The 57,671-nt window shown below is 47.7% G+C and carries 59 protein-coding genes and 2 pseudogenes (2 of these 61 only partly in view); 8 read left to right on the forward strand and 53 right to left on the reverse strand.

Going from position 1 to position 57,671, the window contains the following annotated elements; translation table 11 throughout:
• The 24 genes from HT574_RS07410 to prfA form a co-directional block, all read right to left on the reverse strand.
• On the reverse strand, positions 1-442 hold the beginning of the coding sequence (locus tag HT574_RS07410) for an NADH-quinone oxidoreductase subunit C (protein WP_175244080.1). The gene continues 1,007 nt to the left of window position 1, outside the view; only the first 442 of its 1,449 coding nucleotides appear in the window; its start codon is at positions 440-442; the stop codon falls past the left edge of the window.
• A 3-nt stretch (positions 443-445) separates the two neighbouring features.
• The gene (locus HT574_RS07415) at positions 446-958 is read right to left on the reverse strand and encodes a NuoB/complex I 20 kDa subunit family protein (RefSeq protein ID WP_017436864.1); all 513 of its coding nucleotides are present in this window, start codon (positions 956-958) and stop codon (positions 446-448) included.
• Entirely contained in the window at positions 949-1,317 is a 369-nt protein-coding gene (locus HT574_RS07420; protein ID WP_043906249.1) for an NADH-quinone oxidoreductase subunit A, read from the reverse strand. The genes HT574_RS07415 and HT574_RS07420 overlap by 10 nt, the downstream gene beginning before the upstream one ends.
• A gap of 181 nt (positions 1,318-1,498) precedes the next feature.
• On the reverse strand, positions 1,499-1,900 hold the full coding sequence (locus HT574_RS07425; protein ID WP_175244205.1) for a F0F1 ATP synthase subunit epsilon: 402 nt from the start codon (positions 1,898-1,900) through the stop codon (positions 1,499-1,501).
• 25 nt (positions 1,901-1,925) lie between these two features.
• Positions 1,926-3,347 carry a F0F1 ATP synthase subunit beta gene (atpD, locus tag HT574_RS07430; protein ID WP_175244081.1) on the reverse strand — a complete coding sequence of 474 codons (1,422 nt, stop codon included), beginning with the start codon at positions 3,345-3,347 and terminating at the stop codon, positions 1,926-1,928.
• Between the two features lie 61 nt (positions 3,348-3,408).
• A complete protein-coding gene (gene atpG / locus HT574_RS07435; protein WP_042406766.1) occupies positions 3,409-4,266 on the reverse strand; it encodes an ATP synthase F1 subunit gamma in 858 nt (285 codons plus the stop codon).
• 297 nt (positions 4,267-4,563) lie between these two features.
• Positions 4,564-6,072: a F0F1 ATP synthase subunit alpha gene (gene atpA, locus HT574_RS07440; RefSeq protein WP_017436869.1), complete on the reverse strand. Its 1,509-nt coding sequence runs from the start codon at positions 6,070-6,072 to the stop codon at positions 4,564-4,566.
• Positions 6,073-6,097: 25 nt separating this feature from the next.
• Entirely contained in the window at positions 6,098-6,634 is a 537-nt protein-coding gene (locus tag HT574_RS07445; RefSeq protein WP_175244082.1) for a F0F1 ATP synthase subunit delta, read from the reverse strand.
• Positions 6,631-7,164: a F0F1 ATP synthase subunit B gene (atpF, locus tag HT574_RS07450; protein WP_175244083.1), complete on the reverse strand. Its 534-nt coding sequence runs from the start codon at positions 7,162-7,164 to the stop codon at positions 6,631-6,633. Before atpF ends, HT574_RS07445 begins: the two co-directional genes overlap by 4 nt.
• A gap of 298 nt (positions 7,165-7,462) precedes the next feature.
• On the reverse strand, positions 7,463-7,675 hold the full coding sequence (atpE, locus tag HT574_RS07455; RefSeq protein ID WP_017436872.1) for a F0F1 ATP synthase subunit C: 213 nt from the start codon (positions 7,673-7,675) through the stop codon (positions 7,463-7,465).
• 52 nt (positions 7,676-7,727) lie between these two features.
• Positions 7,728-8,441: a F0F1 ATP synthase subunit A gene (gene atpB, locus HT574_RS07460; RefSeq protein WP_175244084.1), complete on the reverse strand. Its 714-nt coding sequence runs from the start codon at positions 8,439-8,441 to the stop codon at positions 7,728-7,730.
• A gap of 18 nt (positions 8,442-8,459) precedes the next feature.
• Positions 8,460-8,843, reverse strand: a complete 384-nt coding sequence (locus HT574_RS07465; RefSeq protein ID WP_175244085.1) for an ATP synthase subunit I — start codon at positions 8,841-8,843, stop codon at positions 8,460-8,462.
• Between the two features lie 4 nt (positions 8,844-8,847).
• Positions 8,848-9,069 carry an AtpZ/AtpI family protein gene (locus HT574_RS07470; RefSeq protein ID WP_017436875.1) on the reverse strand — a complete coding sequence of 74 codons (222 nt, stop codon included), beginning with the start codon at positions 9,067-9,069 and terminating at the stop codon, positions 8,848-8,850.
• A 285-nt stretch (positions 9,070-9,354) separates the two neighbouring features.
• Complete coding sequence (upp, locus tag HT574_RS07475; RefSeq protein ID WP_017436876.1) at positions 9,355-9,984, reverse strand: uracil phosphoribosyltransferase; 630 nt, start codon at positions 9,982-9,984, stop codon at positions 9,355-9,357.
• A 123-nt stretch (positions 9,985-10,107) separates the two neighbouring features.
• A complete protein-coding gene (gene glyA, locus HT574_RS07480; protein ID WP_017436877.1) occupies positions 10,108-11,346 on the reverse strand; it encodes a serine hydroxymethyltransferase in 1,239 nt (412 codons plus the stop codon).
• 93 nt (positions 11,347-11,439) lie between these two features.
• Positions 11,440-12,018, reverse strand: coding sequence for a TIGR01440 family protein (locus HT574_RS07485; RefSeq protein ID WP_017436878.1), 579 nt, complete (start codon positions 12,016-12,018; stop codon positions 11,440-11,442).
• A gap of 19 nt (positions 12,019-12,037) precedes the next feature.
• On the reverse strand, positions 12,038-12,484 hold the full coding sequence (gene rpiB, locus HT574_RS07490) for a ribose 5-phosphate isomerase B (protein WP_017436879.1): 447 nt from the start codon (positions 12,482-12,484) through the stop codon (positions 12,038-12,040).
• Positions 12,485-12,578: 94 nt separating this feature from the next.
• Positions 12,579-13,874, reverse strand: coding sequence for a methyl-accepting chemotaxis protein (locus HT574_RS07495; protein WP_175244086.1), 1,296 nt, complete (start codon positions 13,872-13,874; stop codon positions 12,579-12,581).
• A gap of 11 nt (positions 13,875-13,885) precedes the next feature.
• Positions 13,886-14,332: a low molecular weight protein arginine phosphatase gene (locus HT574_RS07500; RefSeq protein ID WP_175244087.1), complete on the reverse strand. Its 447-nt coding sequence runs from the start codon at positions 14,330-14,332 to the stop codon at positions 13,886-13,888.
• A gap of 158 nt (positions 14,333-14,490) precedes the next feature.
• A complete protein-coding gene (locus HT574_RS07505; protein ID WP_175244088.1) occupies positions 14,491-15,045 on the reverse strand; it encodes a manganese efflux pump MntP in 555 nt (184 codons plus the stop codon).
• Positions 15,046-15,099: 54 nt separating this feature from the next.
• Positions 15,100-16,176: an L-threonylcarbamoyladenylate synthase gene (locus tag HT574_RS07510; RefSeq protein WP_175244089.1), complete on the reverse strand. Its 1,077-nt coding sequence runs from the start codon at positions 16,174-16,176 to the stop codon at positions 15,100-15,102.
• Positions 16,177-16,336: 160 nt separating this feature from the next.
• Positions 16,337-17,110 carry a stage II sporulation protein R gene (gene spoIIR / locus HT574_RS07515; protein WP_175244090.1) on the reverse strand — a complete coding sequence of 258 codons (774 nt, stop codon included), beginning with the start codon at positions 17,108-17,110 and terminating at the stop codon, positions 16,337-16,339.
• 224 nt (positions 17,111-17,334) lie between these two features.
• On the reverse strand, positions 17,335-18,198 hold the full coding sequence (gene prmC, locus HT574_RS07520; protein ID WP_175244206.1) for a peptide chain release factor N(5)-glutamine methyltransferase: 864 nt from the start codon (positions 18,196-18,198) through the stop codon (positions 17,335-17,337).
• Complete coding sequence (gene prfA / locus HT574_RS07525) at positions 18,188-19,264, reverse strand: peptide chain release factor 1 (RefSeq protein WP_175244091.1); 1,077 nt, start codon at positions 19,262-19,264, stop codon at positions 18,188-18,190. Before prfA ends, prmC begins: the two co-directional genes overlap by 11 nt.
• 271 nt (positions 19,265-19,535) lie before the next feature.
• Here prfA and HT574_RS07530 point away from each other — a divergent pair.
• Both HT574_RS07530 and adh read left to right on the forward strand, forming a co-directional pair.
• Positions 19,536-20,060, forward strand: a pseudogene (locus tag HT574_RS07530) (alcohol dehydrogenase catalytic domain-containing protein); the annotation flags it as partial.
• A pseudogene (gene adh / locus HT574_RS07535) lies at positions 20,030-20,725 on the forward strand (aldehyde dehydrogenase); the annotation flags it as partial. The pseudogenes HT574_RS07530 and adh, both read left to right, overlap by 31 nt.
• Positions 20,726-20,763: 38 nt before the next feature.
• Here the strand turns inward: adh and HT574_RS07540 are convergent.
• The 9 genes from HT574_RS07540 to HT574_RS07580 all read right to left on the reverse strand — a co-directional run bounded on the left by HT574_RS07540 (position 20,764) and on the right by HT574_RS07580 (position 28,784).
• Positions 20,764-21,204 carry a hypothetical protein gene (locus HT574_RS07540; protein ID WP_017436892.1) on the reverse strand — a complete coding sequence of 147 codons (441 nt, stop codon included), beginning with the start codon at positions 21,202-21,204 and terminating at the stop codon, positions 20,764-20,766.
• A 68-nt stretch (positions 21,205-21,272) separates the two neighbouring features.
• Positions 21,273-21,890, reverse strand: a complete 618-nt coding sequence (locus HT574_RS07545; protein ID WP_017436893.1) for a thymidine kinase — start codon at positions 21,888-21,890, stop codon at positions 21,273-21,275.
• A 289-nt stretch (positions 21,891-22,179) separates the two neighbouring features.
• Positions 22,180-22,380, reverse strand: a complete 201-nt coding sequence (rpmE, locus tag HT574_RS07550; RefSeq protein ID WP_017436895.1) for a 50S ribosomal protein L31 — start codon at positions 22,378-22,380, stop codon at positions 22,180-22,182.
• Between the two features lie 181 nt (positions 22,381-22,561).
• Entirely contained in the window at positions 22,562-23,836 is a 1,275-nt protein-coding gene (gene rho / locus HT574_RS07555; protein WP_026078614.1) for a transcription termination factor Rho, read from the reverse strand.
• Positions 23,837-24,335: 499 nt separating this feature from the next.
• Entirely contained in the window at positions 24,336-25,298 is a 963-nt protein-coding gene (gene glpX, locus HT574_RS07560) for a class II fructose-bisphosphatase (protein ID WP_017436897.1), read from the reverse strand.
• A gap of 33 nt (positions 25,299-25,331) precedes the next feature.
• Positions 25,332-26,618, reverse strand: a complete 1,287-nt coding sequence (locus HT574_RS07565; protein ID WP_175244092.1) for a UDP-N-acetylglucosamine 1-carboxyvinyltransferase — start codon at positions 26,616-26,618, stop codon at positions 25,332-25,334.
• 52 nt (positions 26,619-26,670) lie between these two features.
• Positions 26,671-27,318: a fructose-6-phosphate aldolase gene (gene fsa, locus HT574_RS07570; protein WP_017436899.1), complete on the reverse strand. Its 648-nt coding sequence runs from the start codon at positions 27,316-27,318 to the stop codon at positions 26,671-26,673.
• Positions 27,319-27,403: 85 nt separating this feature from the next.
• Entirely contained in the window at positions 27,404-28,267 is an 864-nt protein-coding gene (locus tag HT574_RS07575; RefSeq protein ID WP_017436900.1) for a class II fructose-bisphosphate aldolase, read from the reverse strand.
• A gap of 154 nt (positions 28,268-28,421) precedes the next feature.
• Positions 28,422-28,784 (reverse strand): response regulator, encoded by a 363-nt coding sequence (locus HT574_RS07580; protein ID WP_017436901.1) that lies wholly within the window; start codon positions 28,782-28,784, stop codon positions 28,422-28,424.
• Between the two features lie 151 nt (positions 28,785-28,935).
• Here HT574_RS07580 and HT574_RS07585 point away from each other — a divergent pair, with 151 nt between their 5' ends.
• Positions 28,936-29,469, forward strand: coding sequence for a DUF2529 domain-containing protein (locus HT574_RS07585; protein ID WP_175244093.1), 534 nt, complete (start codon positions 28,936-28,938; stop codon positions 29,467-29,469).
• A gap of 53 nt (positions 29,470-29,522) precedes the next feature.
• Here HT574_RS07585 and HT574_RS07590 read toward each other — a convergent pair whose 3' ends face one another.
• The 9 genes from HT574_RS07590 to HT574_RS07630 all read right to left on the reverse strand — a co-directional run bounded on the left by HT574_RS07590 (position 29,523) and on the right by HT574_RS07630 (position 42,944).
• A complete protein-coding gene (locus HT574_RS07590; protein ID WP_017436903.1) occupies positions 29,523-31,118 on the reverse strand; it encodes a CTP synthase in 1,596 nt (531 codons plus the stop codon).
• Positions 31,119-31,283: 165 nt separating this feature from the next.
• On the reverse strand, positions 31,284-31,835 hold the full coding sequence (rpoE, locus tag HT574_RS07595) for a DNA-directed RNA polymerase subunit delta (protein WP_175244094.1): 552 nt from the start codon (positions 31,833-31,835) through the stop codon (positions 31,284-31,286).
• Between the two features lie 236 nt (positions 31,836-32,071).
• Positions 32,072-35,329, reverse strand: a complete 3,258-nt coding sequence (gene icmF, locus HT574_RS07600) for a fused isobutyryl-CoA mutase/GTPase IcmF (protein ID WP_175244095.1) — start codon at positions 35,327-35,329, stop codon at positions 32,072-32,074.
• An 18-nt stretch (positions 35,330-35,347) separates the two neighbouring features.
• Positions 35,348-35,980, reverse strand: coding sequence for a TetR/AcrR family transcriptional regulator (locus HT574_RS07605; RefSeq protein ID WP_042406819.1), 633 nt, complete (start codon positions 35,978-35,980; stop codon positions 35,348-35,350).
• Between the two features lie 27 nt (positions 35,981-36,007).
• Complete coding sequence (locus tag HT574_RS07610) at positions 36,008-37,147, reverse strand: acyl-CoA dehydrogenase (protein WP_175244096.1); 1,140 nt, start codon at positions 37,145-37,147, stop codon at positions 36,008-36,010.
• A gap of 42 nt (positions 37,148-37,189) precedes the next feature.
• Complete coding sequence (locus HT574_RS07615) at positions 37,190-38,332, reverse strand: acyl-CoA dehydrogenase (RefSeq protein ID WP_175244097.1); 1,143 nt, start codon at positions 38,330-38,332, stop codon at positions 37,190-37,192.
• Positions 38,333-38,353: 21 nt separating this feature from the next.
• Entirely contained in the window at positions 38,354-39,205 is an 852-nt protein-coding gene (locus tag HT574_RS07620; protein WP_175244207.1) for a 3-hydroxybutyryl-CoA dehydrogenase, read from the reverse strand.
• Positions 39,206-39,447: 242 nt separating this feature from the next.
• Positions 39,448-40,626, reverse strand: a complete 1,179-nt coding sequence (locus tag HT574_RS07625; RefSeq protein ID WP_175244098.1) for an acetyl-CoA C-acetyltransferase — start codon at positions 40,624-40,626, stop codon at positions 39,448-39,450.
• Positions 40,627-40,844: 218 nt separating this feature from the next.
• Positions 40,845-42,944, reverse strand: a complete 2,100-nt coding sequence (locus HT574_RS07630; protein WP_175244099.1) for a heterodisulfide reductase-related iron-sulfur binding cluster — start codon at positions 42,942-42,944, stop codon at positions 40,845-40,847.
• 201 nt (positions 42,945-43,145) lie between these two features.
• Here HT574_RS07630 and cls point away from each other — a divergent pair, with 201 nt between their 5' ends.
• Positions 43,146-44,333 carry a cardiolipin synthase gene (gene cls / locus HT574_RS07635; RefSeq protein ID WP_175244100.1) on the forward strand — a complete coding sequence of 396 codons (1,188 nt, stop codon included), beginning with the start codon at positions 43,146-43,148 and terminating at the stop codon, positions 44,331-44,333.
• A 33-nt stretch (positions 44,334-44,366) separates the two neighbouring features.
• Here the strand turns inward: cls and HT574_RS07640 are convergent, their stop codons facing one another.
• From HT574_RS07640 to speE, 5 genes are all read right to left on the reverse strand, one after another.
• Positions 44,367-44,534: a XapX domain-containing protein gene (locus tag HT574_RS07640; RefSeq protein WP_175244101.1), complete on the reverse strand. Its 168-nt coding sequence runs from the start codon at positions 44,532-44,534 to the stop codon at positions 44,367-44,369.
• A gap of 151 nt (positions 44,535-44,685) precedes the next feature.
• Positions 44,686-46,356 carry an arginine--tRNA ligase gene (argS, locus tag HT574_RS07645; protein ID WP_175244208.1) on the reverse strand — a complete coding sequence of 557 codons (1,671 nt, stop codon included), beginning with the start codon at positions 46,354-46,356 and terminating at the stop codon, positions 44,686-44,688.
• 3 nt (positions 46,357-46,359) lie between these two features.
• A complete protein-coding gene (locus HT574_RS07650) occupies positions 46,360-46,791 on the reverse strand; it encodes a YwiB family protein (RefSeq protein ID WP_175244102.1) in 432 nt (143 codons plus the stop codon).
• A gap of 220 nt (positions 46,792-47,011) precedes the next feature.
• Complete coding sequence (gene speB, locus HT574_RS07655) at positions 47,012-47,893, reverse strand: agmatinase (RefSeq protein ID WP_175244103.1); 882 nt, start codon at positions 47,891-47,893, stop codon at positions 47,012-47,014.
• 13 nt (positions 47,894-47,906) lie between these two features.
• Positions 47,907-48,734, reverse strand: coding sequence for a polyamine aminopropyltransferase (gene speE / locus HT574_RS07660; protein ID WP_017436917.1), 828 nt, complete (start codon positions 48,732-48,734; stop codon positions 47,907-47,909).
• Positions 48,735-48,936: 202 nt separating this feature from the next.
• On the opposite strand from speE, the gene HT574_RS07665 reads away from it, so the two are divergent.
• Positions 48,937-50,991, forward strand: coding sequence for a transglycosylase domain-containing protein (locus HT574_RS07665; protein WP_175244104.1), 2,055 nt, complete (start codon positions 48,937-48,939; stop codon positions 50,989-50,991).
• A gap of 175 nt (positions 50,992-51,166) precedes the next feature.
• On the opposite strand, the gene HT574_RS07670 is transcribed toward HT574_RS07665, so the two are convergent.
• Positions 51,167-51,679 (reverse strand): YwhD family protein, encoded by a 513-nt coding sequence (locus HT574_RS07670; RefSeq protein ID WP_175244105.1) that lies wholly within the window; start codon positions 51,677-51,679, stop codon positions 51,167-51,169.
• A gap of 19 nt (positions 51,680-51,698) precedes the next feature.
• Positions 51,699-52,367 carry a site-2 protease family protein gene (locus HT574_RS07675; protein WP_175244106.1) on the reverse strand — a complete coding sequence of 223 codons (669 nt, stop codon included), beginning with the start codon at positions 52,365-52,367 and terminating at the stop codon, positions 51,699-51,701.
• A gap of 130 nt (positions 52,368-52,497) precedes the next feature.
• Between HT574_RS07675 and HT574_RS07680 the strand changes: the two genes are divergently transcribed.
• Positions 52,498-52,686, forward strand: a complete 189-nt coding sequence (locus tag HT574_RS07680) for a 2-hydroxymuconate tautomerase (RefSeq protein WP_175244107.1) — start codon at positions 52,498-52,500, stop codon at positions 52,684-52,686.
• Positions 52,687-52,798: 112 nt separating this feature from the next.
• A complete protein-coding gene (locus HT574_RS07685) occupies positions 52,799-54,100 on the forward strand; it encodes an NCS2 family permease (RefSeq protein WP_175244108.1) in 1,302 nt (433 codons plus the stop codon).
• Between the two features lie 24 nt (positions 54,101-54,124).
• Here HT574_RS07685 and HT574_RS07690 read toward each other — a convergent pair whose 3' ends face one another.
• The 3 genes from HT574_RS07690 to HT574_RS07700 form a co-directional block, all read right to left on the reverse strand.
• A complete protein-coding gene (locus HT574_RS07690) occupies positions 54,125-54,643 on the reverse strand; it encodes a YwgA family protein (RefSeq protein WP_017436923.1) in 519 nt (172 codons plus the stop codon).
• A 13-nt stretch (positions 54,644-54,656) separates the two neighbouring features.
• The gene (locus tag HT574_RS07695; protein ID WP_017436924.1) at positions 54,657-55,958 is read right to left on the reverse strand and encodes an HD domain-containing protein; all 1,302 of its coding nucleotides are present in this window, start codon (positions 55,956-55,958) and stop codon (positions 54,657-54,659) included.
• A 148-nt stretch (positions 55,959-56,106) separates the two neighbouring features.
• Positions 56,107-56,334: a YuzB family protein gene (locus HT574_RS07700; RefSeq protein ID WP_017436925.1), complete on the reverse strand. Its 228-nt coding sequence runs from the start codon at positions 56,332-56,334 to the stop codon at positions 56,107-56,109.
• Positions 56,335-56,583: 249 nt separating this feature from the next.
• Here HT574_RS07700 and HT574_RS07705 point away from each other — a divergent pair, with 249 nt between their 5' ends.
• Positions 56,584-57,240, forward strand: coding sequence for an RsfA family transcriptional regulator (locus tag HT574_RS07705; protein ID WP_042406856.1), 657 nt, complete (start codon positions 56,584-56,586; stop codon positions 57,238-57,240).
• Positions 57,241-57,274: 34 nt separating this feature from the next.
• On the opposite strand, the gene lipL is transcribed toward HT574_RS07705, so the two are convergent.
• On the reverse strand, positions 57,275-57,671 hold the final stretch of the coding sequence (lipL, locus tag HT574_RS07710; RefSeq protein WP_175244109.1) for an octanoyl-[GcvH]:protein N-octanoyltransferase. It continues 437 nt past the right edge of the window; the window shows 397 of its 834 coding nt (coding positions 438-834); its start codon lies off the right edge, out of view; the stop codon is at positions 57,275-57,277.

Here is a 57,671-nt window from a genome sequence, read left to right on the forward strand (position 1 = left end):
TTGCCCGCGCTGCTTCCGCTGCCTTTTTCTTCGCCAGCGCGATGTCGTCTTCCGCCTCCGCGGCGTCTTTCTTGCCTGCTGCTGCTTCTTTTTGTTTCCGCAACTCCGCTGCTCTCGCCCGCGCCGCTTCCGCTGCCTTTTTCTTCGCCAGCGCGATGTCGTCTTCCGCCTCCGCGGCGTCTTTCTTGCCTGCTGCTGCTTCTTTTTGTTTCCGCAACTCTGCCGCTCTCGCCCGCGCTGCTTCCGCTGCCTTTTTCTTCGCCAGCGCGATGTCGTCCGCTGACGGCTCCGTTTTTTCTTCTGTTACGTCTTTCTTCGCATCGTCAGACCGCTGTTCCGCCTGTTCGGCGGCCTGCTTCGCTGCCAGCCGTTCTCTTGCCAGCTGTTTCGCACGCTCGGCCGCCTCTTTTTTCAGCTGCTGTAAATCTTTTTCCTCGCTCATCGATTACAGCACCTTCTTCCCTGTCTTCGCTTCATAACGAATCTTTTCTTTTAATTTATTAATTCCGTAAATCAACGCGGCGGGATTTGGCGGACAGCCAGGAATATAGACGTCGACCGGCACAATTTGATCTACCCCTTTGACGACGCTGTAGGATTTCACATACGGTCCGCCCGCCGTCGCACACGATCCCATGGCGATCACCCATTTTGGCTCCGGCATTTGGTCATATAAGCGGCGCAGAATCGGCGCCATCTTTTTCGTCACCGTTCCAGAGACGATCATGACGTCGGATTGCCGAGGGGAGGCGCGGAAAAACGAGCCGAATCGGTCTAAATCGTAATGGGCTCCGCCGACCGCCATCATTTCAATCGCACAACAGGCAAGACCGAACGTTAGCGGCCAGAGGGAATTGCTGCGGGCCCATGCCTTTAGCTGATCGAGCGTTGTCAAAAACACATTGCGCTTTACTTCTTCCATCTCCCCTTCAGGGACATCCAGCCATTTTACATCCATTGTAACACCTTCTTTTTCCAAGCATAGATGAGTCCTAAAACGAGCATGAGCACGAAAATAAACATTTCAATGAGAGCAAATAATCCCAATTTGTTATAGGCGACAGCCCATGGATATAAAAACACGGTCTCCACATCAAAAATGACAAACAATAGAGCGAACATGTAGTAGCGCACTTGAAACTGAACGCGCGAATCATGGAACGGATTGTTACCGCTTTCATAAGTGGTTTGCTTTGCTTCGCTCGGAACGTGTGGACGCAATAACTTTCCGAGCGTCAATGCCCCGACAGGAAGCAAAACGCCGATGCATAAAAACACAAACACAATCAAGTAGCTATTGGCGTATACGTTCCCCAACTGCGATACGCTCCCTTCGTTTATAGATATTTCACTTTTTAAAAATATTTCATAATTACAAATTATTTTCACTCCTCATTATAACATTTATATCCAGCAGTGTCGACAAAACCTGGAATTTTACTCATCCGCATAGTAACAATAAAAAAAAAGACGGGAGGAAATACATTTCCTCTCGTCTTTATTTCATTTGCGCTACGTTTAAACGGTTGAGGGCGCGTTTGAGCGCCAGTTCCGCCCGCTTAAAGTCGATATCATCCTGCTTGCTTTGCAGACGCCGTTCCGCGCGTTCTTTCGCCGCTTTTGCGCGGACGACATCGATATCTTCCGCTCTTTCCGCCGCTTGTGCCAAAATCGTTACTTTGTCAGGGCGGACTTCCAAAAATCCGCCACTGACCGCGATATATTGCGTTTTCCCCTCTCTTTTGAGACGAACAGCGCTGATCTCCAGCGGAGCGACAAGCGGAATATGCCCTGGTAAAATGCCAAGCTCTCCGCTTTTTGCTTTCGTGCTTACCATTTCTACGTCCGCTTCGTATACCGGGCCATCAGGAGTAACGACACTGACTTTGATCGTTTTCATCATGAAATCCTCCTATGTCCCTCAATTAAACTTCTACGCCCATTTGCTTCGCTTTTTCAACAACTTCTTCAATGCGCCCTACCAAGCGGAAAGCATCTTCAGGGATATGGTCATATTTTCCTTCCAAAATTTCTTTGAAGCCGCGTACCGTTTCTTTTACAGGCACATAGGAACCTGGCTGGCCGGTAAACTGTTCGGCAACGTGGAAGTTTTGCGATAAGAAGAATTGAATGCGGCGAGCGCGATGAACGACAAGTTTATCTTCATCGGACAGCTCATCCATACCGAGAATCGCGATAATATCTTGCAATTCTCTATAGCGTTGCAACGTTTGTTGTACTTTACGTGCCACTTGGTAATGTTCTTCGCCGACAATTTCAGGCGCAAGCGCGCGAGATGTGGACGCCAGTGGATCCACTGCTGGATAAATACCCATTTCCGCAAGTTTCCGTTCCAAGTTTGTCGTTGCGTCCAAGTGAGAGAACGTTGTTGCCGGCGCTGGGTCTGTATAGTCGTCCGCTGGTACGTAAATCGCTTGAATGGATGTGATAGAACCCGTGGCTGTAGAAGTAATCCGTTCTTGTAATTGACCCATTTCTGTCGCAAGCGTCGGTTGATAACCTACGGCAGAAGGCATGCGGCCTAATAGCGCCGAAACCTCAGAACCAGCCTGCGTGAAACGGAAAATGTTGTCGATAAAGAGCAACACGTCTTGTCCTTGCTCGTCGCGGAAGTATTCCGCCATCGTTAACCCTGTCAACGCTACGCGCATCCGTGCACCAGGCGGCTCGTTCATTTGTCCGAATACCATCGCCGTTTTGCTGATAACGCCAGAATCTTTCATTTCATGGTAAAGGTCGTTTCCTTCACGCGTACGTTCCCCTACGCCAGCGAATACAGAAATACCGCCGTGCTCTTGCGCAATGTTATGAATCAGTTCTTGGATTAAGACCGTTTTTCCTACACCGGCACCGCCGAATAGACCGATTTTTCCACCTTTAATGTATGGAGCGAGCAGGTCAACGACTTTAATGCCTGTTTCCAAAATTTCTACTTCTGTTGCAAGTTCTTCAAACTTTGGCGCCGGGCGATGGATTGGGTCACGACGCGCATCCGCTGGAACTTCCCCTTGCATGTCGATCGGTTCCCCTAATACGTTGAATACGCGGCCAAGGGTGACTTCTCCGACCGGAACCGAAATTGGCGCGCCTGTGTCAATGACTTCCATTCCACGAATCAATCCGTCTGTCGATGCCATCGCAATCGTACGGACCGTATCGTCGCCAAGGTGAAGTGCTACTTCCAATGTCAAGTCGATATCGACTTCGTTTTCGTTACGCGCTTTATGTTGGATTTTCAGAGCGTTGTAGATCGCAGGAAGATGCCCGTTTTCAAACTTTACGTCTACAACCGGACCCATAACTTGAATAACGCGTCCTTTTGTCATCGTTTTCCCTCCTAACTTGCTAGTTGAACATCAGTACCTAATTGCCGCTTCCGGTTCACCGTTATTGCAACGCGTTTGCTCCCGCCACAATTTCCGTGATCTCTTGAGTAATGGCTGCTTGACGAGCACGGTTGTAGGAAAGGGTAAGCGTACGAATAAGCTCGTGCGCATTGTCCGTCGCATTTTTCATCGCCGTCATCCGTGCTGCATGCTCGCTTGCTTTCGCATCTAACAGCGCACCGTAAATAAGGCTTTCCGCATATTGCGGCAAAAGCACATCTAAAATTTCTTCTTGAGAAGGCTCAAATTCATACGTTGTCCGTTGTTTGTTATCGACCAAATCCGTTAACGGCAACAGCTTTCTTTCCGTTACCTCTTGCTGAATGGCACTGACGTAGTGGTTGTAGTACATATACAACTCATCAAACGTACCATCTGCAAACAAGCCGACTGTCTTATTCGCAATTTCTTTAATATCCGCAAAAGAAGGTTGATCCGGCAACCCAGTAATATTTAAAACGACCGGGAAATTTCTCTTTTTGAAAAAGCTTAAACCGATACGTCCAATGACAATAACCGCATATTCCTCCGGCGATTGATGGCGCTGTTGAATCGTTTGGTACACGGTGCGAAGAACGTTGCTGTTATACGCTCCGGCCAAGCCGCGATCCGATGTGATCACCAAATAGCCTGTCTTTTTCACCGGGCGCGTCACTAGCATCGGATGAGTCGCATTTCCGGCACCAAGGGCGATGTTCGCAACGACTTCTTGCATTTTCTCCATATATGGGACAAACGATTTCGCGTTCATTTCCGCGCGGTTGAGCTTCGAAACGGAAACCATCTCCATCGCCTTTGTAATTTGGCTCGTTTTCTTCGTTGCGTTGATGCGCTTCTTAATATCGCGTAAGGATGCCAAAGGTTTCACCACCTTTTTTCTGCACGAAATCTAAGAATAGAGGGGGACAGAAGCCGTCAGTCTTCTGTTCCACCCTGGTTACTAAAATTTATAAAAATCGACTCATCGCGATGGAACCGGGAAACACCGCTTGCCGCTCGGGAAACACCTGAGTTCCATCAGGAAGGGAATTCCTCGTGTCTCACCTACTGTGAAAGACAACCCGTGGCTCGCCGTTAGCAACGGCGCCTGTCGTGCACCATTCCTTCCATCGGTCCGTACACGACAACGATTTTAGTAACCAAGTATACGCCACTTTTATTGGGAAACGACAAACGTTTTCTTGAACGCTTCGATCGCTTTGTTGAAATCTTCTTCGTTTGGAAGATCTTTTGTTGTACGAATATGTTCAAGCAAGTGCTGGCCGTTTTGGTCGAGCCATAAGAAGAATTCTTTTTCAAAGCGGCGAATATCTTCGACTGGAATGTCGTCTAAGAAACCGCGAGTAAGCGCGTAAATAATCGCTACTTGTTTTTCTACTGGAATCGGTGCATGCAAGTCTTGTTTTAACACTTCTACCGTACGAGCACCGCGCGCGAGCTTCGCTTGTGTCGCTTTATCAAGGTCTGAACCGAACTGTGCGAACGCTTCAAGCTCACGATACGCCGCTAAGTCCAAACGAAGTGTACCCGATACTTTTTTCATCGCTTTAATTTGTGCCGCACCACCGACGCGGGATACGGAAAGACCAGCGTTAATCGCCGGGCGAACGCCGGAGAAGAACAGGTCTGATTGCAAGAAGATTTGTCCGTCGGTAATGGAGATAACGTTCGTTGGAATGTAGGCGGAAATGTCGCCCGCTTGTGTTTCGACGAACGGAAGCGCTGTTAACGAACCGCCGCCTTTGGCATCGCTTAATTTTGCCGCACGCTCTAACAGACGGGAGTGCAAGTAGAAAATATCCCCTGGATATGCTTCACGGCCTGGCGGACGGCGAAGCAAGAGCGACAATTCACGATAAGCTGCCGCTTGTTTAGACAAGTCGTCGTAAACAACAAGCACGTGCTGGCCTTTATACATGAAATATTCGCCCATCGCTACACCCGCATATGGCGCAAGGAATAACAACGGAGCTGGTTGTGATGCAGATGCCGTTACAACGATCGTATAATCTAGCGCACCGTGTTTCCGCAACGTTTCAACAACCGTACGGACCGTTGATTCTTTTTGCCCGATTGCGACGTAAATACAAATCATATTTTGATCTTTTTGATTGATAATCGTGTCGATCGCAACCGATGTTTTCCCCGTTTGACGGTCTCCGATGATTAACTCACGTTGACCGCGGCCGATTGGCACCAATGCGTCAATCGCTTTAATCCCTGTTTGCAGCGGTTCATGAACCGATCTCCGGTCCATAACACCCGGTGCTGGGCTTTCGATCGGACGAGTTTCTGTCGTTTCGATTGGACCTAAACCGTCGACTGGTTGTCCTAGAGGGTTGACAACACGGCCGATTAACGCTTCCCCGACAGGCACTTCCATAATCCGGCCTGTACGGCGCACTTCATCGCCTTCTTTAATCCCTGTATACGGACCTAAAATAACGATACCGACGTTATTTTCCTCCAAGTTTAACGCCATTCCCATCACGCCGTTGGCAAACTCAACAAGCTCCCCGGCCATGACGTTGTCCAGTCCATGAGCGCGCGCAATTCCGTCACCAATTTGAATAACGGTGCCTACATCGCTTACTTGGATTTCAGACTGGTAGTTTTCAATTTGCTGCTTAATGAGCGCGCTGATTTCTTCCGCTCTGATGCTCATGCCTTTCACCCCTATCTTCAAATCTTTAGCCAATAAGCTGTCGTTGAATCCGTTCTAATTGTCCGCTGATGCTGCCATCGTAAATGCGGTTGCCGATGCGCAGCTTCACGCCGCCGATTAAGCTTGGATCGACAATATTTTCAATATGAAGCGTCGTTTTGCCGATTTTTTTCGCAAATACTTCGGAAAGCGCACGTTTTTCCTCTTCCGTTAACGGGCGCGCCGAATACGCAGTTGCTTCAGCAACGCCGCGGGCTTCATTCACTAGCTCAATAAACTGCTCCGCCAGCTCTGGAACGATGTCGATACGGTGGCGTTCCAAAAGCAGCAGCAATGTATTTCTTAACGGGATTGAAACCGCCGCAAATGTTTCTTGAAGAAGCGCCTTTTTCTTTTCCAAAGATAGCTTCGGATACGTCAATAACGAAAAAAATTGCTCATTTTCCGCCAACGCTTGGCGCACGGCGCGAATTTCCTCTTCTAACTGGTCCAAAAGCTGCTTTTCGAGCGCAATTTGAAAAAGAGCTAACGCATACCGCTTTGCTATAATTTCTTTGTTCATCGACCTTCTCCTACCTCTTGAATGTACTCGCTAATCAGCTTCGCTTGATCTTGTTCGGTTAACTCTTTTTCAATTACTTTGGAAGCAATTAATACAGATAGTGAAGCGACTTGCTCACGCAGCGCAGCCATTGCTTGCTCTTTTTCGCGTTCGATTTCTTTTTTCGCCGCTTCTTTTAACCGTTCTGCTTCCATACGGGCAGAAGCGATAATTTGCTCTTTTTGCTCTTCCGCCAGCTTGCGTGCATTTTCGATCAACTCTTGCGCTTCTTGGCGCGATTGTTTCATTAGCTCACGCTGCTCCTGAAGCAGTTTTTCCGCTTCTTGGCGATGCTTTTCCGCCTGGTCAATTTCATTGGCAATGTGCTCTTCACGCTGTTTCATAATATTCATTAACGGCTGCCAAGCGAATTTGCGCAGCAAAGCCAATAAAATAATAAACATGAGCAGCTGATAAATAATGTCGCCGCTGTTGATGCCTGTATGATGCGCGGCTTCGCCCAGCGCCAATAGTTTTGCATTGAATAACACCGCGTTTCACTCCTTTCGATAGCTATGCGCAACTACCCTCTAAAGCCGGGGGATTCTGACGCACGAAAGCGTTTTTTCTGCACCTATGTGCAGGCACTTACTCTTGTTCCGTTAAGTATCCTGGGTAAACACCTCACCGGTGTTTACGGTTCAAAGACGTTTCCTGCTTCACCCAATGACTGAAACCATCGTGGGTATATACTTTTCGACAAACGTTTCCATGTTGAAAATACACACATAAAGGAATGGCGAAGGTGATCGTCGACACGAACTTCGCCATCATCAAAAAAGTATTTCGTTATCTGTTCATGACGATGAAGGAAATAACGACACCAATGATCGGCAGCGCCTCAACTAACGCAACCCCGATAAACATCGTCGTTTGCAACACAGGACGCAATTCTGGTTGACGTGCAATCCCTTCTACTGTACGACCTACGATTAAACCGTTACCGATACCAGCACCAAGTGCCGCTAAACCTACTGCAATCGCAGCTGCAATTAAATTCATAGTAAATATCCTCCTTTTTCCTTATTCGTTTTGTATAGTGAAGTTTTTATCATTAATGGTCTTGGCTAACTTTATGGGCCATATAAACCATTGTTAACATCGTGAAAATGAATGCTTGGATACAGCCGACGAAAATACTGAATGCTTGCCACGCCATCATCGGAATCGCGCCGCCAATAGCGCCAAGCACTCCATGGTTTGTCCCAAGCCCTGCTAGCAATCCTAGCAAAATTTCACCAGCGAAAATGTTGCCGTAAAGACGCAAACCCAGCGTCAACGTATTGGCAAATTCCTCAACGATTTTCAATGGGAACAAGAAAGCCATTGGCCGTGTGTAATCGCGCATATATTCAGATACGCCCTTCATTTTTATGCCGTAGTAATGGGTAAGCCCCACAATCATCACGGCGAGCGTGAGCGTAATCGTGGCATCCGCTGTCGGCGACTTCCACCAAAGTTCATCGCCTACGCGCACGGAAAACGGCAAGCCGAGCATGTTAGCGACAAAGATGTACATGATGAGCGTAACGCCCAGCGTTAAAAAACGGCCTCCCGTTTGCCAATCCATCGTGCTATTGATGATTCCTTTAACGAAATCAAACACCCATTCGATGAAATTTTGCATCCCTGTCGGGCGCAACTGCAGAGAACGCGTCGCCGCGATCGCAATGATAAATACGATCAAACTGGTGACCGTAATCATTAAAACGTTAGATAAGTTAAATGTGAGTCCTAAAAACTCATAAATCGGTGCTCCGTGTTGCAACCATCCCTCACCTCTCTTTCATGCATGTTGCCCATTATTTTTCAATTTTTGCAAAAGAAAATCTATTATAATGACAATATAGGATGTCATTAATCCCAGCACTACAGGCACGATGGCGAAATATTGCGGATATTCGAGGGCGACTGCCGCCGCCAGCGCCGCTAAAGCCAAGCGGGAAAGCGTCCCGATCGTACGCACTTTTTTGCGTTCCAACACGGCTTGTCCTAATTTATCGATTTTCCGCGTTAAACTCCATAACATAAAAATGCTAATGACAGTTCCAAGTATTAAACTTAAAAAAAATGTTTTATACGCCGTAAACCCCCACCCTAACGTATAAAGCGAAAGCAAATACAATATGTATTTGAGCTGCCGCAAAAACATCTGCTGGAATTTCTCCATGTTGCTACTCCTCTGGGAAATATTGGCGGATTAAACGCAACATTGCATATACTCCAGTTGCTAGCCCGATCAACAGACCGATAATGAGAAAAATCGGCTCGGTATGAAATTTGTCGTCGATCCATTTTCCACCAAATACTCCTACTAAAATCGAACCAACCAACTGGGATACGATGGCGGACATAAGTGCCATCGCTTGAAACGGGTGGCGTTGTTTCGGACGCATAGCGCATACATCCTTAATTAAAATTTATTTTTCTAGTTTTTTAACCTTTTAACAACATGAAAACCTTATCATATATCCCCTGTAAAGCATACAATACCGCATGGTCAATGTCAATGCGTTTCAGCGGAAAAGTATATTATAACAAATAAAATATTAAAAATTTGTGACATTTTATTAATTTTCTTTTCACTACAATAGTGTATAATGATATATTTACTTTTTTAGACACAATTTTAAAAAAAACGGTATCACTTCTCAGAAATGATACCGTTCTTCCATGTCGTTTTATTTTGTGCCAAACAAACGGTCGCCGGCATCGCCGAGCCCTGGGACGATATAGCCGTGGTCGTTTAATTTTTCATCGAGCGCCGCAATGTATATATCGACGTCCGGGTGCGCATTTTTTACTGCCTCCACCCCTTCTGGAGCGGCGATTAAACACATAAATTTAATGCTTTTCGCACCGCGCTTTTTCAAAGCGTTGATCGCTTCTATCGCCGATCCTCCGGTGGCCAGCATTGGGTCAACGATAATAAAATCGCGTTCTTCGACATCAGTCGGGAGCTTGACATAATATTCAACCGGCTTTAACGTTTCCGGATCGCGGTACAAGCCGATATGGCCGACTTTCGCCGCCGGAATTAATTTTAAAATACCGTCCACCATGCCAATGCCGGCGCGCAAAATCGGGATGACGCCGAGTTTTTTCCCAGCGATCACTTTCGCTTTCGCTTTGCTGACTGGGGTTTCGATTTCGACTTCTTCAAGAGGGAGGTCGCGCGTAATTTCAAATGCCATCAGCGTAGCCACTTCTTCTACTAGTTCACGGAACTCTTTCGTGCCGGTGTTTTTGTCGCGGATGTAAGTGAGTTTATGCTGGATGAGCGGATGATCGAATACATATACTTTTCCCATTTTGCACTCTCCTCTTTGTAAACAAGTTTGCACTTCCATACATTCTACCGAAAAATAAAAGTATATTCAACCGCAAACCAAAAAGCGCACCTCTAAAGGCAATCCTTCGAGGTGCGCGTCCGTTTATTCTTGGTACAACGGGAATTTTTCTGTTAAGGCTGCCACGCGTTGCCGCGCTTCTTCAAGCTTTGCTTCATCTTCATGATGTTTTAAGACGAGGCTGATGATGCTTGCGATTTCATCCATTTCTTCCAAACCAAACCCACGCGTCGTCACCGCGGCGGTGCCAATGCGGATGCCGCTTGTTACAAACGGGCTTTCCGGATCGTATGGAATCGTGTTTTTGTTCACGGTAATGCCGACTTCATCCAACACTTTTTCCGCCACTTTTCCAGTTAATCCTTGCGGGCGCAAGTCAACGAGCAGCAAGTGGTTGTCCGTTCCGCCGGAAACAAGGGTAAAGCCTTCGTTTTTCAATGCTTCGGCAAGGCGTTTCGCGTTGTTGACGATATTTTGCGCATACGTTTTGAAGTCATCTTGCAACGCTTCGCCGAGCGCGACCGCTTTGGCGGCGATGACGTGCATGAGCGGCCCTCCTTGAATGCCTGGGAAGATCGCTTTATCGATTTGTTTGGCAAACTCTTCTTTGCAAAGAATCATCCCGCCGCGCGGACCGCGGAGCGTTTTGTGCGTTGTGGTCGTCACAAAATGCGCATATGGCACCGGGTTCGGATGAAGACCTGCCGCAACAAGACCTGCAATATGCGCCATGTCTACCATCAAGTACGCGCCTACTTCATCGGCGATCTCCCGGAACCGTTTGAAATCGATGATGCGCGGATAAGCGCTCGCCCCAGCGACAATTAATTTTGGCTTATGTACGCGCGCCTTTTCAAGCACATCGTCGTAATCAATAACATGGGTTTCTGGGTCGACGCCATACTCGACAAAATTGTATTGAATGCCGCTGAAGTTGACCGGGCTGCCGTGTGTCAGATGCCCCCCGTGCGACAAATTCATGCCGAGCACCGTGTCCCCATGCTTTAACACAGTGAAATATACCGCCATGTTTGCTTGCGCGCCGGAATGCGGCTGAACGTTGGCATGATCGGCGCCAAACAATTTTTTTGCCCGCTCGCGCGCCAAATCCTCAACGACGTCGACGTATTCACAGCCGCCGTAGTAGCGGCGTCCCGGATAGCCTTCCGCATATTTATTCGTTAACACAGAACCTTGCGCTTCCATGACTGCGCGGCTGACAAAGTTTTCTGATGCGATCAATTCGATTTTTGAATGCTGCCGTTTCCGTTCGTTTTCAATCGCGGCAAATACTTGCGGATCTTGTTGTGGCAAGTAGTTCATCACTAGCTCCCCCTTAATGCGAAATATATGAATATTCCTTTTTATTTTATCAGCTTTTTACGATTAGATCCAAAGAAAAAATGAACAAAATGATTAAGAAGTGCAGGAAGCATTCGGGTTTTCTAAAGAATAGACGGCTCGGGCGCCGCCAATCAGCTTCGGTCGCGTTTTCGCCAAGGTTACGTGGGCATGTCCGACCCATTTCAGCGAAACGCGCACCGGAACGGCGACATGTTTTAAATGCATGCCAATCAGCGTATCGCCGATATCGATGCCGGCGTCAGCTTGAATAAATTCGACAACGACTGGATCAGCGAGATGGCGGTACGCATAGGCGGCCATCGACCCGCCCGCCGACGGGACAGGGATGACCGAGACGATTTCGAGCTGGCGGGATAAGGCGGTTTTTCTTTCGACAACGAGGGCGCGGTTTAAATGTTCGCAGCATTGAAACGCAAGCTGGATCCCGGTTTCGTCATGCCACTTTTTTAGTTCAGCAAACAGCATTGCCGCAACTTCCGTCGAGCCGGCCGTGCCAATTTTTTCGCCAATCACTTCGCTCGTGCTGCATCCGATGACAAGAATATGCTCGGATGAAAGCGGGACCTGCTGGCGAAATTCGCGCAAAATCGTCTGCCATTGTTGCTGCCATTCGGCTAGTAGGGAAGACATGGCTGCGACTCCTCCCATTTTACAAATACTTGTTTTCGTATTCGCTAATTTTCCCGATCCGCCGCGCGTGGCGGCCGCCTTCAAACTCCGTCGTCAGCCATGCTTTGGCGATTTCGCGCGCCAGCCCCGGTCCAATGACGCGTTCACCCATCGCTAAAATATTGCTGTCATTATGCTGACGCGTCAGTTTGGCGCTGTATACGTCGTGGCAAAGCGCACAGCGAATTCCTTTCACTTTGTTGGCGGCAATCGTCATGCCAATTCCCGTACCGCAAATTAAAATGCCGCGGTCCACTTCGCCGCGCGCCACTTTCTCCGCGACGGGAATCGCGTAATCCGGATAATCGACCGACGTTTCGCAGTTGCAACCGAGGTCAATGTATTCAATTCCCATTTCATCCATTAATTGTTTAATTTCTTCGCGAATGTGGATTCCGCCATGGTCTGAGGCAATCGCTACTTTCATGCTTTGCTTCCTCCTTTGTTTCGTCATCATGCAAAAAGGCCGCCTTTTTTATTCATTTTACCTCTTTCTATTAAAAAAGGCGACCTTTCTTCCTTTATTTTGTGCTAAATTGGGCAATCGTTGCTTTTAATTTTTCCGCTTGTTCCGCGAGTTCGCGGGCGAGTTCATTGACATGGTCAATAGCGGAAGTTTGCTCCTGCGTTGCCGCCGCCACTTCCATCGCTCCAGCAGAAGTTTGTTCGGCAATCGCCGCGACTTCTTGCGATTGTCCTGCCGCTTTTTCGATATGGACCATTTGCTCTTTAGCCAAATCAGCAATTTCATGGACGGCGCGGACCACTTCATGAATCGATTTTGTCATATCGGCAATCGCCGCGTTTGTGCTGGCGCCTTTCGCCGCTTCTTCATTGGCCGCTTGGACTTGTTCATAAATTTGCGCGACAACGCGGCTGACTTCTTTTTGGATGCTTTGAATCAGCTCCGCTATTCCTTGCACAGCCTTGGCACTTTCATCGGCGAGCTTCCGCACTTCCTCGGCGACCACAGCAAAACCTTTTCCATGCTCCCCGGCGCGCGCTGCTTCAATCGAAGCGTTTAAAGCGAGCAAATTCGTTTGCCGGGCAATATCGCCGACAAAGGAAATAATGTTTTCGACTTCTTTGGCGTGCCGCTCAAGCCGCTGCACAGCCGTTAAAGACATCTGATGATTGTGCGCCAATTGTTCGATGCCGCCGATCAGCGAGCTGATTACTTCGCGGCTTTTATGGAGCGCGGTTACCATTTCTTTCGCTAGTTGCTCTGACTGTCCCGCTTTTTCCTGCACTTGCCCGGCGATGCGAAGAACATCTTCGACCGACTCGGCGGCCGTCTGCATCGAGGCGGCGGAAGCGTTCGCCCCTTTGGAAATTTCGTCAATCGTGTACGCGATTTCTTTCGAACGTCCCACGGCAACGTCAGAAGCGTTCGTAATTTCCACGACTTTCTCATTCGTACGGGCAAAATTGTCTTCGATATTGCGTATAATCGACCGCAAACTGCACAGCATTTCGTTAAACGCGAGACCTAATGAACGAATTTCATCACTCGATTTCGAGAGCGGGACATCTTCGTTAATTTGCCCGCTTGCCGCTTTCATCGCCGCCTCTTCCAAACGCAGCAGCGGTTTCGTAATCACCCCAGATGCCATATAGGCGAGCACGCCGGACCAAAAAATCCCGAGCAGCAAGATCCAAATGGTAAACACGTTTTCAGCTATCGAGGAGAAAAATACATCATACAAAATGTAAAGAAAAAACGCGCTGGTCGAATAGGTGATCAGTGCTAATGAGGTAGTGAATACAACGAGCTTGAGGCGCAAGCTAAAACGATATCGTTTGTTTCTCCTTTCCATATCCCTTCCCCCTATGGATTTCCCCCTAGTTTCTCGATAAGGCCGTCAATCAATGCGGCAAGCTCATCCCTCGTCTGGCGGTATATTTCTACCGATCCGCCAAACGGGTCGGATACATCGCCCTGTTTTCCGGAAACAAATTCTTTCAGCGTAAACGTTTTCTCTTTCGCTTCGGGAAACTGCCCGATAATAAGCTGCTTATGTCCTGCGGTCATCGTCAAAATATGGGTCGCCCACTCGACGTCTGCCTTCTTTAATAGCGAAGAACGATGATTGGCGTTAATCCCTTTTTCTTTCAACACCGCTTTCGCATGAGGCGAGGCATCGCTCCCTTCTATGGCAAATACCCCCGCCGATTTCACTTCTACATCCGGCAGCCGCTTATGCGCCAAAAGCGCGGCCGCCATCGGGCTTCGGCATGTGTTTCCCGTGCAAACAAATAAAATGCGGTACGACATAGCAACACCTCTTAACTTTGTTTATCGCTCCCATCCGCGATAAGATAATTATATAATAAAATTTACCAACAAATATAGCATCGCATCAAAAAAGCTTTCCCAAAAAGTGGACTCCCTTCTTTTTGGAAAAGCTTTTTCGTCTTTCCACTTATCAAAAATCAAAAGGAAAACAACAGCTTTAAACCGAAAGCGAGCAAAATGCTGCCGCCAAGCGCCTCACCGTAAGCGCCAAGCCACTGCTGAAAATGGCGGCCCAGCATTAGTCCCGCCCATGTCAACACCATGCTAAAAAAGCCAAACAATAAGATCGTCAGCATCGTTCTTGCTCCGAAAATGCCGAGGCTAAGCCCGACGGAAAAACTGTCGAGACTCACGCTGAACGCAAAAAAAATAAGTCCTATTCCTTTTGGCGAAGCGGATGCATCGCCTTCCTTTTTAAACGATGCGACAATCATTTGAATTCCCAACAGCAGCAATAACGCCCCGCCGATATACGAGGCGATGCTGCCAAATTGACGGGATAAAAAACGGCCGACAACCATGCCGAACATCGGCATGAGAATGTGAAAAAGACCGATCATCACGCCTATATAAAAAATTTGTTTCAAGCGCAAGCGCAGCAAGCCCATGCCTAAGGCGACGGAGAATGCGTCCATTCCCAATGCAAACGCCATCATCGATAGCGCTATGATTTCGCCGATGAACATGCTCATTTGCTTTCCCTCCCCGGACTGGCTTACTGCTAACATATGCACGTCCGGGAGCGTTTAGAAGTGTGTTTCCCCTTCCACAATCACTTGATGACCAGCCGCTTTTTGCAGCCGGTTCATAATCGCTGTCCCGATTCCTTCTGCCGGGAACGATTCGCTATAGATGATATCGACATCCGTTTGATCAAATTGGCGCAGCGTGTCATATAAATGGCTGGCTACCGTATGTAAATCGTGCCGCGACCCACAGGCCAATACGGCATCGGCGCGGTAAAATGCAAGGTTTTCTTCCGTTGTCAGTACGCCGACCTTTTTGCCGAGCGCCCGCTGCTTGTCAACAAGCGTCTGCAAAAAAGAAGGGGAACCATACACAATCATCATTGGTGATTTCGGCGCGTAATGTGTATATTTCATTCCCGGCGATTTCGGCGCCTCCTGTTCGTTGGTAACGGCGCTGCCATCGACGACCGTGCCAATCACTTCTGCGAGTGCTTCTTTTGTAATGCCGCCCGGACGCAAAATGGTAGGCACTTTCACCGTACAGTCAAGCACCGTCGATTCCACGCCAATTCCTGTTTCGCCGCCGTCGACCACACCGGCAATGCGTCCGTCTAAATCATCAAGTACATGCGCTGCCATTGTCGGACTTGGGCGGCCGGATCGATTGGCGCTTGGGGCTGCCAGCGGCAGGCCGCTTTCCCTGATGAGCGCAAGCGCCACCGGGTGTGCCGGCATGCGCACGGCCACCGTTGATAAGCCGGCGGTCACTCGATCAGAAATGACGCCTTCTTTTTTCGGCAAAATAAGCGTCAGCGGCCCCGGCCAAAATCGCTCGATCAGCGTGTTAGCGATATCGGGAACGTCAGAAACGATGGACTCCAGCTGTTCACGGCGGGCGATATGGACAATTAACGGATTGTCGCTTGGACGGCCTTTGGCCGCAAAAATTTTCTCGACCGCTGTTGTATTGGTGGCATCCGCTCCTAATCCATAGACGGTCTCCGTCGGGAAGGCGACAACTTCTCCACATTGCAGCAGGCGGGCAGCTTCTTTTATTTGTGGATAAATGTGTTGCTTATCAACAACATTATCCACAATCCAAACATTTGTTTTCACTTTATTCACCTCTACCATTGTCATTGCTTCCTAGTAAATTTCTAAAAAACATTCTAGTCTTACAAAGAAAAAAAGAAAAGCTTTCCATACAGTTATCAACAACATGTGAATAAATATGTTATTTTTGTGGACAACTTTGTGGATATATACGTTATCTTCCCCATTCATCCACAGTTCGTTACGGAATGAGATAACTGATCAGTTCTTTCAAGAAAAACTTTATTTTTACCGGCTGTTCCTGCTCCGCGACAAATGGGGAAGCCGTTGGTGCAACGCCTGCTTGTTTGACCTCCTTGTTGACCGCTTTGCTGCCAGCATCTTGTTGACCGTCCGTTTCCGCTGTTTCCTTGTTCTCGTCGTCTGTTACAACATCAGTTTTCCGGCTTTGTCCGCTTTTCTTATCTTTTTCCTCATTTTGAACGGACGACGCTTCACTCATTTGCACCGCATCGCTATTGGAAAAATCGAGGAAACAAAGCGGCGGGAATAACACGCACCACCAGTTGGCTCCTTTTCCTTCGCCGAGCGTAATCAAAACAGCATCATATTTTCCAGCTGGATATATAAAATTGCCGTAAATTTTCGTCGGAAAATCGACCCGGCCGAATTTGACTTGATACGACTGATCGCTATGTTCTTTTCGAAGTACGTCTGCAACCGTTTGTTCAATTTCAGGAAGATGGGATTGAATAACCCGCTTTGCCTCGGCAAAAGACGTCAAATCAGCAACCCACTTCGTAATTTTGGCATTGACCGCATCGCGGACTTTATGTTTCAGCTCTTGGTCTTCGGCGGAGTCGCTGTTGGCTAAAATGCGCAGGCGGATTGCTTTATCGGGAATCGCCACCGTGGCGTTTGCCCCTGCCTCTGTTTGATGGCCATATACATTGACGAGTACACCAACCATTAATAGTAATATATATAAAACAATGGCAAGCTTTTTTTGGCTCATTGTTTGACACCGTCCTTTCACTCTTCATTGTGGACAGTGTGAGCCAATTTTAAACTCTATCAATCTAAAAAAATCATTTTTTTAATCCATTTGGATATAAAGGGGCAATATCCATCCATTAGCATCCACGTTTTAGCGCCGCGCGGACCAATGCCAAGCGGATCCCGCTCAAACAAGAAGGCAAGTCGGTGACTTGCCTTCGTTCAGCAAAAATCCAAAAAATGTTATTGTAACGTCGCATATACCATTCGGTCTTTTCCATTGATGTCGAAAGCAACTTCGACGTTCGCCGGCGGAAATGCCTCCTCTAGCAATGCGGCAACCGCCTCCCCTTGCCCGGCTCCCACTTCAAACGCCACAAGCGCCCGTTCTTTTAGCACAAGAGGCAGTTCGCGGGCAAAGCGGCGGTAAAACGCAAGACCGTCCTCACCGCCGGCAAGCGCCACAAAAGGTTCATGATCCTTCACAATAGGGGAAAGCAAAGCGATGTCGCCTTCTGGAATATAGGGCGGGTTGGAGACAACGACGTCTACTTTGCGGTTTGCTTCGATAAGCGGCCGCAACAAATCGCCGCGTAAAAAAGCGACCTCGGCGCCAAGACGCTCCGCATTTTGTGCTGCCACCTGCAAGGCTTCTCGCGAAATGTCAATAGCCGTCACGCGCAGCGCCGGATTTTCTAAGGCAAGCGTCACCGCAATCGCTCCGCTTCCCGTGCCGACATCGACAACATCCAATTGGTGATTATATGGAAATAAATGTGAAATTCTTGTTAACACGCCTTGTACTAATTCTTCTGTTTCCGGACGCGGAATGAGCACGTGGCGGTTGACAAGAAACGGACGGCCGTAAAAATGTTCGTAACCGATTAAGTGCTGAACTGGAACGTGTTCGTACACATGCTTATGAACATCCGCCATAAACGATTGATGCACGCTTTCATCGACCGGATCGCGCAGCCGCGCCAACAGCTGGGCTCTTGTCAGCCGCAAATGATGGCAAAGCAACAGTTCCGCCACCCGCTCTTCTTTTCCGTGCCGCTTTAAAAAAGAAGAAGCCCATGTGAGGACTTCGTAAATGTTACGATGCATCATTAGCCTGCTCCAATTTTTTCGCTTGATCATCTAAGATCAGCGCTTCAATGATTTCATCAAGATTCCCATCGAGCACTTGGTCAAGCTTTTGAATCGTCAGCCCGATGCGATGGTCGGTGACGCGGTTTTGCGGAAAGTTATACGTACGGATTCGCTCGGAACGATCTCCTGTTCCGACCGCCTGCTTGCGCGTCTGATCGTATTCGGCGCGCGCTTCCTGCTGGTATTTGTCATAAATGCGGGCGCGCAATACTTTCATCGCTTTTTCTTTGTTTTTAATTTGCGATTTTTCATCCTGGCAGGTAACCACAATGCCGGTTGGAATATGAGTCAAGCGGACGGCCGACATCGTCGTGTTGACGCTTTGTCCCCCCGGCCCGCTCGAAGCGAACGTATCGACGCGAATGTCTTTTTCGTTGATTTCCACTTCGATTTCTTCCATTTCCGGCAAACAAGCAACGGTTGCTGTCGATGTGTGGATACGTCCGCCAGATTCCGTTTCCGGGACGCGCTGCACACGGTGTGCGCCGTTTTCGTATTTCAGCTTGGAATACGCACCTTTTCCAATGATCGTAAAAATAATTTCTTTATATCCGCCCAATCCAGTCGGACTTGCTTCAATGACTTCTGTCTTCCATCCTTGCGATTCGGCGTAGCGCGTATACATCCGGTACAAATCGCCGGCAAACAGCGCCGCCTCCTCGCCGCCCGCCGCTGCGCGGATTTCCATAATGACGTTTTTCTCATCGTTCGGGTCTTTCGGCAACAGAAGTACTTTTAGCTTATTGACGAGCTCTTCTTCGCGCTGCTCCAGCTCATCAATTTCTTCCTTTACCATTTCGCGCAGCTCCGGATCGAGTTTTTCTTCTAGCATCGCTTTCGCATCTGCCAGCTGTTTGTGAACCGATTTGTATTCGCGATACGTCTGTACCGTTTCTTGTAAATCCGCCTGCTCTTTCGAATAGTCGCGGAGTTTTTTCGGATCATTAATGACTTCCGGATCCATCAGGAGTTGATTTAATTTTTCATAACGTTCTTCTACCGCTTCAAGACGATCAAACACGCTTTTCACCTCTGTTTTCCATGCACAGTCTAATTTATTATTATATCTCAAATATATGAAATAGAAAAGTGTATGTAGTAGAGGAGCTTAATAAACCAAATAAACTCAATATTGCGAAGATTAGTAAAAAATTATCGAAATTTTGTTTAATTTTAACAAAAATCCGGCAAAACATGTGAATTTGCCATAGAAAAACCGGTTTTTTCTATTGGCATAGTTTTTGCAGGATAAACTAGTGAAACTTTTTGAAATTTAGAAAGGGGTAGGGAGAATGAAAGCAGCAGTAGTCAATGAATTTAAGCAAAAACTAGAAATTAAAGAGGTGGAAAAACCGAAGCTAAACTACGGAGAAGTACTTATCAAAATTGAAGCTTGCGGGGTTTGCCACACCGATTTGCATGCTGCGCACGGAGACTGGCCAGTCAAGCCAAAATTGCCTTTAATTCCTGGACACGAAGGGGTAGGGATTGTTGTCGAAGTAGCAGAAGGAGTAAAATCCGTTAAAGTGAGAGACCGTGTCGGTGTTCCATGGCTATACTCCGCTTGCGGAGAATGTGAATATTGCTTGAGCGGACAAGAAACACTTTGCCCACATCAATTAAACGGCGGATATTCCGTCGATGGGGGATATGCGGAATACTGCAAAGCACCTGCCGATTATGTCGCAAAAATCCCAGAAAATTTGGATCCAGTAGAAGTCGCGCCGATTCTCTGCGCAGGAGTAACGACATACAAAGCGCTAAAGGTGTCTAACGCCAAACCAGGAGATATGATAATTATATTAATGGTGAATGGGTTCCGCCTATTGGAGGACAATATTTTGAAAATGTCACCCCTGTAACTGGCGGAGTGTTTTGTGAAGTCGCTCGCTCCCAAGCAGAAGATATGAGTCAGCATTAGACGCTGCCCATACTGCAAAAGAATCATGGGGAAAAACTTCTCCAGCGGAAAGAGCGTTAATTTTAAATAAAATTGCCGATTACATTGAGGCTAATCTAGAAATGCTGGCGGTAGCGGAAACGTGGGACAATGGTAAAGCGATTCGAGAAACATTGAATGCTGACTTGCCGTTATGTATTGATCATTTTCGTTACTTTGCCGGAGCTATCCGCGCTCAAGAAGGCACGATCAGCCAAATTGATGATGATACAGTAAGCTTATCATTTCCATGAACCGTTGGGCGTTGTTGGACAAATTATTCCTTGGAACTTTCCGTTATGAATGGCCGCATGGAAAATCGCTCCCGCACTGGCAGCGGGCAATTGTATTGTGTTAAAACCAGCAGAGCAAACTCCCGCTTCCATTATGGTGCTAATGGAACTGATCGGTGATCTATTGCCGCCAGGGGTACTAAATGTCGTTAATGGATTTGGTCTTGAAGCTGGAAAACCGCTAGCTTCGAATTCACGTATCGCTAAAATCGCCTTTACCGGAGAAACGACAACAGGTCGCCTCATCATATGGATAAAAAAAGATTCATCTTCTCAGAAGATGAATCCTTAATGTAAACGCACATGAATATCGTACGTCGGAATCGCTCTTATCAACAGTTTGTGAATCCGCGTCCGCTCTTTTTCCCGCTGCTCGGCTGTCAGCGACGAAGGGACGTGGACGGTCACGTACATGTTGTTTCCATTCATCCAAACCGATCCTGGTCTGTAATCGGTGTACGTTTCGATCACTTGCACCGCTTTGCGAATGTCGGCATGCTGATTTTCACTTCCGTCAGTGATGCTGATAAAATTCGGGTTTTGCCGCGTTTTTTCCGGGTCATCAAAGTTGTTATATAAATAGCGATCATAACCGCTTTGCGCTTTATCATCCGTAATTAGCCTTGTCCCGTTGCGATCTTCGCTTTGCTGACGGTACGAAGGATGGTCCGGATTTAATGAACAAGCGGAAAGCAAAAGAACAAAACCTAACAGCAGTATGCTTCTCATTCTTTTTCGCCTCCCTGCTGTTAGGTTTTCCTGTACGCTTCAAAATATAGATGGTAGGATTCGCCGTTTTATCGCGCGAAATGATGATTTGTTTTGTCCATTTTCACCGGTTTGCCGGGAACTTCATGATGATGGCGGCAGCGTGGTTCATATGCCTCGCTGGCGCCTACTAAAATCACCGGATCATCATAAGAGGCGGGAACGCCGTTAATGAGCCGCTGCGTCCGGCTTGCCGGGGAGCCGCATACGGTGCAGACGGCTTGCAGTTTGGTGACCGATTCGGCAACCGCCATGAGCGTTGGCACCGGCCCAAACGGTTCGCCACGGAAATCCTGGTCCAACCCCGCAACAATGACGCGATAGCCACGGTCCGCCAACGTTTGCACGACATCGACAATGTCGGCGGAAAAAAACTGCACTTCATCGATGGCAATAACGTCTGTTTCTTCCGAAATATGCTCAAAAATTTCTTGCGGCGAGGAAACCGGAATGGCAATCACCGAATTGCCGTTATGTGATACGACCGCTTCTTCGCTGTAGCGGTTGTCGATTGTCGGCTTGAACACTTTCACTTCCTGCTTGGCAAACTGCGCGCGGCGCACGCGGCGGATTAATTCTTCCGATTTTCCGGAAAACATGCTTCCGCAAATGACTTCCAACCAGCCGGACTGTTTCATAATATACATGAAAAATGCCTCTCCCTTCGTTCTCATCTGCCGGCATATGTATCTGTTATTGTACCTCGTTTTGGCATAAAAAAACAGGCAAGTTAAACGGGTCGCTTGCCTGTTTTTTATTTCATTGCGCTAGGACGTGACGGCTTCTGCCGCCAAGCGGCTCGCCTCCGCTTTTCTTATTGTCCAGCTCGGCTCGCAACCGCTCGGGGTCAAATAACCTTCGCCTTTGGGGTGACAAGCACCCCTGCAGGCGAAGAACATTTGCCCGTCGCGGTTAAGCGGCTCGCCTCCGCTTTTCTTATTTCAAGCCGTATTTTTTGTTGAATTTATCAACACGTCCTGCTGCAGAAACAAATTTTTGACGTCCTGTATAGAATGGATGGCATTCTGAGCAGATTTCTACGCGCAATTCATCTTTTACAGAACCGCTTTCGAATTCGTTTCCGCATGCGCAGCGTACGATGACTTTTTTGTACTCTGGATGAATTCCTGGTTTCATTCTTTTCATCTCCTTCCGCCCTGTATCATTTCGAAACAGAGTTGATATATCAATAAAATGAATTGGCGTTTACCAAAACACACATATTAAGATTATAACAACTTTCCTGTTCCTTTGCAACTAGTGATTTACTCCAACTTCTTCCTCTCTCATAAGAGCAGAAAGGAAGACATGACACTTTTTATATACGGGTGATTCCTCCATTTTTCCATTCTTCATCCAACAAAGCAAAGAACTCTTCGTTGGATTTGGTGCGGCGGAGTTTATTTAAAAACCGCTCAATGAAATCAGGAGAATCAGACATCGTTTTGCGAATCGCCCATAGTTTTTCCAAATGCTCTTTCGGAATAAGTAGCTCTTCTTTGCGTGTGCCGGAACGACGGATATCGATGGCTGGGAAAATGCGGCGCTCTGCCAGCGAGCGGTCGAGATGCAGCTCCATATTGCCCGTTCCTTTAAATTCTTCGTAAATGACGTCGTCCATGCGCGATCCCGTATCAATGAGCGCAGTCGCTAAAATCGTCAAGCTGCCGCCCTCTTCGATATTGCGGGCTGCCCCAAAAAACCGCTTCGGGCGATGGAACGCTGCCGGGTCGATTCCTCCTGACAGCGTGCGGCCGCTCGGCGGGATGACTAAGTTATAGGCGCGCGCCAGCCGCGTAATGCTGTCCATAAGAATGACGACATCGCGCTTATGCTCGACAAGGCGCATCGCGCGTTCTAGCACTAATTCAGCTACTTTAATATGGTTTTCCGGCACTTCATCAAACGTCGAGCTGACGACATCCCCTTGCACGGACCGTTCAATATCGGTTACTTCTTCCGGCCGTTCGTCGATGAGAAGAACGATCAGCTCTACTTCTGGATGATTCGTGGTAATGCTGTTAGCGATTTCTTTTAACAGCATCGTTTTCCCGGCTTTTGGCGGAGCAACAATGAGCCCGCGCTGTCCGAATCCGACCGGAGCAATTAAATCGATGATTCTGGTGGAAAGCTTGTCCGGAGTCGTTTCCAACTTCATTTGCCGGTTTGGATATAGCGGCGTCAGTGCCGGAAAGTGGACGCGCTCTTTCGCGACTTCCGGATCCTCGCCGTTGACTGCCTCGACATGAAGCAGTCCGAAATAACGCTCATTTTCTTTTGGAGGGCGCACTTTTCCCGATACTTTATCCCCATTGCGCAAGTCAAAACGGCGGATTTGTGACGCGGAAATATAGATGTCTTCCGAACTTGGAGAATAGTTAATAGGACGCAAAAAGCCAAATCCTTCTGATGGAATGATTTCCAGTACGCCTTCCATAAAAAATAATCCGTCTTGTTCCGCACGCGCTTTCAAAATAGCAAAAATAAGCTCTTTTTTTGTCAGTTTACTGTAATACGAAATTTTATATTGACGGGCGAGCTCATAAAGCTCTTTCAATTTCATGTTTTCTAATGTAGCAAGCGTTAGCTCCATTTTGACACCACACTTTTGCAATTTTTCGTTTTCTCCCATATTTCACACCGAACATTTCTTCATTTTACGAAATTCAAACGGATGGGATAAAAAAGAAGATGATGAAGGCGAAAAAATTAAGGAAGTAGAATGGCAGAGCTTATTTTTATGCACATGCAGCATGACTATTTTACCCTTTTTGCCGTTTTTTAATCAATAGTTTTTTAAGTATGCGTTGAACTTCTCCCACCTACACTGCGTTTAGAGGCGGAAGACTCCTGCGCTGTCACCTTTATGGAGGCGAAAATTAGCAGGCGATCTTCGCTGTTTTAGCGGTTAATCGTAACACTTCGCTGTGAGTATGGATACTTGCGCTCAAATTGGAAGATCGAAAGGGTAAAAATGAAGCCAATTCCTCTCCCACTTCCTCCCTTTACTCGTTGAAGCGGAGTCTGCACAGCAATTCTGGTAAAAATAAACGGGGGCGACGATCATCCTTTCTCCCCCGCTCACAGTGCATTTACTTAATGACTAAGTTCGGCTTTTTCTTTAAGCTGTGCCGACCTTCAATAAAGCGAACCGTCCCCGATTTGGCCCGCATGACAACGGAATGGGTGAGACCGTATGCTCCTTTAAATTGCACACCGCGCAACAGTTCTCCGTCGGTTACACCAGTGGCGGCAAAAATCGCATCGTCCCCTTTGACTAAGTCTTCCATACGAAGCACTTTGTTGACGTCAATGCCCATTTTTTTGCATCGTTCCACTTCTGCATCATTTTGCGGCAATAGCTGGCCTTGAATTTCGCCACCGAGGCATTTCAAGGCGACCGCCGCCAATACCCCTTCTGGCGCTCCTCCAGAACCGAATAAAATATCGACACCCGTATGGTCAAATGCCGTGTTAATGGCAGCGGCGACATCGCCGTCATTAATCAGCTTGATGCGTGCCCCTGCTTCGCGCAGCTCAGCGATGAGCCGTTCGTGGCGAGGGCGATTTAATACGATGGCGACAACGTCTTCAATGTCTTTGTTTTTCGCTTTCGCCACCGCTTTTAAATTGTCGATGACCGGAGCCTCGATATCAATCATCCCTACTGCTTCCGGACCGACGGCAATTTTATTCATGTACATGTCAGGGGCATGCAGCAAATTGCCGTGATCAGCGACAGCGACGACGGCTAAGGCGTTCCATCCGCCGGATGCAACGATATTCGTTCCTTCGAGCGGATCAACGGCGACATCGACGCGCGGACCGTAACCGTTGCCAAGTTTTTCACCGATATATAGCATCGGCGCTTCATCCATTTCTCCTTCTCCGATCACTACGGTCCCCTTCATCGGAATTGTATCAAACACATCACGCATCGCTGATGTGGCAGCATCATCTGCTTCGTTCTTTTTGCCACGCCCCATCCATCTGGCGGCAGCGAGGGCGGCTGCTTCCGTGACGCGGACAAGCTCCATCGATAAACTTCTTTCCATAAGGACTTCTCCCCTTCCCTTTGTTGCCTGGATTTATGCGTTTTTGATCTGTTCGACTTCTTCGTCCGTCATTTTTTCCCGCCAAATTGTCGCCCCAATATTCGTCAACTTTTCGACAAGATTGCTGTAGCCGCGGTCAATATGCTCGACTCCGGCAATTTCTGTAAGTCCTTCTGCCATCAAGCCGGCAATGACCAGCGCCGCGCCTGCGCGCAAATCGCTCGCTTTTACTTTTGCCCCTTGCAGTTGAACGGGACCGGTGATGATAGCCGAACGGCCTTCGACTTTGATGTTGGCATTCATGCGGCGAAGCTCATCGACATGTTTAAAGCGGGCGCTATAAATCGTATCCGTAACAACGCTCGTGCCATGCGCTTTGCATAAAAGAGCGGTAAATGGCTGCTGTAAGTCCGTTGGAAAACCTGGATATACAAGCGTTTTCACATCAACGGCTTTTAATGACGGCACCCCTGCGACGAAAATTTGGTCATCGCTTGTTTCCACACGAACACCCATTTCGCGCAATTTTGCTGTCAACGATTCGACGTGCTGCGGAATGACGTTATCGACGATTACTTCTTTTCCCATCGCCGCAGCGGCAATCATATACGTGCCGGCCTCGATGCGGTCAGGAATAATGGAATGGTGGCAGCCCGATAATTTTTCGACGCCGTCGATGCGAATGACGTCCGTCCCGGCGCCTTTAATTTTGGCGCCCATATTAGACAGCAAAGTCGCCACATCAATAATTTCCGGCTCTTTTGCAGCGTTTTCAATAATCGTCCGACCTTTGGCGCGCACTGCCGCCAACATGATGTTGATCGTCGCTCCAACGCTGACAACATCCAAAAAAATACGGGCGCCGCGCAATTCTTCGGCACGCAAATAAATTGCGCCTTGCTCGTTTGTTACTTTCGCCCCCAACGCCTCAAAGCCTTTAATATGCTGGTCAATCGGGCGCGGACCTAAATGGCAGCCGCCCGGCAAGCCGACGACTGCTTTTTTGAAACGACCGAGCATCGCTCCCATTAAATAATACGAGGCGCGTAATTTTTTTACTTTTCCATTCGGCAGCGGCATCGGCACCATATTTGTCGGATCGATGACCGCCTCTTTGCCGTCAAAATGGAACGATCCGCCAATTTCTTCAATTAAGCTCCCTAAAATGCGCACATCAGAAATGTCCGGCAGTCCTTCGATCGTAACCGGTGAATCGGCGAGAATCGTCGCGGGAATCAAGGCGACGGCGCTGTTTTTCGCGCCGCTCACCTTAATGGTCCCCTGCAGCGGATCCCCGCCAATAATTTTGATTTTTTCCATTATAGTCTCCCTTCTTTGATGAGAAGTTGACTCTTAGTTTATTGATTGCCGTTCACTGCTGTTTTTGCCGGTTCCAGTCAGCCAAAAACTTTTCAATCCCTTGGTCTGTAAGCGGATGGTTAAACAATTGCATCAATACTTTGTACGGGACCGTCGCGATATGTGCTCCTCTTAGCGCTGCTTCTGTCACATGAAGCGGATGGCGAATTGATGCTGCGATAATTTCTGTGTCAATTCCGTGGATATTGAAAATATCGGCGATCGTGGAAATCAGCTCAAAACCGTTATGACCAATATCGTCTAAACGGCCGAGAAACGGGGATACATACGTTGCTCCAGCACGTGCTGCTAACAGCGCTTGGTTGGCGGTGAACACTAATGTCACGTTCGTCTTAATGCCCTTTTCGCTAAATACTTTTACCGCTTTCAGCCCTTCCGGTGTCATTGGCACCTTGATCGTAATGTTTGGCGCAATTTTTGCCAATTCTTCGCCTTCTTCAATCATTCCTTTCGCATCGGTGGAAATGACTTCTGCGCTTACCGATCCCGATACAATGGAAGTAATTTCGCGAAGGCGGTCATGAAACGAAACGTTTTCTTTGGCCACAAGGCTCGGGTTGGTCGTCACTCCGGCTAAAATGCCAAGCTCATTCGCCTTTTTAATTTCTTCCAAATTGGCTGTATCGATAAAAAACTTCATGGCGATATCCTCCTTTATCCTTGATGGGGCAAGAAAGAGAAACCGCAGTGACGTTACCCGTCAAGCGGTTTTTCTTTTTTGCTGGTTATTGTACTGCTTTTCCAGAAGAGCCAAATTCACGCATTTTCCCGATGACCGTCGCTTTAATTGCGTCGCGGCCTGGGCCGATAATTTTGCGCGGATCATATACTTTTTCGTCTTTCGCTAACAATTCGCGGACGACTTTTGTAAACGCGATTTGGTTTTCCGTATTGACGTTAATTTTTGAGGTACCAAGGGAAATGGCGCGTTGAATTTGTTCGGTCGGGATGCCCGTACCGCCGTGCAGCACAAGCGGAATACCGGTTAAATCGCGAATTTGCTCCATTTCAGCGAACCCTAGCTTTGGCTCTCCTTTGTATGGACCGTGAACCGAACCTAAAGCAGGTGCTAAACAGTCAATGCCTGTCCGTTTGACTAATTCTTCACATTCTTTCGGATCCGCATAAATAATGCCTTCACCGACGACATCGTCTTCCTGCCCGCCGACCGTTCCTAGCTCCGCTTCTACCGATACGCCGCGCGCATGTGCGTATTCGACGACCTGCGAAGTGATTTTGACGTTTTCTTCAAACGGATGATGGGAGGCATCAATCATAACGGAAGTAAAACCGGCGTCAATAGCTGCTTTACATTTTTCAAAACTGGAACCATGGTCGAGGTGGATCGCCACTGGAACAGTAATATTCATATCTTCCATCAAGCCTTTAACCATATTGACGACTGTTTTAAAGCCGCTCATATAACGCGCTGCACCTTCAGACACGCCGAGAATGACCGGTGATTTTTCTTCTTCCGCCGCCGCTAAAATCGCCTGTGTCCATTCTAAGTTGTTAATGTTAAATTGGCCGACAGCGTATTTTTCGCGCAACGCTTTGTTCAACATTTCTGTCATTGATACTAAAGGCATTGCCAAATCCTCCTTATGTTCTAACGTCATCGCCTTTCCTAAACATAGCTATGCGCCATTCCAACAGGGGTATGTATGAAAGGCGTAAAATTGTCCTACGCTATAAGCATACCAACTTACAAAGAAAACAGCAACATTGTCACTTTAGACAAATTTATGACACTAAATGTTTCTTTACAGCCGTGCGCAAATCGTCAATATCAAACGGTTTAGCAAAATGCATAATTGCTCCTAATTCCTTTGTTTCCTGAATCATGTCAAGCTCCCCGTAAGCGGTCATAATAATGACTTTTATATCAGGATCAATTTCTTTTAACCGCTTTAGTATTTCAATGCCGTCCATGCCAGGTATTTTCATATCCAATAATACGAGATCAGGCCGGTGTTTGCGGACAATTTCAAGCGCCTGCATCCCGTTTGCCGCCTGGTATGTCGTATAGCCTTCCCGCTGAAACACTTCGTTTAATAAAATGCGGATTCCGTATTGATCATCGACAATCAAAATTTTTTTACTCATCTATTATGCACCTCAATTCATTTGTTTTTTTCTTCCACCTTAATAGTTTCGCATTTCCCTACTATATTTCCTGCCGATTTTTTCGCCATTTCGCCAAATTCCCATCCGTTCATTGTTTTTTGTATAATAGGCAACGAAGGGAGGACGAATAGTGAAAATTTTCGCGACACAAACAATCGGCTTTTTGCAAAAAATTGCTGCAGAAGAAGAGCTGGCGCTCGAAGACGGAGCGCGTCTGCTCGCACAGGCAGTGATCGGCGACGGCCGCATTTTGCTTCACGGTTTTCATGAAATGGAAGCGGTCGTGATTGAAGCGCTTTACGGACCGGATCCGCTGCCAAAAGCAGCCCGGTTAATGGAAAACGGCCGCCTGCGCGATGATATTGATGAAACGGACCGCGTTTTATTGATTGCGAGATTTTCCAATGATAAAGACGCCATCAGCCTTGCCGAACGCTTAAAAGAACAAGGTCTTGAAATTGCCGCTATTTCCGCTGTTGTCAAAGACGAGCAACGATCACTAGTTGACATTGTCGATGTCCATATCGATAGTAAATTGCTGAAACCGGTCATTCCGAAAGACGATGGCAGCCGCATCGGCATGCCGACGGTGATTACGGCTTCGTTTGCCTACTATTGCCTGCTGCTTACAATGGATGACATCTTAGAAGAATACGCGCAGTAAACAAACAGGACTATCTCGCCGTATGCAAGATAGTCCTGTTTTGCTTTGCGTCGTTATTGTTTTAGTGACGCTTTAACGAATTCGCGGAACAGTGGCTGCGGTCTTGTCGGACGCGACGTAAATTCCGGATGGAATTGGGCGGCGACAAACCATGGGTGGTCTTTTAGTTCAATAATTTCAACAAGCCGGCCGTCCGGGCTTGTCCCGGAAAAGACGAAGCCGTGCTGCTCCATCATTTGCCGATAATGATTGTTAAACTCATAACGGTGGCGATGGCGTTCATAAATCACTTCATCCTGATACGCTTCATAAGCAAGCGTTCCTTCTTGAAGCTTGCAAGGATACAGACCGAGACGCAGCGTGCCGCCTAAATCTTCGATATCCTTTTGTTCCGGCAGCAAATCGATGATCGGATGCGGCGTATTCGGGTCAAATTCCGCGGAATGTGCCTCTTTTAGCCCGACGACATTGCGGGCAAATTCAATGGAAGCAAGCTGCATGCCGAGGCAAATGCCAAGGAACGGCACTTTTTGTTCACGCGCATAGCGGATTGCTTCAATTTTTCCTTCAATGCCGCGGTCGCCAAATCCCCCTGGCACAAGAATGCCGTCCGCATCGCCTAACAATTCGGCGACATTTTCCCGACTGACATGTTCAGAGTTAATCCATTTAATATCGATATCGGTGTCAAACGCATATCCGGCATGGCGCAGCGCTTCGACGACGGAAATGTAGGCATCTTGCAGTTCGACATATTTTCCGACCAGCGCAATTTTCGTTGTCCGCGACAAATTGCGCACTTTTTCCACCAGCGCCTTCCATTCCGTCATGTCCGCTTCCTTGCAGTTTAATTTCAAATGGTCGCAAACGATTTGGTCGAGTTTTTGCTCCTGAAGCATCAGCGGAACCGCGTATAACGTATCGGCGTCGCGCGCTTCAATGACTGCCTTCGGATCAATATCGCAAAATAGCGCGATTTTCTCTTTCATTTCTTGCGGCATTGGCATTTCCGTGCGGACGACGATGACGTTTGGCTGAATGCCGAGGCTGCGCAATTCTTTGACACTATGCTGCGTCGGTTTTGTTTTCATTTCGCCAGCCGCTTTAATATACGGAACGAGTGTGCAATGAATGTACATCACGTTTTCGCGGCCAACATCGCTTTTTATTTGGCGGATCGCTTCTAAAAACGGCAGCGACTCGATATCGCCGACCGTGCCGCCGATTTCTGTAATGACGACATCGGCGTTTGTTTCGCGGCCGGCGCGGAAGACCCGTTCTTTAATTTCATTCGTGATGTGTGGAATGACTTGCACCGTTCCGCCCAAGTAGTCGCCGCGTCGCTCTTTTCTGATTACAGCGGAATAAATTTTTCCAGTCGTGACGTTGCTGTATTTGTTTAAGTTGATATCGATAAAACGTTCGTAGTGGCCTAAATCAAGGTCTGTTTCCGCACCGTCGTCCGTCACAAACACCTCACCGTGCTGATACGGACTCATCGTTCCCGGATCGACATTAATGTACGGGTCAAACTTTTGGATCGTGACATTTAATCCTCGGTTTTTTAACAGCCGGCCTAACGATGCCGCCGTAATCCCTTTTCCTAACGAGGATACGACACCGCCAGTCACAAAAATATATTTTGTCATCTTGTCTTCCCCCTTGCCAAATTGCATGTAGCAGTTTCAGTGTGCGCCAATAACACAAATAAAAAACGCTCCGCTTACAATATGTAAGGGAGCGATATAGTTTTTCCTGTTTTTAAGAGCCCAAATAAAATTCTATCTAGTTCTATTGGCAAAGTCAAGAGAATATTATTCGTCTTCTTTAGAGTCATCGATCTTGAGCTCTTCGTCCAGCTCATCATCTCCTAAGCCGAACTCATCGTTGTCAAGAATTTCATCGTCAAACTCGACATCATCGTCGAGATCGAATTCGTCGTCCTCAAGAAGCTCATCTTCATCCAAATCAAGATCGTCCTCGTCATATTCGTCGAGATCATCGTAATCGATATCTTCTTCATCAAGAAGATCATCGTAATCATCATACTCATCATCAAGCGCTTTTTTCTTCTTCGGCTTCGTCACCATGACCGTTTCGTCTTCCGTTTGATCAAACGGATACCAAGTACGCAGCCCCCAGACATTTTCCCCGACGCAAATAAAACGCCCGTCGATATTTAAATCTGTATAGTACTGAGCAAGCCGCTGTTTTACTTCCTGTTCTGATAAACCAATTAGCGCAGCAACTTCGTCTACAAGCTGTTGGAACGATAACGCTTCCCTTTTTTCTGATAAAATGAGACTAGCGAGTTCCACAAATGACATTTCCCGCAATTCCTCTTGAGAGTATTGCTGCAGACTCAAATTCGGCACTCCCCTTCTACGTAATAAACTAACGAATGAATGCGAGTTGAATACATACCATTCATTATAAACAAATTCTTGCCGTTTATGCTACCTATTTGCAGAAAAAAATGCACATTTCTAGCTTTGATGTTTGATAGGGTATGGACCATTGCCCTCACCTACATTTCCCGCGGCCATTTCTCGTTTTATGACACGAAAAAAGGAAATCGGCAAGCGATTTCCTTTTTCCGCATTTACATGTTGCGGCGGTATTGCCCGCCCACTTCATAAAGGGCGCGTGTAATTTGTCCAAGGCTGGCGACTTTCACTGTTTCCATTAACTCTTCGAAAATATTACCGCCGCTTACCGCCACCTGCTTAAGACGCTCTAGCGCCGCCTCCACCTTATCTTTATTTCTCTCTTGGAATTCACGCAAGTTTTTAATTTGCAATTCTTTTTCTTCATATGTTGCACGCGCGAGCTGGATGTTGTTTAATTCCTCTTCCGACGGCGGATTCGGATTGAGGAACGTATTGACGCCGATGATCGGAAGCTCGCCGCTGTGTTTTTTCGTCTCGTAATACATTGATTCTTCTTGGATTTTTCCGCGCTGATATTGCATTTCCATTGCGCCGAGCACGCCGCCGCGGTCGTTGAGGCGCTCAAATTCCTGCAATACCGCTTCTTCTACTAAATCGGTCAGCTCTTCAATAATGAACGAGCCTTGAAGCGGATTTTCGTTTTTCGCCAGACCAAACTCCTTCGTGATGATGAGCTGGATCGCCATCGCCCGACGGACCGACTCCTCGGTCGGTGTGGTGATCGCTTCGTCATAGGCGTTCGTATGGAGCGAGTTGCAGTTATCGTAAATCGCCATTAACGCCTGCAACGTCGTGCGGATATCGTTAAAATCGATTTCCTGCGCATGGAGCGAACGGCCGGATGTTTGAATATGGTATTTTAGCTTTTGGCTCCGTTCGTTTGCCCCGTATTTTTCGCGCATGACGATCGCCCAAATGCGGCGCGCCACACGGCCGATCACCGAATATTCCGGATCTAGACCATTGCTGAAGAAGAAGGAAAGGTTTGGCGCGAAATCATCGATTTTCATGCCGCGGCTTAAATAATATTCGACGTACGTAAAGCCGTTGGCGAGCGTAAACGCCAACTGGGTAATCGGATTGGCGCCCGCTTCGGCGATATGGTAGCCCGAGATGGATACCGAATAATAGTTGCGTACTTTATGTTTAATAAAATATTCTTGAATGTCGCCCATCATTTTCAAGGCGAAATCGGTCGAGAAAATACACGTATTTTGCCCTTGGTCTTCTTTTAAAATATCAGCTTGGACTGTGCCGCGCACCGTTTGCAACGTATACGCTTTTACTTCTTCGTATTCTTCTTCCGTCAGCGGACGGCCTAGCTCTTTTTCCCGCTTTTCGACTTGCTGGTCGATCGCCGTGTTCATAAACATTGCTAAAATAATCGGCGCCGGACCGTTGATCGTCATCGATACCGACGTCAGCGGATCACACAAATCAAAGCCTTTATACAGCTTTTTCATATCATCGAGCGTACAGACGCTGACGCCGCTTTCGCCAACTTTCCCAAAGATATCCGGACGGTAATCCGGGTCTTGGCCATACAGCGTAACCGAATCGAACGCGGTGCTTAACCGCTTAGCTTTATCTTCTTTGCAGAGATAGTGGAAGCGCCGATTCGTCCGCTCCGGCGTGCCTTCGCCGGCAAACTGCCGTTTTGGATCTTCGCCTTGCCGCTTGAACGGAAAGACGCCGGCTGTATATGGGAATGAGCCTGGGACGTTTTCTTTGTATACCCAGCGCAAAATTTCGCCGTAATCTTTAAATTTCGGCAACGCCACTTTCGGAATATCGAGTCCCGACAAGCTTTTCGTCGTTAAGTCGGTAACAATTTCCTTATCGCGCACTTTGGTCACAAACTGTTTTCCCGCATATTTCGCTTTCAAATCTTCCCATGACGCAAGAATCCGTCTCGATTCCGGCGTGAGTTCGTTTTCATAATGCTGCTTGAGTGCTTCGAGCGCCGCGATCACTTCTTCGCTTTCGCCGCGTTCTTTTGCGGCTTCGATCGCCCCTTCAATTTGGAAAAGACGGCGCGCGAGTTCGGACTGTTGTTCGACGCGCTTATGATAGTTGCGGACCGTTTCCGTAATTTCCCGCAAGTAATGGCGCCGCTCACTTGGAATGATGACGTTATGCTTTTCGACGTTCGCTACCGTTTTCAAGTTCGTTTTCCAGTTCGTTCCCGCTTTTTGATTGATCAGGTCGACCAGTGCGACAAACAGCGTGTTCGTTCCCGGATCATTAAATTGGCTGGCGATCGTGCCGTAGACCGGCATTTCCGAAAGATCTTTATCAAATAGCTGGTGGCTGCGCTGATATTGTTTTTGCACTTGGCGTTTCGCATCTTCCGACCCTTTGCGCTCAAATTTGTTGATGACGATTAAATCGGCGTAGTCAATCATATCGATTTTCTCAAGCTGCGTCGGCGCGCCGAATTCGCTCGTCATGACATACATCGAAATATCGCATATTTCCGTAATCGCAGCATCGCCTTGGCCGATTCCGCTCGTTTCGACGATAATTAAATCAAAACCTGCCGCTTTGACAACAGAAATGGCATCGCGAATCGCAAGCGACAGCTCCGAGCGGGAATTGCGCGTCGCTAGGCTGCGCATATAGACGCGCGGCGAGTTGATGGCATTCATGCGGATGCGGTCGCCAAGCAAAGCGCCGCCCGTTTTTTGTTTCGTCGGATCAATCGATAAAATCGCGATTTTGATATCCGGAATTTCGTTTAAGAAACGGCGCACTAACTCATCGGTCAGCGAGCTTTTCCCTGCTCCGCCCGTGCCGGTAATGCCGAGAACCGGCACCGCTTTGGCCATCGTTTTCACCTTTTCTAGCGCCGTCTCCGCCGCTGCCGCCGCTTCGCTTGAAACATCGACGCGGCTTTCGCATAACGTGATTAAACGCGCGATCGCTTGGACATCTCCATTTGGGAGCCGTTCTAATTCGTCAGTGATTTCGGTAACGGTCGGAAAATCGCATTCTTCGAGCATAATGTTAATCATGCCTTGCAACCCAAAACGGCGGCCGTCTTCCGGCGAAAAGATGCGGGCAATGCCGTATTCATGCAGCTCCTTGATTTCACGCGGAATAATGACGCCGCCTCCGCCGCCGTAAATGCGGATATGGGAAGCGCCGCGCTCTTGCAGCAGGTCGTACATATATTTAAAAAATTCCATATGCCCGCCTTGATAAGAAGAGACAGCAATTCCTTGCACATCCTCCTGGATCGCGGCATTGACAATTTCATCTACGGAACGGTTGTGCCCTAAATGAATGACTTCCGCGCCGCTCGCCTGCAAAATGCGGCGCATGATATTAATCGACGCGTCATGGCCGTCAAATAAGCTTGACGCCGTCACAAACCGTACGTGATGTTTCGGACGATAAATATGTGCCATCCTTTCCTCCCCCTTTAATCATGATGACCGTTTCTTCATAATCCCCTTTAGCAGCAATTCCGTCTGCAGTTCAATATATTCATCAAGCGTATATAGTCTTTTCAGCGCCCAGCGGCGAAACGCCCACATTTGTCCCAGCACGAAAATGTCGTGAGCGAACAGTTTGATTTCTTCCTCCGTCAGCTGAAATACGCCGTTGTTGACGCATGTCTGCAAAATGTTTTCAAACATGCCGACCATTTGGATTTCTTTGTTGAGCACGTATGGCAGCGATTCTTTGCTGAGCGATTTTACTTCCTGGTACATAACGAGCACTTCGTCTTGCAAATCGTCGATGACTCTGAAATAGCGGGCGATCGCTAACTTAAAGCTTTCGATCGTGCCATGGTGGGTGTCGATGTCTTTTTCCATCCGTTCGCGCACTTCATCATAAATGCGGTCGCAAACGAGATAGAGGATGTCTTCTTTTTTGCGGATATATTCATACAGTGTGCCAATGCTAAATCCGGAAGCTTTAGCGATTTCCCTTGTTGTCGTCTGGTGAAATCCTTTTTGTTTAAATAAGGAAATCGCTCCTTTAATCATTTGGTTACGGCGCTTTTTGACAAGTTTCTCATCTTTGACGGATGCAATCACTTCCCGTTTTTTCATCTTGACCACCTGCAATGGCACGGATGCTTATCTAGTAAGCATCCGCGAAATAACAAGGCGTTGAATTTCTTGCGTTCCTTCGTAAATTTGCGTAATTTTCGCATCGCGCATAAACCGTTCGACCGGGTAGTCTTTCGTATAGCCGTTGCCGCCGAAAATTTGCACGGCATCGACCGTTACTTTCATCGCCGTATCGCCGGCAAATAGCTTCGCCATCGCCGATGCTTTGCCATACGGCAGGCCGTTGGATTCGAGCCATGCTGCCTGATACGTCAGCAGGCGCGCCGCTTCAATCGCCGTTGCCATGTCGGCCAATTTAAAGGCAACGCCTTGCTGCTCGGCGATCGGCTTGCCAAATTGCACCCGTTGTTTGGTGTATTCAACCGCTGCGTCCAACGCTCCTTGGGCGATGCCGACCGCTTGCGCCGCAATGCCGTTGCGGCCGCCGTCAAGCGTCATCATTGCGATTTTAAAACCTTCCCCTTCTTGGCCGAGCAAGTTTTCTTTCGGAATGCGGCAGTCTTCAAAAATGAGCTCAGTTGTCGGCGAGGAACGAATGCCGAGCTTTTTCTCTTTTTTGCCGATCGAAAATCCCGGCGTACCTTTTTCGACAATAAACGCGCTGATGCCTTTATGGCGTTTTTCCGGATCGGTAACAGCAAAGACGACATAAATTTCCGCTTCGCCGCCGTTGGTAATCCATACTTTTGAACCGTTTAGTACATAGTAGTCGCCTTCGCGCACCGCCCTCGTTTTCATCGAGGCCACATCCGAACCGGCGCCCGGCTCGGAAAGGCCGTACGCACCGAGTTTTTCCCCTGTCGCAAGGGCGCGCAAGTATTTTTGCTTTTGTTCTTCCGTACCGAATTTATAGATCGGCCAGCTGGCCAGGGAAATATGTGCCGATAGCGTGACCCCAGTAGAAGCGCATACTTTTGACAATTCTTCCACCGCAATAACATATGCCAAATAGTCGCTGCCGATGCCGCCGTACTCTTCCGGCCATGGAATTCCGGTCAAGCCTAATTCAGCCATTTTATTAAAAATTTCGCGGTCAAACCGTTCTTCTTCGTCTCGTTCCGCCGCTGTCGGCGCCACTTCCTTTTCGGCAAACTCGCGCACCATTTTTCGTATCATTTCATGTTCTTCGCTTAATTGAAAATTCATAATCCCGATCCCCCATTTATAAATGCTGATGGTTATGTTGCCTTACTTTTTCGTTAAGTATTTGCTAATGACCAAACGTTGAATTTCGCTTGTTCCTTCGTAAATTTCACAAATTTTTGCATCGCGGAACAACCGTTCGACGGGATAATCTTTCGTATAGCCGTTGCCGCCGAAGATTTGCACCGCTTCGATCGCGTTTTCCATCGCCGTTCTTGAAGCGAACAATTTTGCCATCGACGCTTCTTTTCCACATGGCAGGCCTTGCGCCCGTAAAAATGCCGCGCGATAGACAAGCAGTTTCGCCGCTTCAACCGCAGTCGCCATATCAGCGAGCTTAAAAGCGACACCTTGCTGCTCGGCGATCGGCTTGCCAAACTGGATGCGTTCTTTCGCATAAGCGGTCGCATGTTCTAACGCCGCTTCGGCAATGCCAAGCGCCTGCGCAGCGATGCCGATGCGTCCAACATCGAGGTTGGCCATCGCGATTTTAAAGCCTTGACCTTCCTCGCCAAGCAAGTTTTCCGCCGGCACTTTCGCGCCTTCTAGCGTAATTTGTACCGTCCGTGAACCGTGCAGCCCCATTTTTTTCTCATCTTTGCCGATGATAAATCCTGGCGTATCTTTTTCAACGATAAAAGCAGAAATGCCGCGGCTGCCTTTTTCATTCGGGTCGGTGCGGGCAAAGACGATATACGTATCCGCCTCGCCTCCGTTGGTGATGAAAATTTTCGAACCGTTTAAAAGGTAGTAGTCGCCTTGGCGGACCGCTTTTGTTTTTAAGCTTTTCGCATCGGAGCCGGCATCCGGTTCGGTGAGGCAAAACGCCCCTAGGTACTCGCCTCTGGCCAGCTTCGGCACATATTTTTTCTTTTGCTCCTCCGTTCCGAAGTATAAAATCGGATTGGTGCCGACCGACGTATGCACCGATAAAATGACGCCGACCGTCGCGCTTACTTTCGAAATTTCATGGATGGCGATAATGTAGGAAACAAAGTCCATCCCGGCACCGCCGTACTCTTCCGGAACGGTAATGCCCATCAGCCCGAGCTCGGCCATTTTGTTTAAAATCGGGCGCGGAAATTCGCCTTGCTCCATGCGTTCCACAAATGGCGCGATTTCTGTTTGCGCGAACTCGCGCACCATGTTCCGCATCATTTCTTGTTCTTCTGTAAAGTGTAAATTCATGTATGCCACCTTCTTTGCTGATTACTCGTATGTGTAAAATCCTCTGCCTGTTTTGCGGCCGAGCCAGCCGGCTTTCACGTATTTGCGCAATAATGGGCATGGACGGTATTTATCATCGCCAAACCCTTCATGAAGCGTTTCCATAATATACAGACACGTATCCAAACCGATGAAATCAGCTAATGTTAGCGGCCCCATCGGATGGTTCATGCCAAGCTTCATCACTTCGTCGATCGCTTCTTTTGTCGCAACTCCTTCATATAACGCATAAATCGCTTCGTTGATCATCGGCATCAAGACGCGGTTGGAGATAAATCCCGGAAAGTCGTTGACTTCGACTGGTACTTTATTCAACTTGCGCGTAATCGCTTCAATCGTCTCATACACCTCATCCGCCGTCGCCAGCCCGCGGATAATTTCGACTAGCTTCATGACCGGAACCGGATTCATAAAATGCATGCCGATCACTTTTTCCGGGCGTTTCGTCGCCGCTGCGATTTCCGTAATTGGCAGCGAAGATGTGTTTGTCGCCAAAATCGTATGCGGCGGAGCGATTTGATCGAGTTCGGCAAACAATTGTGTTTTCACATCCATGTTTTCAACGACCGCTTCAATGACTAAATCGGCTTTCGCCGCGTTTTGCAAATCATTGGAAGGAGTGAGGCGCCCTAGTGTCGCCGCTTTTTCCTCTTCCGTCATTTTTCCTTTTTCCACTTGACGCGACAATAATTTTTCGATATTCGCCAATCCTTTGTCGATTTGTTGTTGGCTAATATCATGTAGGAAAACGTCGTATCCTGCCATTGCACACACTTGCGCAATACCGGAACCCATTTGTCCGGCACCGATGACCATAATCGTTTTTACATCCATCGTCTTCACATCCCCTGTCTTTCGTTGTTTCTGTTTATTTAATGCGAATATCGTGACAAGCACTTCCGCGAGAGAAGAACATTTCGCTTCGGGAGCTATTCGCGCCACCTCCGCTTTTCTCCCCTGTCTAGCTTCAGCGGCTAGCCTTCTTCTGCCAAATAACCTTCCCCCTCGGGGTGCCAAGCACCCCTGCGGGTGAAGAGCATTTGGCTTCGAAGGCTAATCGCGCCGCCTCCGCTTTTCTATACTTGTACCATGATGGCGTCGCCTTGGCCGCCGCCGCTGCAAATTGCGGCAATGCCGATGCCGCCGCCGCGGCGTTTCAATTCGTGGATCAGGGTAATGATAATGCGCGCGCCGCTGGCGCCGATTGGATGGCCTAAAGCGACCGCTCCGCCATTGACATTGACTTTTTCTGGATCAATGCCCGCGATTTGGATACTTGCAAGCGCTACGGCGGCAAACGCTTCATTAATTTCAAATAAATCAATGTCAGCGACTGTTTTCCCCGTTTTGCGCAGCAATTCGTTAATGACAAGCCCCGGCGTTTTCGGAAAATCTTTTGCCTCCACGGCAATCGCCGTATGCGCCAAAATTGTCGCAAGCGGTTGAATTCCTTCGCGGGCGGCGCGCTCTTCGCTCATTAGGACAAGCGCGGCGGCTCCGTCATTGACGCCTGGAGCGTTTCCGGCTGTCACCGTTCCTTGCGGGTCAAAAACTGGCGGAAGCTTGGCCAGCTTTTCAAGCGACGTATCTTTTCTTGGCGATTCATCGTGCGCGACAAGTATTGGTTCGCCTTTTCGCTGCGGTACTGCGACCGGTACGATTTCTTCGGCTAATAATCCCGCTTCCATCGCGGCGATTGCCCGCTGATGGCTGCGATACGCCCATTTGTCTTGTTCCTCGCGGGAAATTCCTAATTCTTTCGCAGTTTCACCGCCGTAAACTCCCATATGCACCCCGGTGAAACTACATGTCAGTCCGTCATACACCATTAAATCTTTGACGGCATCGTCGCCCATCCGCAGTCCCCAACGCGCTTTCGGCAATATATACGGAGCGTTGCTCATTGACTCCATACCGCCGGCGACAACTACTTCCGCTTCGCCAAGGCGGATGATTTGGTCGCCAAGCGTTACCGCCCGCATGCCGGAAGCGCATACTTTATTAATCGTTTCCGTGCGCACTTCCCACGGAATGCCGGCATGACGCATCGCTTGGCGGGATGGAAGCTGCCCTTGTCCGCCTTGCAGGACGGTCCCTAAAATGACTTGATCGACTTGTTCTCCGCTAATGTTGGCGCGCGCCAGCGCTTCTTTCACCGCGATGCCGCCAAGTTCAGCAGCCGTCAGCGGCTGCAAGGCGCCGCCAAATTTGCCAAACGGTGTCCGTACACCGCTTACAATCACCGTTTTTCCCATAAAACCTCTCCCCCTTTGTGTACGATAAAGAAAGCGATTACAACAATACAGACTGAACGCTCGCTCGATAATGATGGTAAAGAGAAGGTGTACACGAACGCACACCCTCTTTATCTATTATACTAATTATTTTAAAAAATAGGAATTATATATTCAATTTTTTTAACATGCTTACCAAGAAATCTCCTACCTCTAAACGGAGTGTAAGTGAAAGAAGTTCATAAGACAGCTTCTTTCTCTTCGCCAAAGACCGATTTCGCCAGCAATTCTGCCACATCGTAAGTGAAGACTTTGTCCTCTACTTCCTTTGCTTTTGTTCCGTCCGTGAGCATCGTCAAGCAGTACGGACAGCCGGAGCTGATGACCGTTGGGTTGACGGCAAGCGCCTGCTCAGTGCGGGCTACGTTGATGCGGTTTCCGGTCGTTTCTTCCATCCACATTAAGCCGCCGCCGGCTCCGCAACACATACCGCGTTCGCGGTTGCGCTCCATTTCGACGAGCTCGACGCCCGGAATTGCCTGCAAAATTTTGCGAGGCGCGTCATACACGTCGTTGTAGCGTCCTAAATAACAGGAATCGTGGAACGTCACTCGTTCTTTTACTTCATATTTCGGCACTAATCGGCCTTCGTCAATCAGCTTCGCAAGCAGCTCGGTATGATGGTATACTTCCGCTTCAAAGCCGAAATCCGGATATTCGTTTTTAAACGTGTTGTACGCGTGCGGGTCGATCGTCACAATCTTTTTCACGCCCGCTTTTTCAAATTCCGCGATATTGTTGGCTGCAAGTTCCTGGAATAAAAACTCGTTTCCTAAGCGGCGCGGCGTATCGCCTGAGTTTTTCTCTTTATTTCCTAAAATCGCAAACTTCACGCCTGCTTCATTTAACAATTTCGCAAATGCCAAGGCGATTTTTTGGCTGCGGTTGTCAAACGAGCCCATCGAGCCGACCCAGAACAAATACTCGAACTCTTCGCCGGCTTTTTTCATTTCTTTGACTGTCGGAACATGCACATCATCGCGAAGCTCGCGCCAGTTTTCTCTCTCCTTGCGGTTGAGTCCCCATGGGTTTCCTTGGCGCTCAATGTTGGTCATCGCCCGCTGGGCATCCGGGTTCATTCTTCCTTCCGTCAGCACAAGATAGCGGCGTAAGTCGATAATTTTGTCGACGTGCTCATTCATGACCGGACATTGGTCTTCACAGTTGCGGCATGTCGTACAGGCCCAAATTTCCTCTTCCGTAATGACGTCGCCGATCAGACTTGGCATCTCCAGCGCCGCCGCTTGTTCCTGCACGCCTTGCGCGGCAACCGCTAATTGGTTGCCTCTCGTGTTTTTAAAGGCAAACGTCGGCACCCATGGAGCGCGGGACGTAACAGCCGCCCCTTTTTCGGTCAGGTGGTCGCGCAGTTTTAAAATTAAATCCATTGGCGACAGCATTTTCCCGGTTCCAGTAGCCGGACACATGCTCGTGCATCGTCCGCACTCCACACAGGCATATAAATCGATGAGCTGCTTTTGCGTAAAATCTTCAATTTTCCCGACGCCAAACGATTCCTGTGTTTCATCTTCAAAGTTGATTTTCGATAATTTCGGCCGCGACAGACGGCTGAAAAACACGTTAATCGGCGCAGCAATCAAATGAGCGTGCTTCGACTGCGGTACGTATACTAAGAAAGTAAGCAAAATCAACAAATGGATCCACCAGGCGATAAAAAACAAGACAGCAGCGCCGGTTTCTCCAACCCAATGGAACGCGCTGGCGATGAACGATGCGACCGGTTCGCTCCATAAGGCTTCCTCACCGTGCCAAATCATGGCCATTCCATTGCCAAACAAAACAGAAAGCATTAGCCCACCGATAAAAATGAGCACTAAACCAGCTTTAAAATCCCGTTTTAAACGAACCAGCTTTTCAATATAACGACGGTAAAACGCAGCAAATACGGCAATCAAAATAAGCAAGGTGACAATTTCCTGGAAAAATGTAAAGCCTGGATAAAGCGGTCCTAGCGGCAGATGCGCCCCAGGAACAAGACCTTTGATGATAAAGTCAATCGCTCCGAATTGGACAAGGATAAATCCATAGAAAAAGGCAACGTGAATGAGGCCGCTTTTTTTGTCTTTCAGCAGCTTTTTCTGGCCAAAAACATTGACCCAGATTTTTTGCAGACGCTCTTTTACTTTTTCATCAAATTCCACTTTTTTGCCGAGCTTAATGTATATCGCCCGCGTTTTCACCACATAGGCAAACAAGTAGACAGCGTAAGCGGTTACAAACAAAAACGCAAGAAAGTTGATCACCAATAGTGGATTCATGCCTCTCTCCCCTTCCCCCTTTAAATCGATGGAATGACAATCAAAAATATTGACAACAAAATAAATTTTCAGAATTAATTCCTTGTGTCTATTTTACACAATGAATGAGCATTCAGTCAATAATGTTTTTACATGTTGCCCTGCTATTTTTTGCGTATCCGGGTACATTAATAATTAACGATATGATCAGGAGGGGAAGAAATGCTTGTATTTTTCGTTATTGTTATTATATTAGCGCTAATATATCTTGATGACAAGCTCGGAAGGATCGTTTTCCAAGACAAAAACAAAAAAATTGTATATCCACGGCGGCAAAGCGACATTTCTTTTTTCATCAACGGAAAGCATCTTTTTTCCGATTATTTTGCGGAGATTCGCCAGGCCAAACACCATATCCACATTTTGTTTTACATCATTAAGAATGATGAGACGAGCCAGCCGTTTTTTCAATTGCTAAAACAAAAAGCAAAGGAAGGGGTTCAGATTCGCATTCTCGTCGATTGGGTCGGAAGCTTCGGATTGCCGAAATCGCTGATTCGCTCATTAAAAGCAAGCGGCATCGAATTTGCCTACACATATAAACCGCGCTTTCCGTTTTTCTTCTATTGGTTAAATCGGCGTAATCATCGAAAAATTACCGTGATCGACGGAAAAATCGGGTACATCGGCGGCTTTAATATCGGCAGAGAATATGTTGGAAAAGATCCAAATTTCGGGGAATGGCGTGACTACCATTTAAAAATTACCGGCGAAGGGGTTCATGATTTGCAAACGCAGTTTTTGCGCGACTGGGAAGAAGCGACCAATACGGCAATCGCCAAAGCTGAATATTTTCCTCCTCTTCAAGCAGGTGCAATCGCTCATCAATTCGTTGCCAAGGACGGCCATGCGCTCGAGCAGCAAATCATTGATGTCATCGATCAAGCCAAAAAAGAAATTATCATCGGCAGCCCCTATTTTATTCCTAGCCGTTCCGTCATGAACGCGTTGCTTGACGCACTTCGGCGCGGCGTCAACGTGACCGTTCTTGTCCCGTTAAAAGCGGATCACCTATTTGTAAAAGAGGCTGCCTATCCTTATTTTTACCATCTGTTAAAAGCCGGAGCGCGTATTTATCGCTTTTATCAAGGCTTTTATCATGCGAAAACGATCGTGATCGATGAGCAATGGTGCGATATCAGCACCGCCAATTTTGACAAAAGAAGCTTATTTTTTAACAGCGAGATTAATTGTTACATTTTTGACCGCGGTTTTACCCGCGAAGTAAAAAAAGCGATCGAACGCGATTTAGCCCGTTCCGAGCAGATGACGCTTGATTTTTGGAAAAAACGCACGTTATGGGAACGCGGCAAAGAGTCAATATCGACTCTTCTTTCTGCTTGGCTATAAAAGCCATGTTAGGGAACCCCCCTTAACATGGATTCATTTCCAAAAGTAACTAATCCATTCGAATATTTTCATCCCTAAGTATACGCCGACGATCCCAGCAATGCCGGCTAAAGCTGGTGGGGCAGGAATCGGCAAACGGAACAGCGTAAATAAAAAGCCGACCACTATCCCAGTCAACAACGATAAAGTCACTTCTTTCATTTCCATTTCCTCCATGTGTTTTTTCATTACTATGCCCATAAAAAGAGGGGGGAACTCCCCCTCGTTCGAGCATTTATTGTAAAACGTCTTTCCTCTTTTTTGATATTTCCTAAACAGAATGGCTGGAAAATCCGCCTCGAGCTGTTATTTCTTACATTTTTTCCGGCGCCGATACGCCGATGAGCGCCAGCGCGTTTTGCAGCGTAATTTGCACGGCTTTCATGAGCGCTAAACGCGCCCGGCTTTTTTCCATGTTTTCCGGATCTAACACTTTTTCCGCATTGTAAAAGCTGTGCAGTGCCGACGCCAGCTCAAACACATAGCCGGTCACGCGGTGCGGCATCCGCTTCACAGCCGCTTCCGCCACCACACTTGGGAACTCGCCAAGCTTTTTCAACAGCTCGATTTCTTTTTCCGTTTCGATATAATCGAGCTGCAAATCTCCTTCATAAGACAAGTTTTGCTCCTCGCCTTGGCGGAGAATGCTTGAGACGCGGGCATGTGCGTATTGCACATAGTACACCGGGTTTTCATTCGACTGCGAGACGGCAAGGTCCATATCAAAATCCAAATGCGTGTCGCTCGAGCGCATCGCAAAGAAGTAGCGGACTGCGTCCAAGCCGACCTCTTCCATTAATTCGCGCATCGTCACCGCCTTGCCGGTGCGCTTGCTCATTTTGACCCGTTCGCCGTTTTGATACAAGTTAACTAATTGAATGATTTCCACTTCCAACACATCCGGGTCATAGCCGAGCGCCGCAATCGCCGCTTTCATCCGCGGAATATAGCCGTGATGGTCCGCGCCCCAAATGTTAATGATTTTCGCAAATCCGCGGCGCAGCTTATCCTGATGATAGGCGATGTCCGGCAACAAATACGTATACGTGCCGTCTTTTTTGATTAACACGCGGTCTTTGTCATCGCCAAACGCCGTCGAGCGGAACCATGTCGCCCCGTCTTTTTCGTAAATATAGCCGCGTTCGCGCAGCACCGCCAACGCTTCGTCAATTTTTCCGCTTGTATATAAAGATGTTTCCGAATACCAAACATCGAACGAGACGCGGAAATCGGCCAAATCTTTTTTAATCTTTTCTAATTCATAGTTGAGTCCGTACTCACGGAAAAAGGCGAGCCGCTCTTGCTCATCGATATGGACAAATTTGTCGCCGTGCTCCTCGGCCAACTTTTTGCCGATTTCGACAATATCTTCGCCGTAATAACCGTCTTCCGGCATGGCTTTCTCGATGCCGAGCGCCTGGAAGTAACGAGCTTCGACTGATTTGGCCAGGTTGTAAATTTGATTGCCGGCATCATTAATATAATATTCGCGCGTCACATCAAATCCGGCTTTTTCTAAAATATTGCACAGCGAATCGCCGACCGCGGCGCCACGGGCATGACCTAAATGCAAATCGCCGGTTGGGTTGGCGGAAACAAACTCGACTTGCACTTTTTGCCCATTTCCGACATTCGTCTCCCCGTAAGCTTTTCCCGCTTGGATGATCGTTGGAATCAGCTCCGTTAAATAACGGTTGTCCATATAAAAGTTAATAAACCCCGGGCCGGCAATGTCGATTTTGGCAATGGACGCTTTTGTCCGGTCAAAGTGCTGCACGATTTCTTCCGCGATCACCCGCGGCGGTTTTTTCGCAATGCGGGCCAGCTGCATCGCCATATTCGTCGAATAATCGCCGTGCGCTTTTTCTCTCGGCACTTCTAAAATCACATCCGGCATTTCCTCTGTTTTCGCAAGTCCGGCGCTAATGACGGCGCGCTTAATTTCTTCTTTGATCCGTTCCTTCATCTGTTCGACAATGTTCATCATCTATACCCCCTTAAACATAATCGTCATCGCATGGCGGCCTGTTTGTTCATTTTGCATCTGCAGCTGATACGATACAAACAACCGCCCTTTTTTCCGCCTGTTATCATAATGAAACTCGATATGGTCCGTTTTTGTTTTCATCGTCCATTGCCCAAACGAAGTGCGGTAATGGCCGGTCGTTTCTTCCGTTTTGCGGAACGCATGACGCATATGCACCGCTCCGGAACGCATGACGACCACTTCCTCGTTCGTTATTTTGACGATCGTCTTAATGCTGCCGAGCTCATGCTGCTCCTCAAATTGCAAATACATGGCATTTTCTTTTATGTAGTAAAGCCCTGTTGCTTCTAACACAACCGTTTCTTTGCGCACCCCATCGCGAATATCGGTCACTTGTTTCAACTGCATCGGGATTCCGTTTTGTTTCTCCATCGAGAACACGCCCTTGATAAAAAACAGTAATAACTTTATTAAGTATAAAGGAATTATTTCCTTTCATTCAAGAGGGGAAGAATGTATGCAGCGGCTTCATGCATAAAAAAGCACCATCTTCAGCGAGACGGCGCTTGTAACGAAACATATTTGCGATTGTTTTACATGTTGCAGCACATTGAAATCCCGACTCCGGTAAAAATGGAGTCGGGATTTGCCATCAGCGGCGTTTTGGCACCCAGCCGAGAATCATTTCGCGAATCAGTTTGCTTGCCGTGTTAGCCGTTTGTTCGGAATGGTCATAAACCGGCGCTACTTCCACTAAATCAGCGCCAACGACGCGAACATCCGATTCCGCGATTTCATGGATGGCTGCCAACAGTTCTTTCGATGTAATGCCGCCGGCGTCGACTGTTCCCGTACCCGGAGCGTGGGCAGGGTCCAACACGTCGATGTCAATCGTCACGTACACCGGACGCCCGGCCAGCTTTGGCAGCACTTCCCGAAGCGGCTCGAGCACTTCAAATTTCGCGATGTACATACCGTTTTCCTTCGCCCATTCAAACTCTTCTTTCATACCGGAACGAATGCCGAACGAAAAGACGTTTGTCGGTCCGATTAAGTCCGCCACTTTGCGAATCGGCGTCGCATGGGACAGAGGCTCGCCCTCGTAATGCTCCCGCAAGTCGGTATGGGCGTCCATATGAATCACCGCTAAATCCGGATATTTTTTATATACCGCTTTAATGACCGGCCAGGAAACGAGATGCTCGCCGCCGATGCCAAGCGGAAACTTATCTGCGGCTAAAATTTTATCGACAAAGTCTTCGATGATATCTAAACTGCGCTGCGCGTTTCCAAATGGAAGCGGAATATCGCCGGCGTCGAAATATTTGACTTCTCCAAGTTCGCGGTCTAAATACGGGCTGTATTCCTCCAGCCCAATCGACACTTCGCGGATGCGGGCCGGACCGAAGCGGGAACCAGGTCGGTAGCTTACCGTCCAGTCCATCGGCATCCCGTAAATCACCGCTTCGCTTTCCTCAAAATTCGGGTGGCTTCCGATAAATACATTGCCCGAATACGCCTCATCGAATCTCATGATGCCATCCCCCTCATTTCAATAAATCAGCGACAAATTTCGGCAATACAAAGCAGGCTTTATGCAGCTCTTTCGTATAATATTTCGTCTCGATATCATGGAAACGATCATCGCTTACCTCCAGCGGATCGTATTTTTTCGAACCGATCGTAAACGTCCAAAGCCCGCTTGGATACGTCGGGATGTTTGCTGTATATAGACGCGTAATCGGGAAAATTTCGCGCACGTCGCGGTATACGTTGCGGATTAAATCCGCCTTAAACCAAGGGTTATCCGTCTGGGCGACAAAAATGCCGTCTTCTTTCAACGCTTTGGCGATGCCGGCGTAAAACCCTTTCGTAAATAAATTCACCGCCGGGCCGACCGGCTCTGTCGAATCCACCATAATGACGTCATATTCATTTTCACTTTTCGCGATATGCATAAAACCGTCGTCTACTTTGACTTCGACGCGCGGGTCGTCAAGCTTGCCAGCAATCTCCGGCAAATATTTTTTCGAGCATTCAATGACTTTGCCGTCAATTTCTACAAGCGTCGCTTTTTTGACGCTTGGATGTTTCAGCACTTCGCGGATGACACCGCCGTCACCTCCGCCGACCACAAGCACATTTTCCGGATTTGGATGGGTAAACAGCGGAACGTGCGCGACCATTTCATGGTAGACAAATTCGTCTTTTTGCGTTGTCATCACCATTCCATCTAAAATTAGCATGTTGCCGAACTGTTCTGTTTCGACCATGTCCAGCTTTTGGAATGGGGTTTGTTCTGTATGTAAAGTACGTTTAATTCTCGCTGTAATGCCGAAATGCTCGGTCTGTTTTTCGGTAAACCATAGTTCCATCGGTAACATCCTTTCTCTGCTCGTTTCCACTTTCGTATACGCTATTTTTCATCTTTCCCTCGCGGAGAAAAACTAAACATGAAAAAGTATAGAGCAATCTAGCAAAAATGCAAGAGGTACTTGATAGAAAAAACGTTTAAAATAGAAAAAAATTTTTCATACTAATACAAATACGGTTTATAAAGTTATGAGGTGATGAACGTTGGAAATCATCCCAAGCAGCCGGTTCCGTGGGGCGTGGAAATATATTCGGGCGTTCGCCTTTATCAGTTTCATCCTAGCAATCTTATCCGCCGTCACGTTTGGTGGCTTTATTTTATTTGCTAAACTGCAAGGCGCCCCTCCGCTGGCGGTGCCGCAAACAACGATTTTTTATGCGGATGACGGCACAAAAATCGGCGAAAGCGATAACGGACAAACGCGCTACTGGGTCAAGCTTGACGATATATCCCCTTACGTCATACAGGCGACGATTGCCGTAGAAGACCGCAAGTTTTACGAACATCACGGCTTTGATATCAAGCGGATTATCGGCGCCGTCGCCGCGGATATAAAAGCAATGGCGAAAGTGCAAGGAGCGAGCACAATCACCCAGCAATACGCACGCAATTTATTTTTAACTCACGATAAGACATGGACAAGAAAATTGCAAGAGGCGCTGTACACGATCCGCCTCGAGGCAAATTATAGCAAAAAGCAAATTCTTGAAGGTTATTTAAACACGATTTACTACGGTCACGGCGCTTACGGGATCGAGGCAGCGGCCCGTTATTATTTCGGCAAACATGCAAAAGACCTTACGTTAAGCGAAGCAGCGATGTTAGCCGGCATTCCGAAAGGTCCGTACTACTACTCTCCGTTGATTAACGAAAAGAGGGCCAAAACGCGGCAAAAAACGGTACTTTTATCGATGGAACAAGCCGGATACATCAACAAAAAGGAAGCGGAGCGAGCGTATCAAGAAAAGCTGATTTATACGGACCATCACGAAATAAAACAAAAAAATATCGCTCCTTATTTTCAAGACGTTGTCAAACAGGTGCTGCGCAACCAATTAGGGCTGGATGAACGGACGATTGAACTCGGCGGCCTGCGCGTGTATACATCGCTCGATCCGCATATGCAGAAAATCGCGGAACAGGAAATAAACGCGGTCATTGACCCGAACTCCCAAATTCAAGCCGCGCTCGTCGCGATGGACCCGCGCACGGGAGAAGTAAAAGCGCTTGTCGGCGGCAGGGACTATGAAAAAAGCCCGTTTAACCGTGCTGTGCAGGCGGAGCGGCAGCCAGGCTCTACCTTCAAGCCGTTTCTCTACTATGCAGCGATTGAGCAAGGGTTTACGCCATCTACGCAAATGCGTAGCGAGCTGACGACATTTACGTTTGATAACGGCAAGTCCAAATATACCCCGCATAACTATAATGATTACTATGCGAATGACGCGATTACGCTCGCACAGGCGATAGCCTTATCGGATAACGTATTTGCCGTAAAAACGCATTTATTTATCGGTGAAGACAAACTTGTGAAAACGGCGAAAAAACTAGGTATTACAAGCAAATTAAAAAGAGTTCCGTCGTTGGCGCTCGGAACATCGCCGGTGAAGGTGATCGATATGGTGAGAGCCTACAGCGCGTTTGCCAATAACGGCAAAAAAGTGGAGCCGGTTTTTATTAAAAAAATCGTCAATCATGAAGGAGAAACGATTTACGAATATAAACCATCAAGCAAACAAGTGCTCGATCCGGACGCCGCTTATGTCACAACTCAGCTGATGACGGGCATGTTTGACCCAAAACTAAACGATTATACGACCGTTACCGGCCAATCGATTCGCAAACAGATTACACGTCCGTACGCGGGCAAATCGGGAACAACAGAAACGGACAGTTGGATGATTGGATTTGCGCCACAACTAGTTGCAGGGGTATGGACCGGTTACGACCGTGGGGAAACGATTGATAAAATGGTGGAGAAACAATATGCAAAGCAAATCTGGGTTCAATTTATGGAAAAAAGTTTACAGGGAAAACCAAAGAAAAAGTTTAAACCAACCAAAGGGGTCGTTGGTGTTTATGTCGACCCGGATAACGGCAAACTTGCGACAAAATCATGTCCGGTAAAGCGTCTTACTTATTATATTGCTGGTACCGAACCGACCGACTACTGCACGGATCATTTATTACATCAAAAGAAATCAAAGAAAAAAGAGGAAAAGAAAAATTGGTTCCAAAAACTGTTCCCTTGGTTCTAAAGGAAGACCCCTCAAGCGAAAGCGCTTGAGGGGTCTTCTTGTCCTAGTTTTATTGTGTTATACATGTAGGTTTAGTTTACCTTTTTTCCTGCTAAACTACAAGTACCCGCCATATGACGTTCACAAAAACGTCACATATATGGAAATTCATGAAAGCCGCGGGCATCTGCCGCTGTTATTTTCCGCCTTCCAGTCCTTTTTTCAATTCCTCACTCGAACGATTCCACATTTCGATATCGTGCTGTTTCAAAAAGTCCGCAAGCACCCGTTTTGATTTCTCATCCATATGATCAACGATAATATGACGCTTTAGTGATTTATCTAAACGATTTACATGTTCCGGCAGCAGTTTGTAGCCGCGACGCGCCTCTCGGTCGACCGCCATTTCACAGGCGGTCACACCGGCATAATACGGCCCGTCTTCTCTCCGTTCAATCGTGACCCAAACGATCCAATAAGGCCTGCCATTTGGCACTTCGTCGCGGTTTGGCGAAAATTTGATGCCCCGCTCCACCGCGCTGCGGGCATGCATCGCTCCCATGTCGACAAACGCCTCGCCCGCTTCAACATCAATAATGACAGGGGAAACGTTCTCCAAACTTAGCGCTCCGGCGCCAAAACCACGGTGGCCGTCGGTCGGATCATCTTTAATAATGTTAAACCCAATATTTTTCTTCCTTTTTTCCATCAAACACCCCTCCTTCACGTCACACGAACAATGTGGCAAAAAATGATTGCAAATTTTCCAAGACAAACGGAACCGCTACTTGAAAAATCGGCTCGATCGTATAACCGTCAAGCGGAGTCATCACCAAAATGAGAAACAAAAGCGCCCCATAGCTTTCCCATTGCGTCATTTTCGCACGAACACCTTGCGGGGCTAAATCTTCGATAATCCGATATCCATCAAGGGGCGGAAACGGAAGCAAGTTAAAAATAAACAACACGACATTTAAACTGATAAAAATTTGGAAAAAAAGGTCAAATCCCGCAGCGAACCAATCGGGAAGCGTCCGCATGACGCCGAAATAAACCATGCTGTACCAGACAATAAATCCAAGCGCGGCAAGCAATAAATTGCTTAGCGGTCCGGCAACCGATACAAGAATGCCAGCGAGACGCGGATGTTTAAAGTGAAAGCGGTTGACCGAAACGGGCTTTGCCCAGCCGAAACCGGCAAGAAAAATAAGCAACGTGCCGAGCAAATCCAAATGGGCAAGCGGCGATAGCGTCAGTCTGCCCTCATTTTTAGCAGTCGGATCGCCGAACTTATAAGCGACATACGCGTGGGCAAATTCATGCACCGAAAAAGCGATCATCAGCGCCATCAATACATATGGAATTTGGCTTAGCGAATACGGCAAGAAATGTTCCACTCTGTTTAACTCCTTTTTCCACATATTAAACTTATTATTAGTATACATGATTTACCGGAAAAAGTGGACTGAAGCCCCTTTTTTCATGATATAATCAACACGACAAGAGATGAACAAAGGAGGAGCACCAATGCCTTACGTAACCATTAAAATGCTTGTCGGACGCACAGAAGAACAAAAAAAGGCACTTGTCGAAAAAGTGACAGAAGCGGTTGCAGAAACAACGGGCGCTTCGAAAGACAAAATCGTCGTTTTCATTGAAGAAATGACGAAAAATCATTACGGTGTCGGCGGAAAACGATTGAGCGACGAGCAATAAGCATACAGGCAAGGAACTTTTTCATGGTTCCTTGCTTTTTTATTGCGGATTTTTTAAAAAACGAATATTATTATATACGTATTTAAAAATGTTCGTATTTTGGAGGTAAACGATGTTTGATTTAACGAAACATAACACGAATTTAAAAACAGAAATCATTGCCGGATTTACAACATTTTTAACCATGGTGTATATCATCGTTGTCAACCCGGTCGTATTGTCGGATGCCGGCGTTCCGTTTGCGCAAGTGTTTACCGCCACGATTATCGCCACTGTCATCGGCACGCTATGGATGGCGCTGTTTGCCAACTATCCGATCGCCATCGCTCCGGGAATGGGATTAAACGCCTATTTCGCTTATTCGGTTGTCGGTTCACACGGCAATATTTCTTATGAAGTGGCTTTTTCTGCGGTGTTCGTTGCCGGAATCCTTTTTGTCATTTTGTCGTTGACGCCGTTTCGCAGCAAGCTGATTGAAGCGATTCCGGAAAATTTGAAGCACGGCATTACCGCAGGAATCGGCTTGTTTATCGCCTTTATCGGTCTTCGTTTAACCGGCATTATTCAAGCCCATCCGCAAAACTTAGTCGCGCTAGGCGATTTGCACTCGCCATCGGCGGTGTTGACGCTCATCGGCTTGGCAGTGACGCTCGTGCTGATGTCGCTTGGTGTCAACGGCGCGCTCTTTTTTGGAATGGTCATCACTGGAGTGATTGCTTATTTCACCGGACAATTGAAATTTGACAAAGGCTTCGTTTCCGTGCCATCGCTACCGGAAGGGCTTGTTGTCGCCAATCCGCTTACTGCCATCGGCGATGTCATCCATTACGGATTATATGCCGTTGTGTTTTCCTTTTTGCTGGTGACGATTTTTGATACGACAGGAACGATGATCGGTGTTGCCCAGCAAGCCGGGCTCATGAAAGGAAAAACAATGCCGCGCGCCCGCGAGGCGCTGCTTTCCGACTCGATTGCGACGACGATCGGCGCCATGTTCGGCACAAGCCCGACATCGGCGTATATCGAATCTTCTTCCGGCGTCGCCGCCGGAGGGCGTACAGGTATTACAGCGCTAACGGTCGCCATCTTATTCGTGCTATCCGCCTTTTTCGGGCCGCTTGTTGGCGCCGTATCCGGCATCGCGGCGATTACCGCGCCGGCGCTTATTATCGTCGGCAGCTTAATGATGGGAAGCATCGCCCGGATTCAATGGGATCAGCTCGATGAGGCATTCCCAGCGTTTCTCATCATTTTAAGCATGCCGTTGACATCGAGCATCGCTACGGGAATTGCATTAGGGTTTATTTCGTACCCGCTATTAAAAATCACGCGCGGCAAATGGCGCGAAGTGCATCCGCTCTTATATATTTTTGCTGTTCTCTTCTTCTATCAGCTTGCCTTCCTGCCGCATTAACGCAACGAAAAAACGAAGTCCCGTTTAGGCGCGGACTTCGTTTTTTACTTTAGCGCGCAATTGTTCAATATAGTCATACGCCTGTTCCACTTCTTCTTCCGTGTAGCGCTGCTTGCTTTTTAATAAAAACACTTTTTCCTTCACTTCTTCTTTCGGTAAATGCTCAAAATAGAGCACCGTCGATACAAGCTCTAAAAACCGCGCGTTTTGCTCATTCATATCTTGCATGCATTCACGCAAATAAGGCATGTCCAAATCGTAATGGTTTAAAAACTGTATGCCCGCTTCCGTCAGCGTGTAGCGATATTGAAAGTACCCGCCTTTTTTCTCTTTCATTTCGTGCAAAAACCCTAAATCACAAAGCTCCTCAATCCGACATGTTAATTCTTCGGAATACGGTCCGTAAAAATGGAAGTCAAACTTCTCGTAAAACGGAAACTGCAGCTTTTTGGCGATGTAAATCATTTTTTGCAGCTTTTTGCGACCGACGATTTCCCCAGCTGCCGCCAGCGCCTTCATCACTTTCGCATGTTCTGTAAACACTCCCCGTCATCTCCTAACCCTCTAAAATTTCAATAATTTTTTTCTTTGTCGTCCGCTTTGTGGAAAAATCATAAATGAAATCAGCGGGAAAATACAGTTTATGATCGGTTCTGCGCTTTCCGGAAATGGCATCGACAAGCACCGATTCCCGCGACAGCTCGCGAAGCTCTCCATTCGGCATCAATAAATAAATCGGCAGCCGCTCCCCTTCCTCGCCGGGGCGGTAAAAGTCATACGGCAAATCGGATGATGAATCGACAACCAAGTAATATTCCGGATCAATGCCTGCTTTTTTAAACAAGCCGGTCAGTTCGATCAGCTTTGTCATCTGCTCGTTTGTTGGATTAAATTCGACATATTTGAATAAATGACGGTTGACAAAACGGCGGCATAGGTCGCTTAAAATCGCATCTCGTTCGTGTTGCCACTGTTGAAAATAAAACAAAATCACCGCCTCATCAAGCTGCAAATAATCTTGCAATTCTACCGTCCCAGTAAAAAACGAGTAAAAATGAATCGGCTTCGTCTGGAACTCATATCCTTCTTCATACAGCCTTTTTGCCCGGTGCAAAATTTTCGTTAAAATGACTTCGGCGCTGCGCGTGACCGGATGGAAATAGACTTGCCAATACATTTGGTAACGACTCATAATATAGTCCTCAACCGCATGCATGCCGCTGCGCTTAATGACGACTTGGTCTTCACGCGGACGCATGACGCGCAAAATCCGCTCCATATCGAAATTGCCGTAGCTGACGCCGGTGTAGTATGCATCCCTAAGCAAATAATCCATCCGATCGGCGTCGATCTGACTGGAAATCAAGCTGACGACAAGCTTATTCGGATACGTTTTTGCAATCACTTCCGCCACTTTTTTCGGGAAATCGTCGCTGACGCGGCGGAGTACAGCGTTCACTTCCGTATCCCCTAAAATAATGGCCTGGGTGAAATCTTCATGATCGAGCCGAAACACTTTTTCAAAGGAATGGGAGAACGGCCCGTGACCTAAATCATGCAATAGCGCCGCACATAGGCAAAGAAGCCGCTCACTATGGTCCCAATGTTCACGGCCGACGAACACATCATCAATAATACGGCGAATAATTTCGTAGACGCCAAGCGAATGGTTAAAGCGGCTATGCTCGGCGCCGTGAAACGTCAAATACGTCGTGCCGAGCTGTTTAATGCGGCGCAAACGCTGAAATTCTTTCGTTCCGATCAAATCCCAAATCACTTTATCACGAACGTGTATGTATCGATGCACTGGATCCTTAAATACTTTTTCCTCACTCAGCTGCCCGCCGGGATATGCCATGTTATCCCCTCTTCCATTTCTAACATGAATCTATTATAAGCCGTTTTCTTTTATAAAGAAATACTTCTTTTTTTCTTCTTTACCTCTCATTATTTCCCAAAATATAGAAACAAAAAATCACCTTCTTATCAAAAAGGAAGGCGATTTTTTAATTCTTCTTTAATTTTTCGGCAATTTTTTCGATCAGCTCATCCTCTGTCAATGCTGCGACCGGACGGTTATTGACAAAGGCAAATGTCTTTTTGCGGCCCGGGCCGCAATACGACTGGCAGCCGATTTTAATGGTCGCATCTGGATCCAACTTTTTCAAACGCGGAATCAACGTTTTCAAATTTGGCGCTTTGCAGTCATCACAAACGCGAAATTCATTTGCCATGCTGGCTCACCCTTTCTTTGCGCTCGCTTGCGTTTGTTTACACTATCGTGTATTCTAACGCTTCTTTTTGCCTATTGCAAGTTTGTTGGCTTCCGGCCTCTATTCCATTTTCTTTCTCTATACGCTCCCATCACGCGGTTCGTGCACAATTCTTGCAATTTTTGATTCACCGAAACTAAAAAATGTATAAAATTTACTATTTTTGGCCATGCTTCTACTAGCAAACAAGAAAAAGGGGAGTTGAGAACGATGAAACAACGGCAAGATGCATGGACAGAAGAAGAAGATTTGCTATTAGCAGAAACAGTGTTGCGTCATGTGCGTGAAGGGAGCACACAGCTAAACGCGTTTGAAGAAGTCGGCGATAAATTAAACAGGACATCGGCGGCCTGCGGCTTCCGCTGGAATGCGGTCGTCCGGCGCCGTTACGAACAAGCGCTGCAGCTTGCCAAACGGCAGCGCAAAGAAAGACAGCGGCTTTTGGGACAGCAAGGCGGGAAGAAAAAACTGCTTTACAATCCTCCCGTTCCTTCGTTGGCAGAAATCGGGGAAATCACCCAGTTGCCGGCGGTTGTCTCTTCCGCTAGTGAATCATCATCGATTACATTAGATCAAGTGATTTCCTTTTTGCAAACGTTAAAAACGGCTCATCGCCGGCACGAAGTATTGACAAAAGAGAATGAACGTCTGCGCAAAGAAAATGAAGAAATGCGGGCGAAAAATAAAGAATTAGAAAAGAAAATTGCCAAACTAGAAGAAAACTCTTCCACGATTCAAGAAGATTACGAAACATTAGTAAGAATTATTAATAGAGCCCGCAAGCTTGTTTTGCAAGAAGAAGAGGAGCGCCAGGCTCTCAAATTCCGCATGGACCAAAACGGAAATCTGGAAAAAATCGCAGAATAATAAAGGCTGCCCTAGGAAAACGGGGCAGCCTTTATCATGTAACGAACGCTTTTTCGTTGCGGCGAACGATGCGCTCCCAATAATATTCGTATAAAGACAGCTCTTCCTCCGTCAACGTCGAGGAGTATAACTGGCCGCCAAACGACTGGAGCGTGCGCAATAAAAGAAGCATCACGGCCGGGATGGTCAGCTCGTCCCCGAGCAATTCCGAAAGCGACGCCATCGTGCTTGGAACAATAATTGGATAGGAAAACTTCGTCGCTTCTCCTTGCAATCCAAGCTCATAAAAACGGCGGATTAGCTCGGCGCGCGCCGAGCCGCTTCCATTGATGCATAAATAAATTTGCACCGCTACGCCGCCGCGCACGCGCCGCTGTGAAATGCCAGCGAATTTTTTGCCGCCAATGCTGAGATCATAGCTGCCTGGGCAA

This window comes from Parageobacillus sp. VR-IP, from assembly GCF_013357975.1.
GTDB lineage: Bacteria > Bacillota > Bacilli > Bacillales > Anoxybacillaceae > Saccharococcus > Saccharococcus caldoxylosilyticus.

Excerpts from the sequence above, each read along its gene's own strand:
- HT574_RS07425 (WP_175244205.1), bottom strand. The coding sequence starts at position 1,900 with ATGAAAACGATCAAAGTCAGTGTCGTTACTCCTGATGGCCCGGTATAC.
- speE (WP_017436917.1), bottom strand. The coding sequence starts at position 48,734 with ATGGAACTATGGTTTACCGAAAAACAGACCGAGCATTTCGGCATTACA.
- glpX (WP_017436897.1), bottom strand. The coding sequence starts at position 25,298 with ATGGAAAGAAGTTTATCGATGGAGCTTGTCCGCGTCACGGAAGCAGCC.
- HT574_RS07465 (WP_175244085.1), bottom strand. The coding sequence starts at position 8,843 with ATGGAGAAATTCCAGCAGATGTTTTTGCGGCAGCTCAAATACATATTG.
- HT574_RS07605 (WP_042406819.1), bottom strand. The coding sequence starts at position 35,980 with ATGAAAAAACGGGAAGTGATTGCATCCGTCAAAGATGAGAAACTTGTC.
- speB (WP_175244103.1), bottom strand. The coding sequence starts at position 47,893 with ATGAGATTCGATGAGGCGTATTCGGGCAATGTATTTATCGGAAGCCAC.
- HT574_RS07575 (WP_017436900.1), bottom strand. The coding sequence starts at position 28,267 with ATGCCTTTAGTATCAATGACAGAAATGTTGAACAAAGCGTTGCGCGAA.
- rpmE (WP_017436895.1), bottom strand. The coding sequence starts at position 22,380 with ATGAAACCAGGAATTCATCCAGAGTACAAAAAAGTCATCGTACGCTGC.
- atpA (WP_017436869.1), bottom strand. The coding sequence starts at position 6,072 with ATGAGCATCAGAGCGGAAGAAATCAGCGCGCTCATTAAGCAGCAAATT.
- HT574_RS07630 (WP_175244099.1), bottom strand. The coding sequence starts at position 42,944 with ATGAATCCACTATTGGTGATCAACTTTCTTGCGTTTTTGTTTGTAACC.
- HT574_RS07705 (WP_042406856.1), top strand. The coding sequence starts at position 56,584 with ATGAAACAACGGCAAGATGCATGGACAGAAGAAGAAGATTTGCTATTA.
- prmC (WP_175244206.1), bottom strand. The coding sequence starts at position 18,198 with ATGCATCGTAACATTTACGAAGTCCTCACATGGGCTTCTTCTTTTTTA.
- HT574_RS07590 (WP_017436903.1), bottom strand. The coding sequence starts at position 31,118 with ATGACAAAATATATTTTTGTGACTGGCGGTGTCGTATCCTCGTTAGGA.
- HT574_RS07415 (WP_017436864.1), bottom strand. The coding sequence starts at position 958 with ATGGATGTAAAATGGCTGGATGTCCCTGAAGGGGAGATGGAAGAAGTA.
- HT574_RS07625 (WP_175244098.1), bottom strand. The coding sequence starts at position 40,626 with ATGGGAAAAACGGTGATTGTAAGCGGTGTACGGACACCGTTTGGCAAA.
- HT574_RS07685 (WP_175244108.1), top strand. The coding sequence starts at position 52,799 with ATGTTTGATTTAACGAAACATAACACGAATTTAAAAACAGAAATCATT.
- HT574_RS07670 (WP_175244105.1), bottom strand. The coding sequence starts at position 51,679 with ATGGAAAAAAGGAAGAAAAATATTGGGTTTAACATTATTAAAGATGAT.
- HT574_RS07485 (WP_017436878.1), bottom strand. The coding sequence starts at position 12,018 with ATGTCTTCCCTACTAGCCGAATGGCAGCAACAATGGCAGACGATTTTG.
- HT574_RS07610 (WP_175244096.1), bottom strand. The coding sequence starts at position 37,147 with ATGAATTTTCAATTAAGCGAAGAACATGAAATGATACGAAAAATGGTG.
- glyA (WP_017436877.1), bottom strand. The coding sequence starts at position 11,346 with ATGAACTACTTGCCACAACAAGATCCGCAAGTATTTGCCGCGATTGAA.
- HT574_RS07470 (WP_017436875.1), bottom strand. The coding sequence starts at position 9,069 with ATGCGTCCGAAACAACGCCACCCGTTTCAAGCGATGGCACTTATGTCC.
- HT574_RS07565 (WP_175244092.1), bottom strand. The coding sequence starts at position 26,618 with ATGGAAAAAATCAAAATTATTGGCGGGGATCCGCTGCAGGGGACCATT.
- HT574_RS07650 (WP_175244102.1), bottom strand. The coding sequence starts at position 46,791 with ATGGAGAAACAAAACGGAATCCCGATGCAGTTGAAACAAGTGACCGAT.
- cls (WP_175244100.1), top strand. The coding sequence starts at position 43,146 with ATGCTTGTATTTTTCGTTATTGTTATTATATTAGCGCTAATATATCTT.
- HT574_RS07580 (WP_017436901.1), bottom strand. The coding sequence starts at position 28,784 with ATGAGTAAAAAAATTTTGATTGTCGATGATCAATACGGAATCCGCATT.
- argS (WP_175244208.1), bottom strand. The coding sequence starts at position 46,356 with ATGAACATTGTCGAACAGATGAAGGAACGGATCAAAGAAGAAATTAAG.
- HT574_RS07500 (WP_175244087.1), bottom strand. The coding sequence starts at position 14,332 with ATGTCGTACCGCATTTTATTTGTTTGCACGGGAAACACATGCCGAAGC.
- fsa (WP_017436899.1), bottom strand. The coding sequence starts at position 27,318 with ATGAAGTTTTTTATCGATACAGCCAATTTGGAAGAAATTAAAAAGGCG.
- HT574_RS07620 (WP_175244207.1), bottom strand. The coding sequence starts at position 39,205 with ATGGATGTAAAAACGATTATGGTCATCGGTGCCGGACAAATGGGTTCC.
- HT574_RS07510 (WP_175244089.1), bottom strand. The coding sequence starts at position 16,176 with ATGGTAGAGGTGAATAAAGTGAAAACAAATGTTTGGATTGTGGATAAT.
- rpiB (WP_017436879.1), bottom strand. The coding sequence starts at position 12,484 with ATGAAAGTAGCGATTGCCTCAGACCATGGCGGAATCCACATTCGCGAA.
- HT574_RS07445 (WP_175244082.1), bottom strand. The coding sequence starts at position 6,634 with ATGAACAAAGAAATTATAGCAAAGCGGTATGCGTTAGCTCTTTTTCAA.
- atpE (WP_017436872.1), bottom strand. The coding sequence starts at position 7,675 with ATGAATTTAATTGCAGCTGCGATTGCAGTAGGTTTAGCGGCACTTGGT.
- rho (WP_026078614.1), bottom strand. The coding sequence starts at position 23,836 with ATGGAGCTAACGCTTGCTACATTAGAAAACATGAAATTGAAAGAGCTT.
- HT574_RS07700 (WP_017436925.1), bottom strand. The coding sequence starts at position 56,334 with ATGGCAAATGAATTTCGCGTTTGTGATGACTGCAAAGCGCCAAATTTG.
- icmF (WP_175244095.1), bottom strand. The coding sequence starts at position 35,329 with ATGGCACATATTTATCGTCCGAAACATCACGTACGGTTTGTGACGGCG.
- HT574_RS07495 (WP_175244086.1), bottom strand. The coding sequence starts at position 13,874 with ATGGAAAGGAGAAACAAACGATATCGTTTTAGCTTGCGCCTCAAGCTC.
- HT574_RS07505 (WP_175244088.1), bottom strand. The coding sequence starts at position 15,045 with ATGAGCATGTTCATCGGCGAAATCATAGCGCTATCGATGATGGCGTTT.
- HT574_RS07695 (WP_017436924.1), bottom strand. The coding sequence starts at position 55,958 with ATGGCATATCCCGGCGGGCAGCTGAGTGAGGAAAAAGTATTTAAGGAT.
- spoIIR (WP_175244090.1), bottom strand. The coding sequence starts at position 17,110 with ATGAGCCAAAAAAAGCTTGCCATTGTTTTATATATATTACTATTAATG.
- HT574_RS07615 (WP_175244097.1), bottom strand. The coding sequence starts at position 38,332 with ATGAATTTACACTTTACAGAAGAACAAGAAATGATGCGGAACATGGTG.
- upp (WP_017436876.1), bottom strand. The coding sequence starts at position 9,984 with ATGGGAAAAGTATATGTATTCGATCATCCGCTCATCCAGCATAAACTC.
- atpD (WP_175244081.1), bottom strand. The coding sequence starts at position 3,347 with ATGACAAAAGGACGCGTTATTCAAGTTATGGGTCCGGTTGTAGACGTA.
- HT574_RS07540 (WP_017436892.1), bottom strand. The coding sequence starts at position 21,204 with ATGAGAAGCATACTGCTGTTAGGTTTTGTTCTTTTGCTTTCCGCTTGT.
- HT574_RS07680 (WP_175244107.1), top strand. The coding sequence starts at position 52,498 with ATGCCTTACGTAACCATTAAAATGCTTGTCGGACGCACAGAAGAACAA.
- HT574_RS07640 (WP_175244101.1), bottom strand. The coding sequence starts at position 44,534 with ATGAAAGAAGTGACTTTATCGTTGTTGACTGGGATAGTGGTCGGCTTT.
- HT574_RS07545 (WP_017436893.1), bottom strand. The coding sequence starts at position 21,890 with ATGTATATTATGAAACAGTCCGGCTGGTTGGAAGTCATTTGCGGAAGC.